A 57,671-nucleotide genomic window follows, 5' to 3' on the forward strand; every position below is an offset into this window, starting at 1 on the left:
GGGGCCGAACACGGGGTGCAGCACCACGTCGTCGATCTTTTCCGTCAGGTTGCCGCTGTCTTGCGTGTCGTTGCTGACGGCGGCCAGGATGCGGCGCACTTCGCGCTGGGTTTCTTCGACGGTGACGGCATCGATGGCCGCCAGCGGTTTCGCGTCCACGGCCGGCAGCGGCAGCATGGCATCGATGGCGTCGAGCAGGGCTTTTTCGCCATCGTGCTGCACCGCGATGGTTTCCACCACGGGCATGCCCAATTCGGCCGACAGCCTGGCCGTGTCGATGACCATGCCGCGCTTGCGCGCCACGTCCGTCATGTTCAGCGCCAGCAGCATGGGCAGGCCCAGGCGCTTGACTTCCAGCACCAGGCGCAAGTTCAGGCGCAAATTGGTGGCGTCGACGACGCAGATGATGGCGTCGGGACGCGGGTCGCCCTTGCGCAGCCCGCCCACCACGTCGCGCGTGATGGCTTCATCGGGCGTGGTGGCCGACAGGCTGTAGGCGCCCGGCAAATCGAGCACGCGCACGGGCTTGCCGGCGGGCGACGTGAAATGGCCTTCCTTGCGCTCGATGGTCACGCCGGCGTAGTTCGCCACTTTCTGGCGCGCGCCCGTCAAACGGTTGAACAGGGCGGTCTTGCCGCAGTTGGGATTGCCCAGCAAGGCAATTTGTGGCTGATGCGGCGGCTTGTGCACCCCCGCATCGATGATCGTTTCGACAGCACCCATGGTCATTCCGGTTGAATCAGCGGTTGAATCGTAATCAGCGCCGCTTCGAAGCGGCGTAGTGCGAACGTGGCATTGCCCACCTTGATGGCCAGCGGATCGCCGCCGGGAATGCCGCGCTTGAGCATGCGGATGCGTTCACCGGGAACGAATCCCAGCTCCATCAGGCGGCGGACGAGGTCGACGCCATCTTCCGTCTGTCCTGCCGCGTGGGGCGTGATATGCAACACCGTGCCGCTCTGGCCGACTGCCAGCGCGTCGAGCGTCATCAAGGGTGGAACTAGAGTCATGAGCAAATTCCGTTCAAATTAAGAACACCAGGGACAGACTGCTGCGCGTGGCGCACGCCCTGATGTTGTGAGGTAAAACGCAACTGTTGCGCATTACCGACAAGCGGTCTTTCAAACTGTCCGGACGGCGACCGTCCGAGACAATACCAGCATTATAAACATGAATGCGAATAGTTTTTATTTAGCCCGGAGAGCCGCCCCCGTCAAGGGCTGCGCCATCCAAAAAAACGACATATCCAAGCGCCGCGCCAGGCCGCCAGGCGCCGCACACTTGATCAAAATCGCTTGCATTGTCCCGCACTTTGCGCGACAATGAAACGTAATGATAATGATTCTCATTAAAACACTAGCAACAATGCTTCGCGGCACTAGTGCATTTCCATCCTCCAGCCAGAAGGTGCATCAATGATTGTATGTGTCTGCAACAACATATCTGATCGTGAAATCCGTCAAGCCGTCGATCTTGGCCTGTCCAGCATGGCCGAACTGCGCCGCGACCTGGGCGTGGCCACCTGCTGCGGCAAATGCCACACCTGCGCGCGGGAAGTGCTGAACGATCACCTGAACGCCACCGTGGCGCTGCAAGAAACTGTATTGATGCGAGCCGTACTGACCAACTAAAGAAAGCGATGAACGCCATGACGATGATGCCCCCGCCCGTAACGGTGCAGGCCGTGCAGCAATTTGCCGACTTCGACAAGAAGCGCAACAAATTCGCGCCGCTGATGGCCATCGTCGTCCTGCATATCGCCGGCTTTTACGCCATCCAGAGTGGCCTGCTGAGCCGCGTCGTCACGGCGGCCATGCCGACCATCACGACCATCAGCATCATCGCCCCGCCGGCGCCGCCGAAACCGCCCGCGCCATCCGTACCGAAAACCGTGGAACTGAGCGCGCCCGTGCCGCGCGCCGTGATCCCGCCGCTGCCGATGATCGCCGTCGCGCCGACCGAACCGACGATCACGCCGCCGCAGCCGACGCGCGCCGAAGCGGCGCCTGTCGCCACCGCCGCACCGACGGCGCCAGCGGCACCGTCGCCGACGCCACCGGCCCCAGCGACGCCGCGCACCGTCAGCAGCGTCGAATACATCAAGGCGCCGCAACTGATCTACCCGAATTTGTCGCGCCGCCTGGGCGAAAGCGGCACCGTGGTGCTGCGCATCCTGATCAACGAAAAGGGCTTGCCCGAGCAAATCCTGATCCAGAAATCGACCGGCTACACCAACCTCGATGAAGCGGGCCGCCAGGCCGCGCAGCGCGCGCTGTTCAAGCCGATGATCGAAAACGGCAAGCCCGTCCCCGTCTACGTTTTAGTACCGCTGACCTTTCAACTGAGCTAGCCTTCCGGCGGCCACGGCGCCGCTGCCAGCCCGCAAGCATCGCACCCCGTGCCCTGCTTGCTTTTTTGCGCCCGTTTTAGTCAAGCGATTTGCTTGTTTCAGTCTGCCAGCCTACATCCCCGGGCCAGGCAGACTTTTTTTTGCCTGCTATGGGGTCAGACCCTCAACACCGCCAACGCCCAGTTCAGCGCCAACGTCGCCGGGGGTCTGACCCCAGCCTTACATCTCCGCCCACATTCTGAGCAGATTGTGATAATGCCCCGTCAGCCCCACCGTCGCCGGCGAATCGCCATGCTCCGCGCGCACGCTCTGGATGTTCTGATCGAGCTCGAACAGCATGCTGCGTTTCCAGTCCTCGCGCACCATGCTTTGCGTCCACAGGAAGGAGCAGATGCGCTCGCCGCTGGTGACGGGCAGCACCTGGTGCACGCTGCTCGACGGGTACACGATCACGTCGCCTGCCGGCAATTTCACTTCATGCGTGCCGTAGGAATCGACCACGACCAGCTCGCCGCCTTCGTACTCGTCCGGCTCGCTCAGGAACACGGTTGACGAGACGTCGGCGCGCATCGACTGCATGCCGTTTTTCGGCGTTCGGATGGCGCCGTCGATGTGCAGGCCATAGTGCTCGCCGCCCGCATAGCTGTTGAAGAAGGGCGGCAGGATGCGCAGCGGCAGCACGGCGGCAAAGAACAGCGGATTGGCCATCAGCGCGCGGCTGACGATCTCGCCCAGCTCCAGCGCCAGCGGCGAACCCTCGGCCAGCTGGCGGTTGCGCTTGACTTGCGCGCCTTGCGCGCCGACGCTGGCGCGCCCGTCGACCCAGTCCGTCTGCGCCAGGCGCTGGCGGAAATGCGTGACCTGTTCCGGCGTCAGCACGCCGGGTATATGCAGCATCATCTTGCTATCCTTTTTCAGTAAATATCGCTGCCCGATTATCGCATCGCCGGCGGCGGCCAAGTAGGCACAAAGGCAAGAACGGACCAACATTTCCCGCCTTTTCAGCACGGCCATGCATGCGCGCCTGCGGCGGCAAAATGGCGCCAGGAACGCGAATGAGAATGGCCTTCATTTTCCTTAACAAATAAAAAACGGCGCAATCACGAAATCCACTTGAGAATGGGTTTTATTCGCACGATATTTACGTTAAAAAGACGGAATAATGCCGTTTAGCACCGGAAATCGCCGGCATTTTGCGCTATCATGCGGGCATAGCGAAACCGGCAACCTGCGCGCCACCAGGCAGCCTTGCGCCACCCGGCAGTGAACGCCAGCAGCCTGCGGTTTCATCATCGAACGCGACACCGAACAAAGGAAATCCCATGAAGGGCGATAAAGAAGTCATCCGCATGCTCAACGCACAGCTCACCAACGAACTGTCAGCCATCAACCAGTACTTCCTGCATGCGCGCATGTACAAGCACTGGGGCCTGGAAAAGCTGGGCAAGAAGGAATACGAAGAATCGATCGGCGAAATGAAACACGCCGACAAGCTGATCGACCGCATCCTGATGCTCGACGGCCTGCCTAACCTGCAAGCGCTGCACAAGCTGCTGATCGGCGAGAACACGCCGGAAATGCTGGAATGCGATTTGAAGCTGGAACGCGCCGCGCACGCCACCGTCAAGGAAGGCATCGCCATCAGCGAAAAAGCCGGCGACTACGTCTCGCGCGACCTGTTCCTGATGATCCTGGAAGACACGGAAGAGCATATCGACTGGCTCGAAACGCAGATCGACCTGATCGCCAAAATCGGCCTGCAGAATTATCTCCAGAGCCAAATGGCCGTGGAAGAATAATCTTCAGCACCCAACAAAAAACCGGCAGGCTTGCCGGTTTTTTTACGCCTGCCGTCAAGCCTTGCCGGTCTGCGGCGGACGCAGCTTGACGAACAGCACCGCCACCGCCGCGCACAGCAACAGGGCGCCGGCCAGGCGGATGACGTTCTCCGGATTGCCGCCCAGCCAGCTGCGGTAATACAGGGGCAAGGTGAAGATCTGGATGATCATCGGAATGACGATGAACATGTTAAAAATGCCCATGTAGACGCCCGTGCGCTCGGCTGGAATGCAGCCGGCCAGCATGATGTAGGGATTGCCCATGATGCTGGCCCAGGCCAGGCCCACGCCCAGCATCGGCAGCAACAGCAGCGCCGGGCTGTGGATCAGCGGGATGCCCAGCATGCCCACGCCGGCCGCGCACAGGCACAGGCTGTGCATGCGCTTGGGACCGAAGCGGCGCGTGAACGGCACCAGCGCGAAGGCGGCGACAAAGGCGACGAAATTGTAGAAGGCACCCACCTGCCCGTTCAGCAGGCCCGCGTCGCGAAAGCCTTGCGACGCGGGGTCCGTCGTGTGAAACAGGGTGGCCGACAGCGACAGCGCGATGTATTGCCAGTAGCAGAACATGGCGTACCACTGGAACAGGTTGACGAGGGCCAGCTGCTTCATCGTCGGCGGCATGTCGCGCAGGGCCGCGCCGATGTCGGCCAGCGTATGGCGCCAGCCCGGCGGACGGCTGCGGATGGCCGCCAGTTCGGCCGCCGTGAGCGGATTTTCCGGCGTCGTCTTCAAGGTCCACAGCACCGAGGCGAGCGAGAACACGGCGCCGATCAGGAAGGCGGCGATGACGATGTGCGGGATATGGCTGCCGTTGACGGCATCCTTGTTCATGCCCAGCATGACGAGCAGCGACGGCGTCAGGTAGGCCAGCGTCTGCCCCAGTCCCGTAAACGCGCTTTGCGTGAGAAAACCCAGCGAATGCTGCTTCTTGTCGAGCTTGTCGCTGACGAAGGCGCGGTACGGCTCCATCGTCACGTTGTTGGCCGCGTCGAGTATCCACAGCAGGCTGGCCGCCATCCACAGTGTGGGACTGAACGGCATGGCCAGCAGGCCCAGGCTGCACAGGATGGCGCCGATCAGGAAGTATGGCGTGCGGCGGCCCCAGCGCGTCACCGTGCGGTCGCTCATGGCGCCGATCAAGGGCTGCACGAGCAGTCCCGTCATGGGACCGGCCAGCCACAGGTAGGGCAGGCTCGCCTCGTCGGCGCCCAGGTATTTGTAGATGGGGCTCATGCTGCTTTGCTGCAGCCCAAAGCTGAACTGGATGCCGAAAAAGCCGACATTCATGTTGACGATCTGCCAGAACGACAGATGCGGACGGTGCGCGCCGGCGTCGCTCATGATTGTTCCCTTTCCAGCCACAGCATATGCCAGGGCTGCAAGCCCACCGCGCCGGACAGCACGCTGCCATCGAGGCTGTTGCGCCATTCGCCTGCCGGTAAAGTGAAACGCTGGCTGGCACCGCTGAAGTTGCTCAAGCTGAGAAACGCGTCGCCGCGCGACAGCGCCAGCACGGCAGGCGTGTCGGCGGGCAGCACGCTGCGTGGCGCGGCGGCGGCCAGGGCCGGCAAGCGCCGGCGCACGTCGATCAGCTGGCGCAGCGCCGGATACAGCCGGCCGCTGGCGCTCACGCCGTCGTGGCGCCAGGCCAGCAGGCTGTCGTCGAACGCGGGGCGCTGCAGCCAGCGGCTGTCCATCGCCCGGTCGGCGCGCTGCGTGTAGCTGTAATCGTTGGTCATGCCCAGTTCATCGCCCATGTACAGCACGGGCAAGGCGCCAAAGCTCAAGGCCAGGCCATGCAGCAGCAGCAGGCGCCGCAACGCGTATTCCTGCTCCTGCACCGTGGCGGCGCTTTCCAGGCCGGCCAGCGAGGCGGCCATGCCGTTGCTGCCATGCGCCTTGTCGGCGCTGCTGCTCTGGAAGGCGGCGCCGCGCGCATAGCTGCCGGAGGCGCCGGCGAAGAACCGCGCGATGCGCGCCAGGCGCGCCGGCCCGTTCGCGCCCGCTTCGTTGAGCAGCACGTTCCAGCCGATGTCGTCGTGGCAGCGCACGTAACTGAGCCAGCTGGCGGATGGCGGCAGCGGTGGCGTGGCGGCGATCACCTGCTGCAGCAAGTCCGTGCTTTCCTCGGCCAGCGCGCCCCAGCCGGCGGCCATCAGGCTGCTGTGATAGGCGATATGGCATTCGGGCGCGCTATCGCTGCCGAAATAGGCGGGCAGCTTGGGCGTGGGCACGATGGCTTCGGCCTTGAGCAGCACGCCCGGCGCGACGATGGCGGCAATCGCCCGCAAGGCTTGCAGCAGGCTGTGGGCTTCGGGCTGGTTCATGCAATCGCTGCCTTCGCGCTTCCACAGGAAGGCCGTCGAATCGAGACGGAACACCTCGATGCCCTTGTTCGCCAGGCCCAGCATGGCGCCGGCCATGGCCGCGAAGACGGCCGGATTGGCGTAATTCAAATCCCATTGATACGGATAGAACGTCGTCCAGACCCAGCGCCCGAGCTCCGGCACGAACGTGAAATTGCCGGGCGCCGCCTGCGGGAAGACCTGGCCCAGGGTGCGCTCGTAGCGGTCCGGCTGCGCGCGGTCGGGATAGGTATGGAAAAAATCGCGCAGCAGCGGATCGCCCGCCTTGGCACCCAGCGCCCACGCATGGTCGTCGGCCACGTGGTTGAGGATCAGGTCCGAGCACAGGCTGATGCCGGCCGTGCGCAACTGCGCCGTCAGTGCCAGCAAGTCGGCATTGCTGCCCAGCGCGGGATCGACTTCCTCGAAGCTGGCGACGGCAAAGCCGCCATCGCTTTCACCGGCGCGCGGGCGCAGGAACGGCAGCAGGTGCAGATACGTCACGCCCAGTTCGCGCAGGTGGGCAATGCGCGCCGCCACGCCCTGCAGGCTGCCGCCGAAGCGCTGCACGTAGGCGCTGTAACCGAGCATGGACTGGCTGGCAAACCAGTCCGGCTGCGCTTCGCGCTGCGCATCCTGCCGCAGCAGCTCGGGGGCGCGCGCCGCGTACAGCCGGCCCACGCTTTCCATCAGGTCGCCCAGCCAGGGCAGGAAGTCCGGCCGCTGGCCATACAGGCTGCCCAGGCGGTCAAGCAAGACCGCCTCCTGGTGCGCATAGCGGCGCGCCGCATCGTCGCGCAAGTGCGTGGGGAGCGGCGCGAGCAGGCGCGCCAGGGGGCTGCGTATCGACATCATGAATCCTATCCTTGCTTAGAATGCGTATTTCAGGCTGACCTTGACGGCGCGCCCCGTGATCGAGCGGGCCGCATGGCCATCGCCCTCGACTTCCGTGTAGCCGATCTTGTCGAGCAAATTGTTCGCCGTCAGCGCCACCTGCACTTGCGGCGTGAGCTGGTAATTGACGAAGGCGTTGAGCACCTGGTAGGCGGGCAAGGTGATCGTGTGCGCATCGTCGCCCCAGGACTTGCCCGTGCCGACCAGGCTGGCGCCCAGGGTGGCCGGTCCCCATTCATAGGTGGGGGCGATCTGGTAGACGACCCGCGCCTGGCGCCGCGGCGTATTGCCGATCAGCGCCACGTCGGCCGCCGCCGTGCCCGTGATTTCGGCATCCGTGAACGTCAGGCCGCCATTGATGCGGAAGTCGCCGGCGCTGTAGGCCGCTTCCAGTTCCACGCCCTTCGCTTCATAGCTGTTGGCCGTGCGCAGCTGGGTGGTCGCTTCGTAATTGCTTTCCTTGGTCTTGGCCTGGAACAAGGTGACGAAGGTGCTCAGGGGACCGCGCCGCCATTTCACGCCGCCTTCGATCTGGCGCACGGTGTTGATCGCCACGGGCACGCTGCCATCGAGGGGCGTGCCGAACAGGATGCGGTCGGCATTGAAGGCCACGCCTTCGCTGACGCGGGCAAACACGGCCAGATTGGCTTGCAGCTTGTAGTTCGCGCCCAGCGAGTACGAAGTGTGGCCCAGGGTGTAGTCGACCTGCTGCACCGTCGACGGCAGATAGGTTTGCGCACCGGTGGCCTGGTTGGCCGTGCCGCTCGCATGCTGGCGGTCGCGCCGCAAGCCGCCGTCGAGATTCAGCGCGCCGCTTTCCCAGGCCAGGTTCAGGTACGGCGACGTCGTGCGGTATTCCATGTCGACGGCGCGCGAGCAGCAGGCACCGAAGGCCGGGCCGATGTAGCCTGGCGTGCCGCTGGCCGTCTGCAGCAGCGCCGGCTGGTCGCCCGTGGCCTGCATCAGGTATTCATTGAAGTTCCAGGTCAGGCCCAGCTTTTGCTGCGACAAATACAGGCCGGCCGTGGTGGTCAGCTTGCCGCTGTCGAGAGTAAACGTCTTGGCCAGCTTGGTGTCGCTCAGGGTATTGCTGGCGTCGTCGATCGAGGTATTGAACACCACGGCGGAAAACGCGCGGCCGATATAGGGCTTGCCCTGGTTCGGGCCACTGGCAAACACATGGCTGCCGTCGCTGCCGTTATTCGAGGGGAAGACACCGATGAAGCGGCCCGAGTTGTCGGCGTAGCGGAAGTTTTCGCTCACGCTCCAGCCCTGCCCCAGCTTGAACGATGCTTCCAGCCCCACGGTATCGCTTTTCACGTGCAAGCCGTCGTTGACGCGGGTGGCCACGCGCTGGTTATCCTTGTTCAGCACCATGTCGGGCACCCAGTACGGCGAATAGAAACTGGCCTTGCGCGGGTCGATGCCGGCGATTTCCCCGATGCGGCCATTGCGCACGCTGACCGGCACGGGCAAGGCCGTGGGCGACTGGTCGTCGAGGTGCTTGAACGACAGGCGCACGAAGCCGCTGTCGAATTCATGCGTGACATTGCCGCGCAGCTGGCCACCCTTTTCGCTGTTCACGCCACTGTGGCGTATGCCTTCGCCGGTGCGCCAGGAGCCGCCGATGAAGAAGCGCGTGCGTTCGGAAATTGGCGCGCCATAATCGAAATCGACCCTCGTCTGGTCGTAGCCCAGGCCACGGCTGATGGCCACGCTGCCGCCCTTCTCCTGGCCATTCTTGCTGATGAAATTGATGATGCCGCCCGGCGAGTTGGTGGCCAGGGTGGAGGCCGCACCGCCGCGCACCACTTCCAGGTGGTCGAGCGTGGAATCGATCTTGACGAAGCTGTCGGGCGTGGTGAAGTTGAAGTCGCCGAACTGCAGCACGGGCAAGCCGTCTTCCTGGATCTGCACATAGCGCGCGCCGCCGGCGGAAATGGGCAGGCCGCGCACGGTGATGTTGGCATTGCCTTCGCCGCCCGAGGATTCGGCCCGCAAGCCCGGTACCGAGCGCAGGACTTCGGCGGCGCTGGTCGGTGCGTTGTGCAGGATGGTGTCGAGTTCCATGCTGCTGACGGAATTGCTCGATTTCATTTTGGACGTGCCGCCGGCGGTGCCCGTGACCACGATGCGTTCCAGATTCAGGCCATCGGCGGGGGCGGCGCTGGCGGTGTCGCTTGCCGATTGCGCGTGGGCGGCGCCCAGTTGCAGCATGGCCAGGGCGACGGCGGCAGCCATGCAGCCGCGTTGAGCAGTACGTGTCTTCATCTTGTCTCCAGTGTTGTATGCCGATACATCGAGGTATCGCCTTGTTATGAGTACTGGCCGCCGCATGCCGTGGCGCGCTGGCTGAGCCGGTACGCCATTATTGAACGAATAAGAATTTATTGCAATCGATTGCAATCGAGCACTGCAACATAAAAATTATGTTGTTTTTAAGGGAATTTTTCGGGCGTCGCAGAGGAAAAAATGCGATGTTTTACGCGAGCGCAGGGTTTTTCATGCTGCTGTGCAGCATGAAAATAAGGCGGTTAATTTGAAATTATTGCAATCGGTTGCATAGCCTTGCAAACACGGCTTAGCGGCTAGAGGCGCGCACGATCAGCTCGGTTGGCAATTGCCGCGATGGCGCGGACGCGCCATCGACCAGCGCCAGCAGCGAGGCCACCAGCGCGCGCCCGGCGGCGCGGATCGGCTGGCGCACGGTGGTCAGCGGCGGGTGGAAATACGCGGCCAGTTCGATATCGTCGTAGCCGACGACGGCCACCTGCTCCGGCACGGCCACGCTGCGCGCGCGCAAGGCGCTGATGGCGCTCATGGCCAGCAAGTCGCTGCAGGCAAAGATGGCGTCGAACGGCAGCTGGCGATCCAGCAGTTCCTGCACGTCCGTCGCGCCGCCCTGCGGCAGGAAGGAGCCGGCCACGTACAGTTGCGGATCGGGCGCCAGTCCCTGCGCGGCCAGCGCCTGTGCATAGCCCTCGTGGCGCTGCGCCACTTCGGGCAGCCGCGTATCGCCAAAGAAGGCGATGCGCCGGCGCCCCGCCGCCAGCAGGTGCTCCGTGGCCAGCCTGCCGCCGGCGACGTTATCGCCGCCGACGGTGCAATACAGCTGCTGCGGCAATTGCGCGCCCCACACGACGATGGGTACCTGGCGCGCGGCCAGCTGGTTCAATTGTTCATGGTGGCGCCACTGGCCGATCAGGATGATGCCGATCACGCGGCCGCTGTCGAAGGACTGGGCGGCCGCATCGAGCGTTTCGGCATCCACGCGCGAAATGAGCATGTCGAAGCCCTGCTCCGTCAGCGCATCGGCCAGGCTGCCCAGCATGCTGAGGAAAAAAGGGTCGGACAGGTGCTGGCGCGTGGCCGCGTCGTACGGCACCACCACGCCGACCGTGCGGTTCTGCTTCAGGCGCAGGTTTTGCGCGCCGATATTGATGGAATACTTGAGCGAACGGGCCAGCGCGATGACGCGCTCGCGCGTCTCTTCATTGACCAGCGAACTGCCGCTCAGCGCGCGCGACACGGTGGACGTGGACACGCCGGCCAGGCGCGCGATATCGGCCATCTGCAAGCGCTGCTGCGCCTTCGAATCGTTGCCGGTCATCGTGCGCTCACTGCGGCACGGTGTCCTTGAACGACTGCCGCTCGGACAGTTTGTCGAACAGGCGCGCCAGCGCCGGGTGATCCGCGCGCCAGTCGATTTCCGGGAAGCGGAAGCTGAGCCAGCCCAGGGTGCAGCCCACGGCCACGTCGGCCAAGGAGTAGTTCTTGCCGGCGCAATACGCGCTCTCGCCCAGGCGCGATGCCAAAGCCGCCAGGCCCAGCGTGACTTTATCCAGCTGGCGCGCGATCCAGGCGGCGCTTTGCTGCTCGGGCGGGCGCTGCGTGCGCTCCAGGCGTACCAGCACGCCCGCGTCGAGGATGCCGTCGGCCAGCGCTTCCCAGTTCTTGATATCGGCCCGCTCGCGGCCGTTGCCGCCGGCCGGCAGCAGTTTGCAGACGGGCGTGAGCGTGTCGAGGTATTCGACGATGACTTTCGAATCGATCAGCGTGCTGCCATCTTCCATCACCAGGCAAGGCACCTTGCCCAGCGGGTTGGCCTGGGCGATGCGGGTTTCCGGCACCCACACGTTTTCCAGCTCGAAGACATAGTCGAGCTTTTTTTCCGCCAGCACGATACGGGCTTTGCGGACATACGGGCTGGCGAGGGAACCGATCAGTTTCATAGGTACTTTAAGGTAAGGGAGCAGCAGGCAGTATAGCATCGGCGGCAGCGGTGTTTGGCAGCACGCGCCCGGCGCGCCCCAGGGTGTGGCAGGCATGCCGCATCGGGGCCGGATTCGGCCAAAATGAGCGCCATCCACAGCCGACGGACGGCTGGCCAGCGGCCAGCGGTGGTAAAATCGCCCTTTACTGTGGCGCCGTCAGTGTTGCTGTATCGCAATTCCTACCCTTCCCCGCGCGCCACACGCCAACCGTTTCTTTAACTTGCGTCCGCTCTCATGACTTCTACTACTCCGTATTCCACGCTGTCGGCCCTGTCTCCGCTCGATGGCCGCTACGCCAGCAAGACCGATCTGCTGCGCCCGATCCTGTCCGAAGCCGGTTTCATGCACCACCGCGTGAAAGTGGAAATCTCCTGGCTGCAAGCGCTGTCGCAAGCCGGTTTCGCTGAAATCAAGCCATTCTCGGCGCAAGCGAATGCCCTGCTCGACAAGATGGCAGCCGATTTCTCGGAAGCCGACGCGGCCCGCATCAAGGCCATCGAAGCGGTCACCAACCACGACGTCAAGGCTGTCGAGTACTGGCTGAAGGAACAAGTGGCGGACGTGCCGGAACTGGTGGCGGCGTCGGAATTCATCCATTTCGCCTGCACCTCGGAAGACATCAACAACACCTCGCACGGCATGATGCTCAAAGCCGCGCGCGATGGCGTGATGCTGCCCGCATTGAACGGCCTGGTGGCCAAGCTGACGCAGATCGCGCACGACAATGCCGACGTGCCGATGCTGTCGCGCACGCACGGCCAGACGGCCAGCCCGACCACCCTGGGCAAGGAATTCGCCAACGTCGTGGCCCGCTTGCAGCGCGCCGTGAAACGCATCGAGCAAGTGGAAATCCTCGGCAAGATGAATGGCGCCGTCGGCAACTACAATGCCCACCTGTCGGCCTACCCGGGCTTCGACTGGCCGGCATTCTCGCAGGCCGTCATCGAACAGCGCCTGGGCCTGGTCTTCAACCCGTACACCATCCAGATCGAACCGCACGACTACATGGCCGAACTGTTCGACGCCTTCGCGCGCGCCAACACGATCCTGCTGGACCTGAACCGCGACATCTGGACGTACGTCTCGCTGGGCTACTTCAAGCAGAAGCTGAAAGCGGGCGAAATCGGTTCGTCGACCATGCCGCACAAGGTCAACCCGATCGACTTCGAAAACTCGGAAGGCAACCTGGGCCTGGCCAACGCCGTGCTGAAACACCTGTCGGAAAAACTGCCCGTCTCGCGCATGCAGCGCGACCTGACCGACTCGACCGTGCTGCGCAATATCGGCGTGGGCCTGGGCTACACCCTGCTGGCGTATGACAGCTGCCTGCGCGGCCTGAACAAGCTGGAAGTGAACCACGCGCGCCTGGCGCAAGACTTGGACGCAACGTGGGAAGTGCTGGCCGAGCCCGTGCAAACCGTGATGCGCCGCTATGGCATCGAAAACCCGTACGAGCAACTGAAAGAGCTGACGCGCGGCAAGGGCATCTCGAAAGAAGCACTGCAAACCTTCGTCAACGGCCTGGCCATCCCGCAAGATGCCAAGGACGTGCTGCTGACCATGACGCCGGGCAACTACATCGGTATCGCTGCACAATTGGCCAAAGCCGTCTAAGCAGTTTCCACATGGGGATCCTGCTATCCCACTCCCGCGGGGCGGCCAGCATACAAATGCTGGCCGCCCCGCGGTTTTTCCGGCAATCTTTCTTGTAGAATCTCCAGCACGCAGCGCAATTTGCTTTTCTTTGGTATATTAGGATTAATTAGTCCTAACACGTACTACTTTCAAGAAAGCCATCGATGCAACGCTACACCACCACCGCCATCATCCTGCACTGGCTGACCGCCCTGTTGATCATCAGCGCCTTCGTCATGGGCCTGGTCATGACGGACATTCCCGGCCTGACGCCCACCAAACTCAAATATTTCTCCTGGCATAAATGGCTGGGCGTGACCGTGCTGGCCATCGCCGCCATCCGCCTGCTGTGGCGCAAGGCCAACGTGCCGCCGCCGCACCCGGCCAGCATGGTTGCCTGGCAAAAGAAGGCGGCCGACGCCATGCACGTGCTGCTGTACATCCTGATCTTCGCCGTGCCCGTTTCCGGCTACCTGTACACGCTGGCCGCCGGCGTGCCCGTGGTCTATCTTGGCCTGTTCCAGCTGCCCGTCATCATGGCGCCGAACCCGGAACTTAAGCCGCTTTTAAAAGAAATTCATTATGTTCTGAACATGACGATGGCCGCCGCCGTGGCCGCCCATGTGCTGGCCGCGCTGAAGCACCAGTTCATCGACCGTGACGGCGTCCTCAAGCGCATGTTGCCGTAACACCGACTTCCCCTTGCTCACTGAAAAACTACAGGAAAAAAACAAGATGAAAACCACCCAACGCATCGTCCTCGCTTCCCTGCTGGGCCTGTCCGTGGCCGCCACCGCCGCCACCCTGCTGAAAGTCGATCCCGCCAAGACCAGCGTGTCGGCCGTGTTCAAGCAAATGAACGTGCCGGTGGAAGCGAAATTCAAGAAATTCAATATCGCCATCGATTACAACCCGGCCACGCCGGACGCCTCGAAGGCGTCGGTGGAAATCGAAACGGCCAGCATCGATATCGGCGACCCCGAGTACAACAAGGAAGTGGCCAAGAAAGAATGGTTCAACTCGGCCCAGTTCCCGAAAGCCACCTTTGTCTCGAGCAGCATCAAGGCCGCCGGCGCGGGCAAGCTGACGGTGACGGGCAAGCTGAGCATCAAAGGCAAGACCACCGACGTGACCTTCCCCCTGGCGGTCAGAGCCGACGGCGGCAAATACGCGTTCGACGGCGCCCTGCCGATCAAGCGCCTGACCTACAACATCGGCGAAGGCGAGTGGAAAGACACGAGCATGGTCGCGGATGAGGTCACCATCAAATTCCACGTTGCCGCTCAATAACACCTGAGAAAACGTCCATGGCCGCGTTGCTCTTGCCTCGTCGTACATTCGCACTGCCTTCGGCAAGGCGCCTTGCCCTGAACGTTTTTCAGGCGTTACCAAAAACAACCCCAAAACCTGTTCAACTATAGGATCTGCATGAAATTTTCGCACTTGATGATCGCCGTGCTGGCAGCCGCCGGCGCGGGTTCGGCCATGGCCGCCACCGACACCTACAACCTCGACCCGACGCACACCTTCCCCAGCTTTGAAGCCGATCACATGGGCATGTCGGTGTGGCGCGGCAAGTTCAACAAGACCAAGGGGACGGTCACCCTGGACCGCGCCGCCAGGACGGGCAGCCTGGACCTGGTCATCGATGCCGATTCGATCGACTTCGGCCTGGACGCCATGAACACGCACGCGAAAAAAGCGGACATGTTCAATGTCGAGAAATTCCCGGCCATCACCTACAAGAGCACGTCGCTCAAGTTCAACGGCGAGCAGCTGGTGGAAGTCGATGGCGAACTGACCCTGCTGGGCGTGACCAAGCCCGTCAAGCTGAACGTGAGCAAGTTCAAGTGCATCATGCACCCGCGCTACAAGCGTGAAGTGTGCGGCGCCGACGCCACGGCCGAATTCAAGCGCAGCGACTTTGGCCTGAACTACGGCATGCCGGCGTTCTCGCCGGAAGTCAAGCTGGCCATCCAGGTGGAAGCGATCAAGGCCGACTAAACACGGCCTTGCCGCGCGACAAGCCCGCCTCGCTGCCCGCAGCCAGGCGGGCTTTTGCATGCGCCATGCGAATCCGCTGGACTTTTCTATCGTGCGGCATCACTATCCATTGGCATGATGTTGTTCTGACATGGCTCAACCACTTATCCATCGCGCGGAGGATTACATGAATTTCATTATCTGGATCGTTATTGGCGGCGTCATCGGCTGGCTGGCCAGCATGGTCATGAAAACGAATGCACAACAGGGCATCTTCCTCAATATCGTCGTCGGCATCGTCGGCGCCTTCCTGGGTGGCTGGCTGCTGGCGCCCCTGTTCGGCACGGGCACCATCAACAGCGACAATTTCAGCCTGGCTTCGCTGCTGGTCTCGTTCCTGGGCGCCGTCATCCTGCTGGGCATCGTGAATCTTTTGCGCCGCGGCAAAATACGCTGAGCAGACAAACAGCAGCACTCGGCAAGTGGCCGGGCCGCGCAAGCGCCCGGCCATTTTTCATTGCTGCCAGGATAATTGTATGGACAATACCACAGCCGCCGCACGGAAAAATGCGCTCTGGCAGGCCATTCCCGCCCCGACATCATCAAAAATCATGCCATTCAAGCAAGCACATGCGGACATGCCACCCGGAAAATGTGATTGACTAGTGCGAGTTCGATACGGATACTCTATGTCGCCCGCTGCACAAATCAGCGGGTACTCCGCTGATTCCGACTTCCCTACAATGTAAAAGAACAGAACTCGAATGAAAAAATCTCTCATCGCGCTCGCCATCCTGAGCAATTTCGCACACGCCGACGAAGGCATGTGGATGCCCCAACAGCTGCCACAAGTAGCCAAGGAACTGAAAGCGGCCGGCCTGAAACTGGACCCGACCACCCTGACCAAACTGACCGAATTCCCGATGGGCGCCATCGTCAGCCTGGGCGGCTGCTCGGCCTCGTTCGTCTCGCCGCAAGGCCTGGTTGCCACCAACCACCATTGCGTCTACAACAGCGTGGCGGTCAACTCGACCAAGGAGCGCGATTTGCTGGCCAACGGTTTCCTGGCCAAGACCTTCGCTGAAGAATTGCCGGCCGCCCCAGGCAGCCGCATCTTCGTCACCTCGGCCGTGACCAACGTCAGCGACAAGATCATCACCGCCGACGTGGCCAAGCTGCAAGGCAAGGCACGCATCGACGCGATCGAGAAAAACCAGAAAAAACTGGTCGCCGAATGCGAGAAAGAAGCCGGTTTCCGTTGCACCGTGTCGAGCTACTACGGCGGCCTGGAGTTCTACCTGATCAAGCAGCTGGAAATCCGCGACGTGCGCCTGGTCCACGCGCCTCCAGCGGGCGTGGGCAAATTCGGCGGCGACACCGACAACTGGATGTGGCCACGCCACACGGGCGACTACGGTTTCTACCGCGCCTACGTCAGCAAAGACGGCAAAGCTGCCGACTTCAGCAAGGACAACGTGCCATACCAGCCAAAACACGTGCTGAAACTGGCCAAGGATGGCTTGAAGGAAGGCGATTTCGTCATGGCGCTGGGCTACCCTGGCCGCACCAACCGTCACCGCCTGCCATCGGAAGTGGCGTTCACGTTTGACTGGAACTACCCGGCCTTCGTGAAAGCGTCGGGCGAAACCCTGGCCATCATCGCGCGCGAAACCAAGGACAACAAGGATGTTGCCCTGAAATACGCAGGTCAAGTTGCCGGCGTGAACAATTACTACAAGAACCGCCAAGGCATGCTGGACTCGTACGCGGGCAGCGACTTCCTGGCGCGCAAGACGGCGGAACACGAAGCGCTGAAAACCTGGGTCAACGCCAATCCTGCCCGCAAGGCGGAATTTGCCGGCGACATCGAGCAAGTGGAAAAGCTGATCGCCGAGCGCGATGCCGACACCAAGCGCGATTTCTTCCTCAGCTACGCACAGCCACGCCTGCTCAATACGGCACGCAGCCTGTACCGCCTGGCCAACGAAGGCACCAAGGCCGACACGGAACGCAAGTCCGGCTACCAGTCGCGCGACTTGCCGCGCCTGGAAGCGGGCATCACTTCGGTCGAACGCACCTACGATGAAAAAGTCGACAAGGCGCTGGTACTGAACAGCCTGACCAAGTACGCCGCGCAACCGGCAGCACAGCGCCGCGCCAGCTTCGACGCCGCCATCGGCATCAAGGACGGCATGTCGCCAGCCGACCTGTCCGCCGCCCTGGACAAACTGTATGCAGGCAGCAAGCTGGCCGACAAGGCCGAGCGCGCGGCATGGCTGAAACGCACGCCAGCCGAATTCCAGGCCAGCAAGGACAGCTTCATCCAGGCAGCCGTCGCCATGTACCCGGATTCGCTGAAAAACGAAGCGGAAGACGAAGAACTGGCCGGCAAGATCCAGCAAGCCTACGCCAACTACATGAAAGCCAAAATCGCCTTCATGAAGAGCAAGGGCCAAGCCGTCTATCCTGACGCCAACAGCACCCTGCGCGTCACGTTCGGCAAAGTGGCCGGCCGCGACCATGGCGCCGACGGCACCACCTGGACCGCCTTCACCACCGTCAATGGCGTCGTTGCCAAAGCCACGGGCCAGGGCGAATTCAATGCACCGGCAAATCAACTGGCCGCGATCAAAGCCAAGGACTTCGGTAAATTCGTCGATCCGAAGCTGAAAACCGTACCGGTCGACTACCTGGCGACCCTGGACATCACGGGCGGCAACTCCGGTTCGGCTGCCCTGAACTCGAAAGGCGAATTCATCGGCCTGGCATTCGACGGCACCCTGGATTCGATCATTTCCGATTGGGACTACAACAAGGCCAATACCCGTTCGATCCAGGTCGACCTGCGCTACATGCTGTGGAACATGAAACACGTCGACCACGCAGACAACCTGCTGAAAGAAATGGGCGCTGAATAACAAGAAGCAATAACCCGGCAACGGGCGCTTTAGCCTGAGCCACTCCTGCGGGAGTGGCTTTTTTTCGCCTAGCGTTTTACTTTGGTGAAGCGGTAGGGCACGGCTTGCTCCTCGCCAAACACTTGCACCCTGCCACTTCCCAGCGGCAGCATGACCCGCCGGCCCTCCTGCAGCAGCAAGGCCAGGTCCGCGCCGGGAAAGCGCTGCGCCAGCAGCGGATACGCTTGCCGCGCGATGGGGGCGGCGGGGATCACGATGCGGTAGTCGCCATCGCCAAAATCGAGCAGCAACGCGGGCCGCTCATCGGGCCCCGGCAGCGCCGTGATGCGCAGGCGCGCGCTACCCTTGACGAGTTCGAAGGCCGACCACAAGGGCAAGGGACGCTGCGCGGCCCCGGTCTGCAGCCGCCACGCCTGGCCCGCCTGCGCCGACGCCAGCACGACGTCGGGCCGCTCCGCCGATACGGCCCCATCGACGGCCAGCAGCCAGCCCCGGTAGCGTATCAGCGCCCCCTGTGCAGCGGCTGTGACGGACCCGCCCGGCGCCACAGGCTCCTTTCCTGCGGGCAAACGCAATGGCGCCGCCTGTGCCGCCAGGCAAGCCCACCACAGCAGCACCGCCATCGCCGTCGCAGTCACCGTCTTCGCCATGCCGCCTCCCCTCGCGCGTGAAACGTATTCATAACACAAGTTCGCCCCGGCTCCTCTGCCGCGCCTCAAGGCGCCAACGCCGGTGCTACAATTGGCGCCTAGCGGGCGTACTTACCCAGCGCGCCTTCCCCCTCCCAGACTCAGACCGCTATGCCACCAGACTTGCGCACGACCTACGAACTCGGTAACCACAACCAGACCACGACCTGGCTGGAATGCATCACCTTCTATCAAGATCTCGCCGCACGCTACCCGCACGTGCTGCATTTCGAACAGATCGGCCTGTCCGACTCGGGCGTGCCCATCCACGCTGGCGTCGTCAGCGCGGACGGCGTGTTCGACCGCGAACAGATCAAGCGTGAAGGCCGCACCGTCTTCTTCAACAACAACGGCATCCATCCGGGCGAACCGGAAGGCATCGACGCCTGCATGGCCATCGTGCGCGACCTCTGCACGCAGCCGGAACGCCTGGCGGCGCTGGGCAGCACCGTGCTGCTGTTCATTCCGATCTACAACGTCGATGGCAGCCTGAACCGCGCCAACACGTCGCGCGTGAACCAGGATGGCCCGGAGCAATTCGGCTTCCGCGGCAATAGCCGCCACCTGGACTTGAACCGCGACTTCATCAAGTGCGACAGCCTCAACGCGCAAGTGTTCAACCGCCTGCTGGCCAGCTGGGACCCGGACGTGATGGTCGACACGCACACGTCGAACGGCGCCGACTACCCGTACACGATGACCCTGATCCACACGCAGACGGACAAGCTGGGCAATGGCCTCGGTCCCTTCCTGCAAGACACCATGCTGCCGCACATCTTTGCGCAGATGGAAAGCGCCGGCTGGCCCACCTGCCCGTACGTCAATCCCGTCAAGGACAGCCCCGACCACGGCATCGCCGAGTTCCTCGAAGTACCGCGTTTCTCGACCGGTTTTGCGGCCTTGCACCACGTCATCGGTTTCATGCCGGAAACGCACATGCTGAAACCGTTTGCCGACCGCTACGCTTCCATGCGCGCCCTGCTCGACATCACCATGGCCTTCACGGTGCAACACGGCGAACAGATCAAGCAACTGCGCGCGCAAGCCAAGGCGGCGGGCCGCACGCAAGCCCAGTGGCCCATCCACTGGGCCATGAACGAAGAGCAGCCGTCGACCTTTCCCTTCAAGGGCTATGCGGCAACATACACGCCGAGTCTCCTGGGCGACTACCAGCGCCTGTCGTATGACCGCTCGCAGCCATGGGAACGCGATATCGCCTACTACAACCGCTTCGATGCGGACGTCACCGTGGCCGCGCCGAAAGCCTATGTCGTGCCCCAAGCGTGGCGCGAAGTCATCGAGCGCCTGCGCTGGAATGGCGTCGAAATGAGCCGCATCACCGCCGAACAGACGGTAACGGCGCGCTACTACCACATCACCAACGTCGGCACGCGCGCCACGGCCTACGAAGGCCACATGTTCCACGACACGGTGGAACTGGAAGCGCGCACGGGCCAGTTCACCGTGCAGGCGGGCGATTACGTCGTGTCCCTGGAGCAGGACAACGCGCGCTATGCCGTGGAAACCCTGGAACCCGAAGCGCACGACAGCTTTTTCCGCTGGGGCTTCTTCAACAGCGTGCTGGAAAAGAAAGAAGCGTTTTCCGATTACGTGTTCGAAGACATGGCGTCCGAATTGCTGCGCGACGAGCCGGCGCTGGCGGCCAAGTTTGCCGAATGGAAAGCGGCCAACCCGGCCTTGCTGAGCAATCAGGAAGCCGTGCTCGATTTCATTTTTGCGCACTGCCAGCGCTTTGCCGAGCCGGAATGGCGGCGTTACCCTGTGATCGCCCTGATGTAACTCGGGGCTGTAGCGAATGCAACATCCTGGCGCCGCATCGGAGACCCCGGTGCGGCGCCTCTTTCTGTGCCCTGCCCACAAGGTAATCCCATGCACTACGCACTGAACCTGCGCACCTTTATTTACAGCCATTATTTTTACCTGGGCTTGCGCGTGGCCATCGGCCTGGTCGGCCTGACCTTGCTGACCCTGGAAATCAGCGACAGCACCACCGCCATGACGGTGTGCATCGGCGCCCTGTGCACGACCCTGATGGACATGCCCAGCCCGCTGCGCCACAAGTTCAACGAAATGCTCGCTTCCGTGCTGCTGTGCAGCGCCGTGACCTTATTGATCAGCCTATGCGGCCCCGTGCAGTGGCTGTTGATGACGGTGCTCGTGCTCGTCAGTTTTCTCGCCAGCATGATGGTGGTGTACGGCAAGAAATCCATGCCCTTGCAACTGGCCGCCCTGTTCATCATGACCATGTCGATGGAGCATCAGATGACGTGGCAACAATCATTCCACCACGCGGGCCTGTTCATGCTGGGCGGCCTGATCTATCTGGCCTACGCCATGGCCATCGCCTGGGTCTTGCGCCACCGCATCAAGCAGCAAGTGCTGGCCGAAGCCCTGTTCGAACTGGCCGCCTACATCGACATCAAGGCCGATTTCTACGACACGCGCTTCAATCTGACGGAACAGTTCAACAAGCTGGTGCGCCATCAAAGCATCCTGGCCGACCGCCAGCAGGCGTCGCGCGATTTGATTTTGCGCAGCCACAAGAACAGCAAGGACGCCATCGTCGTGCAAGTGCACGTGTGCATGCTCGATCTGTATGAACTGATCCTTTCCACGCACACGGATTACGCGCTGCTGCGCCAGCACCTGGCCGACTCCGACGTCTTGAAATCCCTGCACGACCTGGCCTACAAGGCGGCGCGCGACATCGAATCCGTCGCCTACGCCGTCACGCGCAAGCGCGCCTCGTATGCGCAGATCAGCTACGACAAGGAATGGGCCGACATCGAGGCGGAGATCGTCCGTCTGCAAGCCAAGGGCGACAGCGCGCAAGAAGCGCTGGCGACCCTGCGCGCGCAACGCAACAAGATACGCGCCATTCTGAAAATGATCGCGGAGCTGCATCTGGCCAGCCAGAAAGTGTATGACAACGTCCCGTTCTGGAGCGGCGCGGACATGGCGCCATTCCTGTCGCAGCAGAAATATGAACTGAAGACCCTGCTGGCCAACCTGCGCCTGGATTCGCCCGTGTTCCGCTTCGCCCTGCGCGTGTCGATGGCCATTTCCGTCGGATTGCTGATCGGCCACTGGCTACCGTATGCGGCGCACAGCTACTGGATCGTGCTCACCATCGTCATCATCCTGCGCCCTACCTTCAGCATGACGCGCCAGCGCCGCGCCGACCGCATCATCGGCACCATCATCGGCTGCGTGATCACGGCCATCGTCATCCGCTTCGTGCACAGCAATATCGTGCTGATGGCCATTTTATTCCTCTCCATCGTGGCCACGCCCACCTTCATCTATTTGCGCTACCGCTACACGGCCATTGCCGTGAGCCTGATGATCTTGCTGCAAATGCACCTGGTGGCGCCCAGCAACCCGAACCTCGTCAGCGAACGCCTGATCGATACCCTGATCGGCGCGGCGGTGGCCACCGTATTCAGCTTCGTGCTGGCCAACTGGGAATACCAGAGCCTGCCGCGCCTCGTGCGCCAGGTGCTGAATGTGAACCTGTCATACATGCAGGCCAGCTTCGCGCTGCTGCAGGGAAAATGTTTCGATGATTTCGCCTACCGTATCGAGCGCAAGCGATTGATGGACAGCCTGGCCGCGCTCAGCTCGGCACTCGTGCGCATGCTCGATGAACCGGCCAGCAAGCAGCGGGCAGTGGAAGACATCAACCTGTTCATCGTGCAAAATTACTTGCTGGTGGCCCACGTGGCGGCGCTGCGCTCCATCCTGGGGCGCCACGCGAGCCAGTTGCCCGTCACGCCCGTCAACGCCCTGCTTGGCCATAGCCATACGCAAGTGTGTCTGACCCTGTCGCGCGCGCTGGACCAGCTCGACAACAAGGCCGCCATCAGCGCCCCGCTGACGGCTCCTGCCGCCCCGCCCGTGAGCGAAGTGGACTGGTCGGGCTGGCCGCTGGTCAAAAGACGCATTCGCCTGTTGCAGGCCGATGCCGACAAGATCGTGGTGCATAGCGCGGCGATCGTGCATATCGTGGCCCCCAGATAATTTTTTGGGGACGCCCTGGCGCAAGTGGTGTCATCAGGAGGTCATCTGGCCTCTCTATGCTGCCATGGTTTTTCCACTTCCAGCCAAGGTCATCCATGCACGCATTTCCCCTGAGCCGGCGCCTGCCGCTGGCGCTGGCCATCAGCGCCGCCCTCGCCCTTGCCGCCTGCGGCGGTTCCGATCACCAGGACACGGCGCTCGTCGTTCCCGCCGCGCCCGCCGACCAGGGCGCGCCCGACACGGCGCCGCCATCGGCCACGGCCATTCCCTTTGTCGACAATATCGCCAGCAACCAGCGCGGCGATGCGCGCTATGCCACGGCCGCCACGAATGCGGGCGTGCGCGTGCTGATCGGCATGCTCGACATCTGGAAACCGTTGACGGAAATCGTCGATGCCGGCGTCTCGGCGCCGGCCGTGGACGGCTTCCCCGCCGTCGTGCCTTCCGCCTGGACGGGCGTGCCCAACGATGGCACGCCGGGCGGCACCATCGTCAATGCCAGCGTGCACAATGCGAACATCGATTTCGTCGTCAAGGCCACGACCAGCCGTACCCCGGCGCAGGAACTGGCCGCCTACCTGGACGACCGCCGCGGCAAGGGCTACAGCATCACCGACGGCATGGGTCCGCTGACGGACGCCTGGCGCAGCGCGGCACGCCAGACCACCAGCATCACCGACATCGCGCCGGATGCGACAAGCAAGCTCTACAACGACAGCGGCAGCAACACGGGCGTGGCGGGCAGCGCCAACGCCGAGTTCGGCAACGTCGTGGGCCTCGTCAACGCCATGGGCAACAATGGCTCGACGGAACCGGCCAAGCGCTTCTACAAATATGCGCGGCCGTTCCGCTGGAGCAGCAACGTGGCCGTGATCCCGGCCCTGATGCCGGCCCGAAGCGCCACGCCCGCCACCGATGGCGGCTTTACCAGCGGCCACTCGGCCGAAGCCGTGCGCGGCGCGCTGGGCATGGCGTATGCCTTGCCCGAGCGCTACCAGGAAATGGTGGCGCGGGGCCTCGAGCTCGGTGAAAACCGCATCATCGCCGGCATGCATTCGCCGCTCGACGTGATCAGCGGCCGCATGCAGGCGCAAGCCATCGTCGCCGCCAACCTGCTCGACCCGGCCACGGCCGCCACCAAGGCCGCCGCCGTGACGCAGGCGCACACGACCCTGATGGCGAAAACCGGCACCACGGCCGACAACTTCTACGACTACGCCCATTCGGGCAGCAGCGCCAACGACCGCTTTTCGGACTACGCCAGCACCAAGGCCGCCTACATCCGCCGTTTGACCTTCGGTTTCGCGCAGACGGGCGCCGCCAATGCGCCGGCCATCGTGCCGAAAGGCGCGGAAGTGCTGCTGGAAACGCGTTTGCCGTATCTGTCCGACGCGCAGCGCCGCGTGGTGCTGAAAACAACGGCCTTGCCGTCGGGCTACCCGGTGATGGACGATGCTGAAGGCTGGGGCCGCTTGAACCTGTTTGCCGCCGCCGATGGCTATGCCGTCTTCACGGGCAATGTCGTCGTCAGCATGGATGCGGCCAAGGGCGGCTTCTACGCCGTCGACCGCTGGCGCAACGACATCGGCGGCACGGGCAAGCTGAACAAGCAAGGCACGGGCACCCTGAAGCTGGGCGGCAACAATAGCTGGAGCGGCGGCACGCAGCTGGAAGGGGGACGCCTGGAAGGCTTGTCGGCCACGGCCTTCGGCAAGGGCGACGTGTATGTCAGCGGCGGCACCCTGGTCAGCAATGCCCAGTCCGGCCTGGCGCTGGCCGGCAAGTACACGCAGCTGACCACCGGCAATCTGGAATTGAAGCTGGGCGGCGGGCAGCAAGGCCGCCTGAGCGTGGCGGGCCAGATGACGGTGGCGGGCGGCAGCCTGAAAGTGACGTTCCAGAACGGCTACAAGCCGGCCGCCGGCGACACGCTGAACGTGCTGCAGGCCGCCAGCCTGAAAGGCAAGTTCGACAGCATCACCGTCGATGGTTTCAAGGTGACGCCGACGTACACGGCAACGGGCTTGCAGCTGCGCCTGGATGTATAAGCGACCTACTTGAGGTAACGCTCGAACCAGCCGATGGTGCGCTTCTGCAAGTCGCGCTGGTGCTCGGGCTTGCGGAAGGAATGGCCTTCGCCGTCGTAGATGAACAGGCTGGACGGCACGCCCATGGCGCGCAAGCCGTGCCAGAATTCCAGCGACTGGGCGGCCGGCGTTTCCACGTCGCGCTCGCCCACGTAGATCAGGGTCGGCGTCTTGGCCGCCTTGATCGATTCGATGGGCGACGCCTTGCGGTAGACGGCCGGGTCGTCATACGCGGAGGCGCCGAAAAACGGGATCATCCACTGGTTGATGCCGTTCTGGCCGTAATAGCTGATCCAGTTCGACACGCCCGCCCCTGCCACGGCCGCCTTGAAACGGTCGCTGTGGGTGACGCCCCACATGGTCATGAAGCCGCCATACGAATGGCCGATCAGGCCCAGGCGTTCGCCGTCGACGGGCGCCACTGTTTGCACGGCGTCGATGCCGGCGAGAATGTCGCGCCAGTCGCCGCCGCCAAAGTCCGCCATGTTGGCGCGCGTAAAAGCCTGGCCCTGGCCAAAGCTGCCGCGCGGATTGGGCAGGAAGACGAAATAGCCTTTTTGCGTCAATTCGTGGATCAGGGTGCCCGCGCCCACGTAACGGGGCGAGGCGGCCGCGCCGGGCCCGCCATGCACGTTGACGACCATCGGATAGCGCTTGCCGGCGTCCGTCTTCAGCGGCCCCAGCAGCCAGCCCTGCACCTTGTATTGCTCGTTGTTCCAGCCCACGTTCCGCACCGCCAACTGCGGCGCGAAGCCGTCATTGTCGTGCGTAATCTTTTTCAGCTGGGCCACCGGTCCCGCCACCAGGTAACTGGCGTGCGTAAAGTCTTCCTGTGCGGCCGCCGCATGCGAGCCATCGGCGCTGAACGACAAGCGGCCATCGCTGCCGCTGCTGCTGAGCTCACCGAGCAGCACAGGTTGGCTGGGGCCGGTCTGCGCGTCGACGGGCACCAGCGCCAGCTGCGAGTCGATCAGGGCCGTCGCCAGCAAGCGGGCGCCACGCCAGACGACGCCATTGAAGGTGCCGCAATAATCAGGCGTCACATTGCGCGGCGTGCCGCCGGCCAGGGGCACCGTGTAGAGGTCGCCGCCGATGGAGCCGAAATCGCTCATCAGCCCGCCAATGAAGGCCACCGTCTTGCCATCGGGCGAGACCGAAGGCAGGTTCAGCTGCATGGCCGGTGACGCGATCACGCGCAGGGCACCCGTGGCCGCATCGATATGGCTGAGCTTGGCGACCCACCAGTTGCTGTCGCCATTGCCCTGCGCGCTGGTGGCAACGAAGCCGCGGCCATCGGGCGTCCAGTTGTGTTCATACACATAGGTGTCGGCGGGCGACAGCAAGCGCAGCTCGCCGCCGCTGGCCGGCACGACGCCGATGCGCTGGGCATCGTCTTCGTTGCCCACTTCACCCACCTGGCGCGCGCCCGCCTCGACGGCGCCGGCCAGCTTGCGCGCGCCGACCGTCGCGAGCATGGCGACCTGCTTGCCATCCGGCGACCAGCGCGCCGTGCTGGCCACGCCCTTGATGCTGGTCAACATCCGCGCTTGGGCCTGCGCCAGGGTGGCCAGGTACAGCTGCGCCGTGCCCGCCTTCGCGTCGTAGCCGACAAAGGCCAGTTGCCGGCCATCGGGCGACCAGCTGGGCTTGTCGTAGGAACACACGGCACATGGATCGAATTGCTGCACGATGACGCCGTTGGCGGCGTCGCGCACGACGATGGCCGCATGCGGGCGCTGCGCTTGCTCGCCCGCCTTGCTCGACTCGATGGCGGCGATGCGCCGGCCATCGGCCGACAGGGCCACGGCGCGGTAATCGCGCAATGCCGGCCCGGTTGCAGCTGCGGCGTATGCCGTGGTGCCCAGAAGGCTGCTTGCCAGCACGCCGCAGGCGGCCAGATCAGTTATTTTCATCATGTAAATTCCGGTTAGAAATAAAAAAAACCGCCGGCAAGCGCGGCGGTTTTGGATGGAACAGACTGCATCAGCGGGCCTTCTTGCCCAGGTGCGAATGCCGCATGCTGTACAGGAAGTAAATGGCCACCGTCACCGTCATCCAGATACTAAACACGACAAACGTCGTATGCGGCAAATCGCGCATGATGTACAGGCAAGCGAGTACGCTCAGGCCGGGAATCACGTACGGGCCGAACGGCACGCTGAAGCCTTCGATGCGGTTCGCGCCCTGTTTGTGGCGCAGCACGGGCACGGCGATCGACACCACCATGAAGGCCGTCAGGGTGCCGATGCTGACCATGTCCCACAGGTAAGTCGCATCGATGGAACCGGCCACCACGGCCACCACGAGGCAGACGATGATGGTATTGCTGACCGGCACCAGGGTGCGCGGGTGGATCTTCTGGAACGATTTCGGGATCAGGCCGTCGCGGCTGACGGCAAACAGGATGCGCGTCTGGCCATAGATCGTCACGAGGGTCACGCTGAAGACGGAAATGACGGCGCCGGCCGACAGCACCAGCGCGGGCCAGGTCTTGCCCGTCACGTTTTGCAGGATCACCGCCAGGCCCGCTTCCTGGCCTTCGAACAGTTTCGCCTGTTGCGCGCCGAGGGCGGCCACGGCCACCAGCAGATAAAACACGGTGACGATCAGCAAGCCATACAGGATGCCGCGCGGCACATTGCGCTTCGGGTCTTTCACTTCGTCGCCCGCCGTGGCCACCGTATCGAGGCCGATGAAGGAGAAGAAGACGGTGCCGGCCGCGGCCGTCACGCCCGTCATGCCGGCAAAGCCCTTGCTATTGTCGGTATTGAAGAAGGGCACGAAGTTGTCGGCGTTAAAACCGGAGAAGGCGATGGCAATGAAGAATACGAGGATGGACAGCTTGATGATGACCATGATGGCATTCATCAGGGCCGATTCCTTGGCGCCGCGCAGCAGCAGGAAACCGCACATGCAGATCAAAAAGATCGGCGGCAGGTTGATGTGGCCGGCGTGAAACTCCATGCCATGCGGGCCGGAAACGATCATCGGCGTGCGCAGCATCTCGGGAATATGCCAGCCAAACGCATTTTCCAGGAAATTGTTCAGGTAGGACGACCAGCCGATGGCCACGGCACTGCCCGCCAAGCCGTATTCGAGCAGCAAGCAGGCGGCCATGATGAAGGCAAGAAACTCGCCCACGGTGGCGTAGGCAAACGAATACGAGGAGCCGGAGGCGGGGATGCGGAACGACAGCTCCGCATAGCACAAGGCCGTCAGGCCGGCCGTGATGGCGGCGATCAGGAAGGACAGGACGACCGATGGGCCCGCCTTGGGCACGGCTTCGACCATGGTAAAGAAAATGCCCGTGCCGATGGTGGCGCCGACGCCGATCATGGTGAGGGAAAACAGGCCGATGGACCGGCTCAAGCCGCTGCTGCTGAGGCCTTCACCATATTCGACCGTGGTATCGATCGGCTTGGTGCGGCAAATTTTCTGGACCAGGGTTTGGCTCACTAATATTCCTTTATGAGGCACACATATTCGTATGACGGGTAAAAACAAATAGCGCTCCGGCCCTACCTGGTAAAAAACCGGAAAGATCGCGTCCATTTTCAAAACTAAGCGATTATAGGGCTTTCACCGGCTCAGCTAAACAGAACTTTGATGCATGGAAACAACGCCAGGCGTGCGCCGCCAAACGCGCATAGGCGCTAGCCGAGTGCAAGATTGCCGATATGAAATAAAAAGCGCGCCGCTGCAGGGGCAGCGACGCGCTTCTGGTTCAGCTCAGTTCAGCTGAATTACTTCTTGCCGTGTGGCGCATCAGCCTGCGGCCAGCCCGCTTCATAGCCTTGCGGCACGTCATCACGGCGCTCTTTCGGCGCCAGGCCCAGCGCGTAGTACAGCACCGTCAGCAGGATCAGCCAGGCTGGCCCCACCATCAGGGCGATGCGCGTATCGGGGAAATACGCCATCAGGCCGATCACCAGTGCCAGGAAAGCGAGCGAAATCCAGGAACCGTAGGGTGCGAACGGCATGCGGAAGGCCAGGTTCTTGATTTCCAGCGGCGTCAGGGTCTTGCGGAACTGGATCTGCGTGACGAGGATCACGCCCCAGGTCCAGACGGCGCCGAAGGTGGAAATCGAGGTGACCCAGATAAACACTTTTTCCGGCACCAGGTAGTTCAGCAGCACGCCCAGCAGCAGCGCGAAGACAGACACGAGGATGGCGCGGCGCGGCACGCCGCTGGCCGTCGTTTCCGCAAACGCCTTTGGCGCCTGGCCTTGCAGCGCCAGGTTGTACAGCATGCGGCCCGTGCTGAAGATGCCGCCATTGCACGACGACAGGGCCGCCGTCAGCACGACGAAGTTGATGATACCGGCCGCCGTCTTGATGCCCAGGCGTTCGAACGTCATCACGAACGGGCTGCCGGTGGTGCCGATTTCATTCCATGGGTAGATCGACAGGATGACGAACAAGGCGCCGACATAGAAAATCAAAATGCGCCAGAACACGGAATTGATAGCGTCGGGAATCGATTTCTTCGGGTTGGCCGCTTCGCCAGCCGTCAGGCCAATCATTTCCACGCCCAGGTAGGCAAACATCACCATCTGCAGCGACATCAGCACGCCCTGCGCGCCATTCGGGAAGAAGCCGCCATGCGTCCACAGGTTCGAGATACCGATGGCCACGCCGCCGTTGCCGAGACCGAAGATGATCATGCCCGTGCCGCCGACGATCATCAGGATGATGGTGACCACCTTGATCAGGGCGAACCAGAACTCGAACTCGCCGTAGGCTTTCACGGCCAGCAGGTTGATGGCGCCCATGGAACCCAGGGCCGCCAGGGCCCAGATCCAGCGCGGCACGTCGGGGAACCAGATGCCCATGTAGATGGCGACGGCGGTAATTTCCGCCACGCACGTGACCAGCCACAGGAACCAGTAGTTCCAGCCCGTCAGATAGCCTTGCAAAGGCCCCAGGTAATCCTGGGCATAGCGGCTGAAGGAGCCGGCAACGGGGTTGTGCACGGCCATTTCGCCCAGTGCGCGCATGATCATGAAGATGACCGCGCCACCGATGATGTACGACAGCATGATGCCGGGACCGGCCATCTTGATCGCATTACCCGAACCCAAAAAGAGGCCCACGCCAATCGCGGCGCCCAGCGCCATCAGGCGGATCTGCCGCTCGCCCAGGCCGCGGTGCAAGCCTTGTTCACTCGTTTTCATTACGTGTCTCCGTTTTTTTCTTGAATACACCGATCCCTCCACCCCAATGGCGGTTCCGCTCTTGCTGGAAAGGAGGAAAAGGCGCGCCGGCGAGAAGCGCCGGCATGCTCATGTGGTCAGGCTACTGCGTCAGGCCAGTTCGGCGATCAGCTCGATCTCGACGCAAGCGCCCAGCGGGATTTGCGCCACGCCGAAGGCGGAGCGCGCGTGCTTGCCGCTGTCGCCGAAGACTTCGACGAACAGTTCCGAGGCGCCATTGGTGACCAGGTGCTGTTCCGTGAATTCGGAGGTGGAATTGACCAGGCTCATGACCTTGACGATGCGCTTGACCTTGTTCAAGTCGCCGCCGCACGCGTCTTGCAGAGTGGCGATCAGTTCGATGGCGATGCCGCGCGCGGCGATCTTGCCTTCTTCCGTCGTCACATCCTTGCCCAGTTGGCCAACCCAGACCTTGCCATCCTTCTTGGCCAGGTGGCCGGACAGGAAGACGGTGTTGCCCGTGCGCGCATGCATCACGTAGGCGGCAGCTGGCGCTGCAACGACTGGCAGTTCAATGTTGAGGGCTTTGAGTTTTTCGTAAAACGACATGCTATTTCTCCAAGAAAACAATATAAGCGAAACCAGAATTCATGCACGGCAGGGCACGGAGGATGACGCCCTGGCAGCGCGGTAGTGACCGACAACAGTGCCAGATTAAACGTCATCATATTGGTGAACCAGCAGTTTTAGTTCACAAATAGGCCCGGTTATTCAGTGGATTATACCGACAATCAAACAAAATTCAGCATCAGTTCATGAAGCATGCTCTACAGGCATCGACCGTGACTTTTTTCATTAAATTGTCACTTGTGCAATGTCAAGCCCTCGGGGTCAAGGTTTATCGCTTCCAGAAATGCCTGGTCATGCGATACCACAAGTAACGCGCCCTGGTATTGCAACAGCATCTGTTCCAGCGCCTGCAGGCTGGCCAGGTCCAGATGATTGTCGGGTTCGTCTAACAGCAGCAGTTGCGGCGGCGCCTGCGCATACAGTTCGGCCGCCAGCGCCACCTTCATGCGCTCGCCGCCGCTGAGCAAACGGCTGGGCAGGGTGGCGCGCGCGCCGGCAATGCCCAGCAGCGCCAGCCGCGTGCGCAAATCCCCTTCCGCCATGGTGCTGTTGCGTTCCTGCAAGCGCTGCACGGCGCTCCGTTCGCCGTCTTGCAGCCCCGCATGCTGGTCCAGCCACGCTACCCGTGCGTGGCACAGTACCTCGCCGCCGGCAGGCGCCAGCTGGCCGGCGATCACGCGCAGCAGGGTCGACTTGCCGCTGCCATTATTGCCCGTCACGGCCAGGCGGCGCGGACCGCTGATGACCAGGTCCACAGTCTGCGCCTGGCCATAGGGCAAGACCAGCTCGCGCAATTCCAGGATCAGCTTGCCGTTCGGCACGGCACTGTCGGGCGCCAGCAGCAGGCGCTCCATCTCGGGCGCGCAGCGGGCGCTGGCATCCATCACCCTGTGCTGGCGCGCCTGCTGCGCCTCTTGCGCGCGCACGCGCAGCTTGCCCTGGCTATCCTGGCTTTTCTCCTTGCGTGCGTCGAGCAGCAGCTTGCTTTGGTTGCCTTCACGGCCCTCGCGCTCGCCACGCACCACCCGTTTCTGCTGGCGTTCGGCCTGCTGCTGCGCTTCGCGCTGTTCGCGTCTGGCGCCCGCCTTTTCCGCCTGCAAGGCGGCCGCAAAGCCAGCCTGTTCCAGCGCGCGCTGCTGCGCATACATCGTGTAATTGCCGCCATAGCTGCGCAAGCCCTGGCTCGACAGCTCGACGATTGCATCGACGTGCTCGAGCAAGCCGCGGTCATGGCTGACCAGCAGCAAGCCGCCCGGCCAGCGCGCCATCTGCGCCACGAGGCGGGCGCGCTGCTGCGCATCAAGATGGTTGCTCGGTTCATCGAGCACCAGCCAGTCCGCCTGCGCCAGCCAGGCCCCTTGCAGGGCGATGCGCTGCCGTTCGCCGCCGCTCAGGCTGGCCGTTGGCGTAGCGGCATCGACATGGCGCAAATCGAGCGCATCGAGCGCCTGGCGCAAACGGGCGTGGGCATCCCAGCGCTCTCCCACGAGCGCGTAATCGGCTTCGTCAACGCTGCCTTCGGCAATGCGCGCCAGCGCGGCCAGCAAGTCGTCCATGCCGGCGAGCGCCGCCACGCTGGGATAGCGCTCAGGATCGAGTTCCTGCGCCACGTAATGCACGCTGCCGTCGCAGCGCACGGCGCCGGAAGACGGTTGCGCCTGGCCCGCCAGCAGGCGCGCCAGCACGCTCTTGCCCACACCGTTATCGCCGACGAGGCCGATACGTTGCGGGGCAAAGCCAAATTGCAAATCGGAAAACAGGGCGCGGCCATCGGGCAGCACGAAGGACAGACGGTCGAGTTGTAGTAATGCGGGCATGGATACTCCTTGAGCAAGGCTGGCGAACCCGCGCGGCGCTATGCGCTGTGGCGGGATGGGCGAGGCCGTGCACAGCACGGCAGTATCAATGGCGCATGTCGAAGCGTCCTGGAGAAATGGGGAAGAAGCGTCAGTGTAGCAGAGCCGTTCCCTTAGCGCTGCCCCAAGGTCGTGTCGCCGAACAGGTTCTTGAATTCACGCGGCTGCGAGCGCCAGTACTGCGGCGGCGCCTGCACTTGCGCGCCCAGCTGGGCCGCCGCATGCCAGGGCCAGCGCGGGTCGAACAGGATGGCGCGCGCCAGCGCCACCATGTCGGACTGGCCGTTGGCGATGATGTCTTCCGCCTGCTGCGCTTGCGTGATCAAGCCCACGCTGATGGTGGGCAAGCCGCTGTCGCGCTTGATGCGTTCGGCAAACGCCACCTGATAGCCCGGGCCTACGGGAATCTGCTGCTGCGGCGAAATACCGCCACTGGAGACGTGGATGAAGTCGGCGCCCAGCTGCTTGAGTTCCTGCGCGAAGCGCACGCTTTGCTCGATTTCCCAGCCGCCTTCGACCCAGTCGGTGGCGGAAATGCGCACGCCCACGGCCACGCTGGCCGGCACGGCGGCGCGCACGGCCTCATACACCTCCAGCGGAAAGCGCATGCGGTTTTCCAGGCTGCCGCCATACGCATCCGTGCGGTGATTGGACAGCGGCGAGAGGAACTGGTGCAGCAGATAACCGTGCGCCGCATGCAGTTCGATGCCCTCGATGCCCAGCGCATGCACGCGCTGGGCGGCCGCGACAAAGGCGCCCTTCACTTGCAGCAAGCCCATCTCGTCCAGGGCGATCGGCACGGTTTCGCCCGGTGCATGGGCGATGGCGGACGGCGCCACCGTTTGCCAGCCGCCCTCGGCCAGGTGCACGCAAGCACCGCCCTGCCAGGGCGCGCGGCTCGAGGCCTTGCGTCCCGCATGGCCCAGCTGCACCACCAGCGGAATCGGAGCGTGGCGGCGGATGGCCTGCACCACGTTGGACAGCGCAGTCTGATTCGCATCCGACCACAGACCCAGGTCTTCGGCCGAGATGCGTCCCTCGGGCGAGACGGCCGTCGCCTCCGTCATCAGCAAGCCCGCGCCGGACAGGGCCAGATGGCCCAGGTGGATCATGTGCCAGTCGGTGGCGTTGCCGTTGTCGGCCGAGTACTGGCACATGGGCGCGATGGCGATGCGGTTGGCCACGCGCAGCGGCCCCAGGGCATACGGCGTGAATAGCTGGCTCATGGCGGACTCCGGAAAAAGGGGAAGCACCGATTCTACTGTGCTTTGAAAAGCGCGGCTTACACCTGCTTACGTTTGATACAGCGCAAGGGCTAGCCTTGCGCGGGCGGGGCCGCTAATCTGGACACATCAATAACACCCGCAGTACCACCCCAGGAGAACACATGAACACGACGACTACCGCCAACCGCATCCACCCTTTGATGGCCGGCGCCGCCATTTCCGTGACGGTCCTGTGCCTGGTCGGCGCGGCGTCCATCGCCGGCATCCTGCCCAATTCGCGGGCGAATGTGCCTGCCACGGCGGCCGTGCCTGCCGACGTGGCCGCCATGACGCCGGCCGGCGCCGCCGCCTTGGCAGCGCCCTTGACTGCACCGGTCGCCGCGCCTGTCGTCGCACAAGCGGCTCCTGCGCCAGCCCCCGCACCCGTCGTGCACAAGCGCGTCGTGCACCACACGCAAGTGGCGCAAGCGCGCCCTGCCTACAATGACAACAATGATGGCTACCGCGAACCGGCGCGCCAGCAGCAGCCGGTGCCTGCGCCGGCACCGTCACAGCCCAACTACGTGGGCATCGGCACGGGCGCCGTCATCGGCGGCTTGATCGGTAATCAGGTAGGTGGCGGCCGCGGCAAGGCGCTGGCAACGGTGGCCGGCGTGATCGGCGGTGGCATGCTGGGCAATGCGGTGCAGAACCAGGTCGAGCAGCAACCGCAACGTTAATCGTAAGGACCAAGATAGTCGAGTTTGCCCACGGCCACGCCATTGTTTCTCAGGATGGCGTGGACCATGGAAACGTGGAAATAGAAGTTCGGCAAGGCAAAGCTGAGCAGGTAATTGTCGCCCGAGAATTTCGTCCCCTCGTCCGTCCAGTTCAGCACGACTTCCTTCTGCGCGCTGCCCGCCATCTGCCCGGCATTCACGCTGTCGATGTAGGCGATGGTGTTGGCGATGCGTTCCTGCAGCTGCTCGAACGACGCTTCGTTATCCTCGAACTTCGGCGCCGGCACGCCGCTCAGGCGCTCGACCGACAGCTTCGACGTATCGCTGGCGCGCTGCACCTGCGCCGTCAAGTCCAGCATGTCGGGCGCCAGCTGCGCGCCCAGTAAAATCTCGGGCACGATGCCATCTTCCTCCACATGGGCTTGCGCTTTTTCCAGCAGGGCCGAGACGACCCGCAAGCCGCGGATGAAGACGGGGATGGTTGCCTGATACATGGACACGGACATGGCGGACTCCTGATAGTGAACGATGAGCCAGTGTACCCGAGGCGCTGTTTTCCGGCAGCGCGCCCGTGTGCGTCAGCGCACCGAGCGGCCCAGTTGCTTTTACTTGTCCAGGTTGACCTTGCCGTCCGGTAAATGCGCCGGCTGCTCAACGGACTCCTGCGGCGGTACCGGCGCCGGCTGGTCCTTGCGCTTGCCAGTGAAAAACTTGACGATGGCCGCGCCGCCGCCCACGACGGCCAGGATCAGCACTTTCTTGAAGGCCAGCAGCAGCGCCAGCAGTTTGCCAAACAGGCCCAGCTTGCTGGCCACGCCGCCGGCCACCAGCGCCGCCAGGCCATACTCGGCCACCTTGTCCGTCTTGCTGTCGAAATCCGTGTAGCGGTTACCGTCGGTAAATTCCGTGAACGCCGTCACTTGCTGCATCTCTTTCTTGATCGCCTCGATCTGCTGCATGCTGGCGATCGCATTCAGGTTCAGCACGCCTTCACGGCCCAGCACGCGCACGTTGTAGTTCAACGAGTGCTCGCCGCCATCGACCATCAGATCCTTGGCCCAGTACAGCTTGTGCGTATCCTTGGCATAACTGGGTTTTTCCGCCCAGCCCATCAGATGGATGCCGGGATAGCCCTGCTTCTTGCGCTCCGCATTGTTTTCCAGCACGGACGCCTGCATATCCTTGAGCAATTCGTCGTATTTGATGCTGTCCGCATCGTCATCCTTGATATGCCCTTCCTTTTCATACGTGACAATGACGCCCCAGCTGTCACGCTCGAGCACGCTGGTCTTGGCGGGCACGATCATGCCCAGCGATTCCATGCCCGGCGGATTGCCCCAGGCCTCGACCAGCACGCGCTCGGCGTCCGCTGGCGACAAATAACGGAAGTTGGCGGGCAAATCCAGGGTAGCGATGCCGCCCGGCAAAGTGATCTTGCCGCGCTGCAGGTGCAGCTGGGCAAGGAATTGCTCGGCCGTCATTTCCGGTACGGCAGCCTTGTCTTCGGCAGGGGCGGCAGCCGTCAGGCCGGAGAGGGTCAGGCACAGCAAGGCTGTCAGCAGGCGTTTCAACATGATCGGTCCAAAAAATTGCAAAGGGTAAATATTTTAAATCAATTGATTGCTTAATGGATAATTATTTCTATGCAGCATTTTTGACATGAAAAAGCGCCAGGCGGGTTTCCCCGGCTGGCGCCTGTGGCCGTGCATGGCGTGAATCTCAGGACACGCGCACCACCATCAGACCGGCGCGCAAGCCCACGCGCACATCCGGATTCGGGAACACCACCAGCTCTTCCGCGTGCTGCACCGTGTACACATGGTCGCCATCGCTGGCGATCACGGCGTGCTGCGGCAACGAGGTGAAATTCTGCGTGCTGCGGTCAAACGCCATGCGGAATTCATCGCTGTGCTTGATGATTTCCTGCGCCACCTTGAACACGTGCGGTTGCGCCTTGACGGGTTGCGCAGGCATGCCGCGCAGCAGGCCGTCGAGCGCCCGCGACACGTCGTCGAACAGGGACAGATCGTTCTGTCCCAGGGTGCCCACGCGGCCCAGTTCCACCGTGCTGGCGGCCGCGCCGAAATGCTCGGCCGAATAATAGCTGTACGTGCCGGCCGACTGCGGGTTCATGATGATGGCGCCGATGGCCGCCTGGCCCAGCCAATCGATCAGCTGTGCCTTGGCGTCGTCGGCCACCAGGTCCGGCACGATGGCAAACGTGGGATACACGGAAGGCCGGATGGCCGTGTGCAAATCCAGGTGCCAGCGCACGGGACCGGCCGCTGCAAAGAACGCGGTTGTCGCGGCGATCATTTCATCGGCGCGCGCGCTTTCCGCCGCTTGCGCCAGGCTGCCCCGCACGGGACGGAACATGCGATTGAGGTCGGCGTCGATGAAACGCTTGCCGGCCCGGATCGCATCAACATTGCCCACGCAGACGAGCAGGTCGACGGCCAGTGCGGACGCATCGCGCGACAAGGCGTCGAGCAGATGCGCCAGCACTTCGATCGGCCCCGTCTCGTCGCCATGCACGCCCACCGAGACGGCCACGCTGGCGCGGCCGGCTCCCGGCTTGACCACTTGCAGCATGCCGGGCGCCGGCAAGGCCACCGTGAAGCCGGCGTCCGAAAACAACTGGGCCACGCCGCTGAAATCGGCCTGCGCCAGCGCCTGCACTACAGGTGTTACTACCTGGGTTACTTCTTGCGTCATTACACCGCCGCTTCCGCTGGGGTTTTCGCCGTGATTTTATTCACGGCTTCCGACAAGGTCCATACGTCCAGCATGGCTTGCTCCAGTTCCGTCGCCGCCACATAGGCCGACAGGCCCAGCGCACCCGTCACGGCGTCGACTGCCTGGCCCGCATTGCCTTGCTCGGCACGCGCCAGCACCTGCGTCAGCAGACGCTGTTGCGTGCGGCGCAGCGCTTGCTGCGCGTAGTTGCGCAACTGCTCCTGCGATTTGCCTTGCGCGGCCAGCTTCAGGCCACGCTCCAGGGTGTCGATGCCTGCCTGGCTGCGCAGGGCCAGGCCCACTTGCAGGAAGGAAGCCAGGTCCATCGAGGCAGGACGCGGCACGGACAGGGCCGGGAACAGGAAGCCGGCGACGACTTCCAGCGCATCGACCGCATCCCAGGCCTGCACGAAGGCCGGCGTCAAGCCCGGCACCAGCGCCGCTTCCGACTTGATGCCGACGGCTTTGAGCAGCTCGCGCTTCGATTCCGCGCCGAACAAGCCGGTCAGTTCGGCCAGGCCGGCGCCGCGCAACTGCTCGGCCGGCACCGACAAGACACCGGCGATCATCGTCTGCTGCAGCACGCGCGTTTGCGCATCGACCTTGATCGACACGTCGCGCGGAATCGTCAAGGCATCCGCATCGAGCGCGTCGAACACGGGCGCCAGGTTCAAGGCCACCCATGCCTGGCCCCAGGCCAGGATCACGGCCGACTCGTCCACGCCGTGTTCGGCCGCCAGGTTGCGGATCATCAGCGGGCCGCAGCGGTTGATCACTTCATTGGCCAGCACGGTCGCCAGGATGGCGTTGGCCAGCGGGTGGTCGAGCGCCGAACGGGTTTCCACCAGCAGGGACGGGAAGTAGGGTTTCAGCACCGGCTCGGCCCACGTTTCGCCCGTCAAAGGCAGGGCGGAGAGGATGCGCTTGAAGCGGTTCTTCACGTTGGCGATCACCACCGCCAGTTCCGGCGTCGTCAGGCCGCGGTTGTCCAGCTTGCGGCGTGCCAGTTCGGCCACCGATGGCAGCTGCTCGAGATCGCGCGACAGGGCGCCCTCTTCTTCCAGGCTGGCGATCAGGGCCGCATAGCCATCCTGCACGGCGCTTTCGCTTTGCGCCTGCAACTCGCGCACCAGCAAATGCGTCTGCTGCGTGTTGTCGCGCAAGACCAGGCGTTCGACGTCGTCCGTCATCGCATACAGCTCGCGGTTGCGTTCTTCTTCCGTCAGCTTGCCCGCGTTGACTTCCACGTCCAGCCAGATTTTCACGTTCACTTCATGGTCCGAGCAATCCACGCCGGCAGAATTGTCGATCGCATCGGTGAAGATGCGGCCACCGGCCAGCGCGAATTCGATGCGGCCCGCCTGCGTCGCACCGAGGTTGCCGCCTTCGGCCACGACTTTCACGCGCAGCTCATTGCCGTTGACGCGGATGTGGTCATTCGCGCGGTCCTTCACTTGCGCGTGCGTTTCCGTCGACGCCTTGATGTAGGTGCCGATACCGCCGTTATAGAACAGGTCCACGGGCGACTTCAGGATGCGGTGCATCAGTTCTTCCGGCGGCAGCGAGGTCTCGGCGATATCGAGCGCGGCGCGGATTTGCGGCGACAGCTCGATCGTGCGGGCGGTGCGCGGATACACGCCGCCGCCTGCCGAGATCAAGTCCTTGTTGTAGTCGTCCCACGAAGAACGCGGCAAGGCGAACAGGCGCGCGCGTTCCTCGAACGAGACGGCGACGTCCGGTGTCGGGTCGAGGAAGATGTGGCGGTGGTCGAACGCGGCCACCAGTTTCAGCTGGCGCGACAGCAATACGCCATTGCCGAACACGTCGCCCGACATGTCGCCCACGCCGACCATGGTGATCGGGGTGGTATTGAGGTCGTGGTCCATTTCATAGAAGTGGCGCTTCACGGCTTCGAACGCGCCCTTGGCGGTGATGCCCAGTTTCTTGTGGTCGTAGCCGTTCGAGCCGCCCGAGGCGAACGCGTCGCCGAGCCAGAAACCGCGCTGCACGGCGATGCCGTTGGCGATGTCCGAGAACGTGGCCGTGCCCTTGTCGGCGGCCACCACCAGGTAAGGATCGGCTTCATCGAAGCACACGGTGTCGACTGGCGGGACGATATTGCCCAGCGAACGGTTGTCCGTCACTTCCAGCAGGCTGGAAATGAACAGGCGGTAGACGGCTTCGCCTTCGGCCGCGATGGTTTCACGCACGGCGTCCTTCGGCATCATCTTGCAGACAAAACCGCCCTTCGCGCCGGCCGGCACGATGACGGCATTCTTGACCATCTGGGCTTTCACCAGGCCCAGCACTTCCGTGCGGTAGTCTTCCATGCGGTCGGACCAGCGCAGGCCGCCGCGGGCGACCGGGCCGCCGCGCAGGTGCACGCCTTCGAAGCGGCGCGAGAAGACGAAAATCTCGCGGTAAGGACGCGGTTCCGGCACCAGCGCCAGGCTGCTGGTGTCGAACTTGAAGATGATCTTGTCGCCTTGTTGATTGTTCTGGAAGTAGCTGGTGCGCAAGGTGGCGGCCATCAGGTCGGCCAGCGCGCCGAGGATTTCCTCGGTGTCAGCGTGGTTCACGGAAGGCAGGCCGGCCTTGATGGCGGCGATGCTTTCCAGGGCTTGCGCATGCTGCGCGCCGGACAGCGAAGGATCGAAGCGCTGCAGGAAGGCTTCGACCAGTGCTTTGACCTGGGCCGGCTGCTTGCGCAGGCTTTCGGCGATGTAGCGCACCGAGAAGCGGCTGCCCGTCTGGCGCCAGTAGCTGGTGTAGGCGCGCACCAGCTGCACTTCGCGCGTCGACAGGCCGCCTTCGATGACGAGGCCATTCAAGCGCCCATCTTCGGCCGTGTCGTTGAACAGGGCGGCAAACAGTTCCTGCGCCACGGCGACGACGGATGGCTGCGCCAGTTTCGCCGCGCTGGCGGCATCGACCGTCAGGCTGGTGATGAAATAGCGCGTGCCGTCGGCCAGCGACACCGAGTACGCCTGTTCGCGGTCGATGGCCACGCCCGCATTGTGCAGGGCCGGCAGGATGGTCGACAGCGATGGCACCTTGTTGGCCGAGTACAGGCGGATCGTGGTGACGGCACCCGTCTCGATGCGCACGGCCACGTGCGCCGGATCCGTATTGCGCAAGATGGTGTCGAGGTCGCGGAAGGCGACGGCCGGCGCGGTGGCGGCCACGTAATCGAGCGGCAGGGTGGCGCACAGTTTGCGCAGGCTGGTGCGCAGGCCCACGTCGGGCACGGCGTCGGCCACGGCGGCAAAGCCGTTATGCCAGCCATCGAGCACGCCCAGCAAGGGCTGTTCGATATCCGTTTCCAGGTCCAGCGGGTAGCGCGCGGCGTGGGCGATCAGGTAGACGCGCGCCAGGGGGCCGTCGGCCACCAGGGTTTGCATGCTCACATGCGTGGCGCCGGAACTGGCTTGCAGGGCTTTTGCCAGGCTCGATGCGACGCTGGCGCTGTAGCGCTCGCGCGGCAGGTAGACCAGCACGTTCAGGTGGCGCGCGTACACGTCGCGGCGCGCAAAAACCTTGGTGCGCGGCTGCTTGTACAGCGAAACGACGGAACCGCACACTTGCGCCAGCCAGTCGAGATCCGCTTCCAGCGCTTCCGTGCGCGGCAAGGACTCAAGGATTTCGCGGAATTTCTCGGCACGGAAGCCTTGCTGGCGCACGCCGGCCAGGCTCAAAACCTTGGCTACGCGGCCGCGTGCGAACGGCAGCGCCGCCAGCGGGGTGGAATTGCCGGCACGGGTAAACAGGCCGACGAAGCAGTGCTCGCCCAGGATCGCGCCTTGCGCATCCATGTCGCGCACGCCGATGAAGTCGAGCTGCTGATCGCGGTGCAAGGTGCCCGCCACGTCGGCCTTGACGATGGACAGCGCCGATTCGCGCTTGGCCAGGGTATCGAAGTCGCCCGGGATATTCGCCAGGCAGGTACCGTAGACGGGGTGCGCCGTATCCTGCAGCACGCCGACACGGCTAGGGATGTCGCGTTCCAGTTCGCGCACGCCCGGCTTGACGCGGTAGTAGGCGTAGCCGAAGACTTCAAAGCCGCCGCTGCGGGCCCATTCCAGGAAGGCGGCCACTTCCGCGCCTTCTTCGCCATGCTGCGATGCCGCCGTGGCCACAGTGGCCAGGCGCTCGCTCATGGCGGCGCTATCGCGGCGCACGATGGCCGCGTCACGCGCGACCGTCTCCAGGGCGGCGACCAGCGCGGCCTGGGCTTGCGGCACCAGCTCTTCGTCGAGCAGCACCAGCACATACGATTCGAGCGGGTCGCCCGGCTGGCGCACCGCTTCGACGCTGCCATCAAGAGCGCGGCGCACGGGCAGCACGGTGTTCATCACGCCGCGCACGGCCAGGTGCTGGCGGCGCATGGCCATGACGATGGAGTCGACCAGGTAAGGCATGTCTTCGTTCAGGATCAGCAAGGCGCTCGCCGTGCCGCCACGGCCATCCGCATACGGCAGCGTGGCGATCTGGCAGCCGGTACCGGTGCGCTTGGCCGCTTGCGTGAAGCCCTCGACCAGCACGGGCGCCAGGCTGTCGGGCGCGATATCGGCCAGGTCTTCGGCGTCGAGCGAATCGAGCCAGGCCTGCACCAGCTGCACGACCGGCGCTGCCGCCTTGCCTGCCTTGCCTGCCGCGTTAATCAACTCCAGCGTTTGTGTACGCAAATCTTGTGGCGTGTGATTCATCTTGCATCTCCATTACGGTAATGTGAATGTCCAACGCTGTCGTTCGGGCTTGTGGCTGGGCGGCAGCGGTGTCAAGAGACGGGGGTCGCCCGTCCAATTCTGTCTGTGCTACGGATAGTCTGTCTCGGATTTTTTCTGTGTGTTTTCTATCGCCTACAAGTCGTACAATCCCGGTAAGTTGAGGATGATCGTCAATTCTTCAAGCGCCGCATGCACTTCCAGCGCCAGCTGCGGATCGGCCAGGTCGCCCGGCTCCAGATGGTCGCGGTAGTGTTTTTCCACCCACTGCACCAGCCGATGGTACAGCGTTTCCGTCATGACCACGCCCTGGTGCATCGCGCGCGCCTCGGTTTCCGTCAGGGCCACGCGCAAACGCAGGCAGGCGGGCCCGCCGCCATTGCGCATGCTCTGGCGCAGGTCGAAATGTATCAGTTCGTCAATCGGTCCACCGCTGGCCACCAGGCCTTCCAGGTAGCGCGACACGGCGCGGTTTTCCTGGCACTCCTGCGGGATCACCAGCGCCATCTTGCCACCCTCTTTCGTCAGCAACTGGCTGTTGAACAGATAGCTGCTCACCGCATCCGCGATCGGCACCTGGCCCGTGTCCACGCGCAGCGCATCCAGTTGCGCGCCCGTGGCGGCGACGGCGCGGCGCAGCTGCGACAGGCTTGCTTCTTCATCGGCAAACGCCTGCTCGTGATAGAACAGCACATTGCCGTTGCCGACGACGATGACGTCGTTATGGAACACGCCCTGGTCGATCACGTCCGGATTCTGCTGCACGTACACGGTGCGTTTCGCATCCAGGCCATGCAGACGCGCGACGGCTTGCGACGCTTCCAGGGTCTGGCGCGCCGGGTAGCGCTTCGGCGACGGTGCCGACGGATCGAACTCCACCCGGCCATACACGAACATTTCAACGGATGACGCGCCGTGGCCGGCGCCCAAACGCGTGTGGTTGGCCGCGCCCTCGTCGCCGAAGGCCGGCGTCGACGGCAGCGCGCCATGCACGGCGAAGTGTTTGTCGTCGCTGAAAATGGCGCGCAGGCTGCGCGCCGACTGCGCGTGCTCGAAGGCCCGGTGCAGCTTGTTATTCAGGTTGGCGGCCGTGAAGTGCACGCGGCCGTCCTGCGTGTCCGCCGACGGGCTGACCGTGGCCGCGTTGGCCGTCCACATGGGCGAAGCGGAATACGCGCAAGCCAGGATCACCGGGGATTCCTTGTAGGCGCGCGCCAGCACCTCGGCATCCGTGCCCGTGAAACCGATGGAGCGCAGCAGGCGGAAATTGGGCCGGTCCTGCGGCGGCAGCAAGGCTTGCGCAAAGCCGCGCGCGGCCAGGGCACGCATCTTGGCCAGGCCCTGCAAGGCGGCCTGCTTCGGATTCGAGGCGCTTTTCACATTGCTGAACGAGGCCACGTTGCCGAACGAGAGTCCCGCATAGTTATGCGATGGGCCGACCAGGCCGTCAAAGTTGTATTCGCGCGTGCTGTGCATGGGTATTCCTTATGAAACCTTCTTAAAAATTCAGGCCGGGCGACAGCTTGGCCGGCATTTCCAATACGCCGTTCTCGATCGAGGCGACCGGGTAGGCGCAGTAATCGGCCGCGTAGTAGGCGCTCGGACGGTGGTTGCCCGACTTGCCGATGCCGCCGAACGGCGCCGTGCTGGCCGCGCCCGTGGTCGGACGGTTCCAGTTGACGATGCCGGCGCGCGCGCGCGTCTGGAACGTTTGCCACAGGGCCGGATCGTCGGACAGCAGCGCCGCTGCCAGGCCGAATTCGGTGGCGTTGGCAACCTTCAGGGCCGCGTCGAAATCGGCTACGCGGACTACTTGCAGCAGCGGGCCGAACCATTCTTCGTCGGGAATGCCGACAGCATCAGTGACGTCGACGATGCCGGCCGTGACAAAGCCCGCCTCGGGATTCAACTGGCGCATCTGCAGCAAGGTGGTGCCGCCCCTGGCGACCATGTCCGCCTGCGCCTGCACCAGGCGTGCGGCCACGGCGCTCGATACCACGGGGCCCATGAATGGCTGCGGCTGGGCGTCGGACGCGCCGATGCCCAGTTTCGCGGCCACTTCCACGAGGCGCGCAACGAAGGCGGCACCAAAGGCGTTATCCTGCACCACTAGGCGGCGCGCGCACGTGCAGCGCTGGCCGGCCGACACGAAGGCGGAGAATATCGCGTGGTGCACGGCCGCATCCACATCCTTGACGTCCCATACGACGAGGGCGTTGTTGCCGCCCATTTCCAGCGCCAGCATCTTGCCCGGCTGGCCGCCGAACTGGCGGTGCAGGCTGATGCCCGTCTGGCACGAACCCGTAAACAATACGCCGTCGAGGTGTGGATTGGCGCCCAGGGCCACGCCCGTGTCGCGCCCGCCGTTGACGAGGTTGACGACGCCATCCGGCAAACCGGCCTGCTGCCACAGCTGCACGGTTTTGATGGCCGTGCGCGGCGCATATTCGCTCGGCTTGAAGACGATGGTGTTACCGGCGATCAGGGCCGGCACGATATGGCCGTTCGGCAGGTGGCCGGGGAAATTGTACGGGCCGAAGACGCCGAACACGCCATGCGGTCGGTGGCGCAGCACGGCGTCGCCATCGGCGATCTTGCTTTGCGTGATGCCCGTGCGCGCGTTGTACGACTGCACCGAGATATCGATCTTGTTGGCCATGGTGGCCACTTCCGTGCGCGACTCCCACAGCGGCTTGCCCACTTCTTCCGAGATCAGCAGCGCCAGCGCTTCCGCATGTTCCTTCAGCAGTTCGCGGAAGCGCACGCAGATGGCGATGCGCTCGTCGACGGGCGTATCGGCCCACGCTTCAAAGGCGGCGCGGGCGGCCTGGCACGCCTGCTCGACTTCGTTTTCCGTCGCTTCCAGGCTGGCCCAGGTCTGCTTGCCGTTCGACGGATCGATGGTGACCAGTTCACGGCCCGTGCCTGGCAGCCAGGCGCCGTTGATGAAGTTCGATGCTGCGGTAGATGGATTCAATACGTTAGACATGGGGATGCTTCCTCGGGTTGAGTGACAAGGTGCGCACGGTGTCGCCGTGATGGCAGCGCAGCAGATGCAGTTCATCGTCGTCCAGCGTGATCTTGCCGCCGTGCGGATTGGCGCTGGTGACGATCATGCGGAAATCTTTCAGGTCGGTGTTCGACACCAGGTAAGGTTCGGCCTGGGCCGTGTCGCCGCACGCTTCCGGCGCAGGCACTGGCACAGTCGCCGCGTCGAGCACGGCCGGCATGCTGTCGCGCATGGCGCGCAGTTCGGAGACGCGCGCCTGCAGCACGGGGCCGGCGTCGAAAATGTCGACATAGCCTTCGAAGTGCAAGCCTTCCTGTTCCAGCAGACGGCGCGCGGGCGCCGTGCTCAGATGCACCTTGCCGATGACTTCCTGCGCTTCGTCGGGCAGGTAGGCCACGTACATGGGCTGGCGCGGCATCAGCTCGGCGATGAACGATTTTTTACCGAGGCTCGTCAAGTCGTCGACGTGGTGGAAATCCATCTTGAAGAAGTGGCGGCCCAGGCCTTCATAAAACGGCGAGCTGCCGTCCGGTGCCTGGTAGCCGCGCATTTCGGCGATCAGCTTTTCCGTGAACAGTTGCGGGAACTGGGCGATGAAGAGAAAACGGCTTTTCGACAGCAGCTTGCCGTTGTTGCCGCTGCGGTAATCGGGGTGCAAAAACAGCGAGCACAGTTCCGTGCTGCCCGTCAGGTCGTTCGACAGGTACAGGGTTTCCATACGCGTAAACACATCGAGCTCGCGGCTGGAATGGACGAGGGTGCCGATGCGGTAGTTATAGAACGGTTCGTCCAGGCCCACGGCGCCCTTGATGGCGCACACGCCGGCCAGGCGGCCCGTGTCGGTATCCTCCATGACGAACATGTAGTCGCGCTTTTCGGGCGGGATGGTTTCGGCGAACGAGGCGCAGGCGATGGCCAGGCGGTCGCCCAGCATTTTCATGTCCGGCTTGAGCGTGGTCATGCCGGTGCCGACCTGGCTGGCCAGGCCATACAGGGCATCGAGGTCATTGGCGTTGATGGCGCGTACTACTAGCATAAAATTGACTCCCTTAGATACGCACGCAAATGACGCTGTCGCCTTCGGCCACGGCCAGCGCCTCGAGCAGGTCGGCCGGCAAACCGACGGTGTCCTGCGCTTCGAGCGCATCGCACGTGAAGGTGACGGCGCGGAAATTGCGCTCGGCGCCGGAAGCGACCGCGTAATGCACTTTCAGGCCCGTGCGGCTGGGCGTGACGCCCGCGACGACGCGGCGCGTGAGCGAACCCGTAAACGAACGCAGCGCATGCTTGTGCGCCTGCAGGATCGGGCCGCCATCGAAGATGTCGATGTAATCGTCGGCCTCGAAGCCTTCTTCCGTCAGCAGATTGAACGCCAGTTCGCCGCTCGGGTGGATCTGGCCCATGGCCGCCTGCGCGTCGCCGGGCAGCAGCGGCACGTACACGGGGTAGTGCGGCATCAGTTCGACGATCAGGGTGCGGTTGCGGGCGCCGCCGATGACTTTTTCGGCATCGAGGAAATCCATCTGGAAGAATTTGCGGCCCAGCGCATCCCAGAATGGCGACTGGCCATCGGCGTCCGTGATGCCGGCCAGCGGCACGAAGAAGCGGTCGCCGAAGCGGTGCGGCGCCAGCACGGCGAACAGCAGCCGCGCGCGCGACAGCAAAGCCGCTTCCAGGCCCGCCTGCTCCATGTTGCGCACGTAGAAGCCGGACAGCTGCGAGTACGCCGTCAGCTCCGAGCACAGGGTCAGCGCATGCACGCTGTGGCTGATGTTCAGGTCGCGCGAGACTTGCTGGATGACGTCGTTGCGGAAGGAAAAATAGGTGCCGTTCGAGCCGGCCGAGGCGAAGATGGCGGCCGTACCGGCAATGCTCTTGTCGAGCAGGGATTCAAGCACGAAGAGATACGACTCTTCGCTGGGGATGTCGACATGGGCGGCAAACGAGGCGATGGAGCGCTCGACGGAGGCGGCGATCTTTTCGCGCGTCTTCGGCAGGGTATGGACACCCGGCATGGTAACTGCGGCCAGCGCTTCGAGGGCTGCAATATCCGCAATTTCTACCGGACGGACAACATACATGGGTACTCCTTCAATGCTGACGATACTTGGGCTGAATACCCGGGTAGAACCAAGCCGGCCCGCAGCAAAGCGGCGGGCCGGTGATCAAACAGGGAGCGGGGCTAGCTTCAGGCTTTCAGCATGCCGTCGATGGCGGCGCGCAGCAAACGGCCCGCTTCGGCGATCTGCTCGTCCGAGACGATCAGGGCCGGCGCCAGGCGCACCACGTCCATGCCGGCGATCAGCACCATCAAGCCTTGCGCTTCGGCCGCTTTCTGGATGTCCTTCGCGCGGCCTTTCCAGGCATCGCTGACTACCAGACCCAGCAGCAAACCGCTGCCGCGCACGATGGAGAACACTTGCGGGTAATCCGTGATCAGGCCTTGCAGCATGGCGATGGTGTTGACGCTCGCTTCTTTCACGCGCGCCAGGAATGCCGGCGTGTTGATCGTGTCCAGCACGGTCAGGGCCACGGTGGCGGCCAGCGGGTTGCCGCCGTAGGTGGTGCCGTGCGTGCCGACGGCCAGGGTTTGCGCCAGTTCATTCGTGGTCAGCATGGCGCCGATCGGGTAGCCGTTGCCCAGGGCCTTGGCGGCCGTCAGGATGTCCGGCGTGACGCCGTAGCCCATGTAGGCGAACAAGGCGCCGGTGCGGCCCATGCCGCTCTGGACTTCGTCGAAAATCAGCAAAGCGCCCGTCTTGTCGCACAGGGCGCGCAGCTCCTTGAGGAATTCCGGATTGCCCGGCACCACACCGCCTTCGCCTTGTACCGGCTCGACGATCACGGCGCACACGTCATCGCCGATGGCGGCGCGCGCCGCTTCGATGTCGTTGTAGGCGATGTGGTCGATCGATGGCGGCAGCGGCTCGAAGCCTTCCGTGTACTTAGCCTGGCCGCCGACGGACACCGTAAACAGGGTGCGGCCGTGGAAGGAGCTGAAGCACGAGATGATGCGCGACTTGTGCGCGCCGAACTTGGTGTGCGCATACTTGCGCGCCAGCTTCAGGGCCGCTTCGTTGGCTTCCGCGCCCGAGTTGCAGAAGAAGGCGCGGTCGGCGAAGGTCGCTTCCGTCAGGGCCAGCGCCAGGCGCAGCACAGGCTCATTGGTGTAGCCGTTGCCCAAATGCCACAAATTATTGATTTGCTTGGTCAGCACATCGACCAGGGCCGGATGGCAGTGGCCCAGGCTGTTGACGGCGATGCCGGAGGTGAAATCGAGGTAATGCTTGCCTGACTGGTCCCACAGGTCCAGACCGGAACCGCGCACGGGCACCATGGCTGCAGGGGCGTAGGTAGGAACGAGGACCTGGTCAAAGGTTTCCCGGGTGACTGGACGAGCCGTTACGGTCGAATCAAGCTTGGCATTCATAGCATTTCCCCATCAATATGTTAGGTACTCCGCAGCTACGACAGCTACGTGTGTACTGCATTATAAAAAGCGGGATGCTAAAACTCTTTTGAATCTGCGACAAGGATTTTCACAATTCATCACAGCCGGGCTTGCTTTAATCACGCAGGCGGCATCAGCTTTCTTTGCCGCTCTTCTCGGGGCGTATTGCCAAACAGGGTGCCAAAGGCCGTGGAAAAGTGCGAACCGGAGGAAAAGCCGCACATCAGGCCAACTTGCACGATGGAATAATGTGTATCGAGCAATAGTTGCCGTGAGCGTTGCAGGCGCAGCTCCAGATAGTAGCGCGACGGCAGGCTGCCCAGGTATTGCTTGAACAGCCGCTCGAGCTGGCGCCGCGACAGGCCCACCAGGCTGGCGATGTCGTCCGTCGACAGCGGCTCCTCGATATTGGCTTCCATTAAGGTCACCGCTTCGGATAATTTCGGCTGCAGCACGCCGAAGCGCGCCTGCAGGGCCACCCTCTGTCGCTCTTCCTTGCCGCGCACCTTGTCCACGCACAGCGCTTCCTTGACGAGGGCCTGCACGTCGGCGCCAAAGATGGTCTCGATCAGGGTCAGCGAAAAGTCGATGCTGGCCGCGCCGCCGCAGCAGGTGATGTGCGGGCCGTCGATGTCGAACAGATGCGGCGTCAGGATGGCCCGTTCCGCCTTCGCTTCCGCATCGGCGTACAGGGCCCACGGCAAGGCGATGCGCACGCCATCCATGACGCCAGCGCCGGCCAGCCACAGCACGGCCGCGCCCACGCCGCCCCAGAACGGCGCCGAACGGCAGCGTTCGATCACGGCCCGGCACAGCTCGGCGCGCAGCGGCGCCTCCGTCTCGTCGGCCACCAGCAGCGCAATATGCCAGTTACCGCCCTGCGCGGCCACCTGTTCCGGCGTGCGCACGTCCAGTTGCAGGGCACCGGGCCCCAGCGCCCGCGCGCAAAGGCGCAGCGGCTGCACCAGGCCGGCCCAGGTGATCGACTCGGCATCGCCGGCATGGACCAGCAGCAAACGCAGCGGTTTGTCGAGGCCGATACGGGAAAGATTAGCGAAGGACATCGGCGAGGCGGACCAAAGGCAAGGGCTGAGTTGCCCACATGATACCGGACTTCCGTCCCATCGAGACCGTCTTGCAAGGGCGCGTCCCGGCGCGGCGGAAAAAAGCGGAGCGGAAGGATATAATCACCTCCATGGGTGAACGATATTTAAAAAGTATCCGGCTGCTGGCCGAATGCATGCAAGGCTTCGAGCGGTTTTCTGGCGACTTCGTGCGCCAGTACGGCTTGACGCATGCGCAATTCGACATCATTGCCACGCTCGGCAACACCCGCGGCATGTCCTACAAGGAACTGGGTCAGAAAACCCTGATTACCAAGGGTACTTTGACGGGCGTGGTGGAGCGGCTGGAACAAAAGGGGCTGGTGATACGCGAACGTTGTCCACGCGACAAGCGTTCCTATTACGTGCGCCTGAGCTGCGAGGGCGAACAGGTGTTCCATGACGTGTTCCCCAAGCTGACAACGCAGGGCCAGCGCCTGTTCGACGGCTATACCGAAGACGATTTCATACGTCTGGAAAGCACCCTAGCGGGCTTGAAACAGGCCATCGCCAACGGCTGACCAGACACCAGGCACCGACATTCAAACAAGACAAAGGAAACCAAGTTGAAAACCTCACTGCTCGAAGGCAAAAAGCCTGCTCATTTCGATAAACACATCATCGGCAACCTGCTGCTCAACGCCAGCACGCCAGAACTGGTGCGCCAGGAAAAACTGATCATCGGCGTGCGCAACGAAGACGGCGAAATCTACCGCCTGATCGGCGCCACCAAGCACAACAGCTTCATGAATGCCGTCGAGGAACTGTTCGACCTGGGCTTGACCGATGAACTGGAAGACAGCGATGAACTCGTCGAGGGCTGCGATGCGATCTTCAGCGAGTCTCTGTAGTAGCGCTGAACAGGACCTGCTGCGCGGTGCGCTTTGCGGCCGGCGATGCTCACCGTACTAAAGTACGGTTGCGCTTCTCGGCCACAAATCCCATCCGCTCGCAATGGTCCTGTCCAGCGCTGTGACGATCGCTGTGGTTAAAAAAAGGCATGCCACCGATATAGGCATGCCTTTTTCCGTTTACGGGGCTTTGCTTGCCTTTTGCCAAGCTGTTTGCGAAAAGATCATGCTTAAAAAGTTCCGTACGGAAATATTGCGAGTATAATTTTTTCAATGAACAGACTCGACGCCTTTAAAAGCATCGCCGCACAAGCCGCTCGTGGCGAGCTGACCTTTCCTGCCAATGTGGACGCTTCGCTCAAGCTGCAAGAGGCGCTGGCCGATCCCGACTGCCATATCGAGGCTGCCGCCAAGCTCGTGCAGGCCGACCCGCTGCTGGCCGCGCGCACGGTGGCCATCGCCAATTCCGTGGCGTTCAACCGTTCCGGCAATGAAATCACCAGCGTGCGCAACGCCGTGCAGCGGCTCGGCGTGCGCACCCTGCAGTCGGTGGTGGCGTCGCTGATCGTGCGCCAGCTGGGCAGCACCATCACCGATCCCGTGCTGCAGGCGAAGGCCAACCAGCTGTGGGAGCATACGGCCCACGTGGCGGCCCTGTCGCAGGTACTGGCCCGCCGCGTCACCAAAGTGGACCCCGATACGGCCTTGTTTGCCGGCATCATGCATGAAGTGGGCGGCTTTTATCTGCTGTCGCGCGCGGCCGAATTCCCCGGCATCCTCGACGGCGAACCGGAGGATTGGGTCGAACATGGCGAACAGGCCATCGGCCACGGCGTCCTGGCCAAACTGAAGGTGCCGGAAGCCGTGAGAGGCGCCATCGATGCGCTGTGGGAAGGCTTGCGCGCCATTCCGCCCGAATCGCTGGGCGACACCCTGCTGCTGGCAAATGACCTGGCGCCCGTCTCGTCACCGCTCAACGAAAGCCCGGCCGCCATCGCCGTGCGGGCAGCCCGCGCCGCGCGCAGCATCGATTGCCTGATCGGCGACGATGCGACCTTGTCGAGCATCATGGAAGAATCGGACGATGAAGTGCAGTCGCTGCTGAAGGTGCTCGTGCACTAACCTGCCGGCTTCTTGACGACCGGCGGCGGTGCCGCCGGCTTGGGCGTATCGACAATCAGCACATGCTTGTCCATGGCCTGCGTTCCCTGCTTTTGCTCGACAACTTGTGTGGCGACCGCCCTGGTACTCAACAGAGGTTTCGGATGGCGTGGCGTGAACATGGCGTACCTGCTGGAAGTGGGATGTGCCCCATCTGTGCAGCAATTATCAATTTATCAAGCCGCTATTCAAAAAAAACCCGCTCGAAAGCGGGTAAAGTCCAAAGCTAGGGATGTCCTGAAAGAGACAGCCCTATCTTATGCGGTGCGCCGCGCCGGCTCCGTGCGCTGGTTCACTTAGCGCGCAGATTATCCCGGCACCAATTCCACGTCCGTTTCCTGCCAGGCGCGCAGTTGCCGCACGCGGGCAAACCACGCCTGGATGTGCGGGTACTGCGCCAGCGGCAAGCGCACGGCCTCGCTGTACATCAACGGCGCGGCGACGGCGAACTCGGCCAGGGTCAGGGCATCGCCGCAGAGCCACTCACGCTGCGCCAGGTGCGCGTCCAGCACCACGGCGCATTCATGCAGTTCATGCTCGCCGCGCGCCTCTTCCAGCGGATCCGCAGGACCATTGCCCGTCATGCCTTTCCAGGCGCGTTCCCAGGCCAGCACGCTGACGGCGGGCGCGAAGTGCTGCGCGGCCCAGAACAGCCAGCGGTTGACGTCGGCGCGCGCTTGCGGCGCCTGCGGATAAATCGTCTGGCCAGGTACTTGATCAGCCAGGTATTGCATGATGGCGCACGATTCCCACAGCAGGAAATCGCCATCGGCCAGCACGGGCACCTTGCCGTTCGGGTTCAGTTCGAGCAGGCGGCGGCGGTCGTCCGCATTCATCAGGTCGACTTCGGCCAGCTCCAGCGGCAGGTCGAGGTGGATCGCCGTCATCAGGGCACGGCGGGCATTCGAAGACATGGGGTGGTGGTACAGGCGCATGGTGCATAACTCCGGTGAGTGAGGAAGCCACCATCGTAGTCGCCGTCACTGACAGTTTTTGTCAGGAGCGAATATCAGGATTCCGGGTCAATCTCGTGCGCCTTGCGCCAGGCGTCGAGCAGTACATGGCGCCGCGTGGGGTAGCGCTCCGCATGCTGCTGCACGCTGGCGATGCGGTCGATGCGGAAATGCCGGTAATCGCCGCGCAGCTCGCACCAGGCGGCCAGCAGGCGCTTGCCTTCGAAAAAAGCCAGGGCGAACGGCCACACCGTGCGCGAGCTGGCGCTGCCATGCTCGTCCTGATAGGCGAGCGTGAGCTTCTGTTCGTAGCGGATCGCCTCGCGCACGGGCTGCACGTAACGGTCGGCCGGCTGCGCGCCATCGGCGGGACGCCCCAGCGGCACCCACAAGCTGGTCTCGGCCATGCAGTCGCGCAGGTCGCGCGGCGAAGCGGCCGCGATCTTGGCCAGGGCATTGCTGGCCGCCTGCGCCAGGCCCGCATCGCCCTGCCGGCGCACCCAGCGCGCGCCCAGCACCAGCGCTTCCAGTTCATCGGGACCGAACATCAGCGGCGGCAGGAAGGCGCCGCGGCGCAGCACATAGCCGATGCCGGCTTCGCCCTGCAGGGGCGCGCCCAGTTCGGCCAAGGTCTGGATATCGCGGTAAATCGTACGCTCGGAAACGCCGAGCTGCTGCGCCAGCTGGGCCGCCGTGACGGGCACCCTTTTGGCCCGCATGGCGTCCATCAGCAGGAACAAACGGCCGCTGCGGCTCATGGGCAGGCCTGCAAGGCCTGGTCGCCCATGACGAGGGCCGACAGGGCCGGCACGTACAGATAGCCGTCGGGCGCCAGGCGCGCCGCGCGCGTCTGCTCTTGCACACCGCCGATGCCGTAGCAGCGCTGCAGGCGGGCGGCGGCCGGCCACCAGTAAACGGCCGCTTCCTGGTCGGGAAAGCGCTGGCGCACGCGCTCGGCCTGCGCCGCCACCAGCCGGAAATCGCGGTAAAAGGCGGGGGCGATGCCCAGCTCCGCGGCAAATACCGCTTCCTGCGCCGCCGCCTCCGTCAATTGGGCCGCCAGCGCCACCGTTTCGCGGTCCAGATCCTCGGCCGCCACACCCGCATCAACCAGGATGCGGCGCATCTGCGCCCGGTCGACCTGCGCGCGCAAGAACGCCGATTCCTGCAGCGCCAGCACGGCGCCGTCGGGTATGCTTTTGTGCCGCGCGGCCGGGAACACATACAGGGCGCAGCTGCCGGCGCACACGGTGTCGATGGCGAGACGCCATTGCTGCTGGCGCAGATAGCGGCCCAGCTGCATCGCCGCCTGCGGATCGCCTGCGTCGCTATTGACGCGCAGCAGCGTAGTGCCCGGCGTGGCCAGCAGCCGCAGCTTGTCCACGTCGCCCTCGGCAATCGGGCCGCGCATGGCGATGCTGGCGGCATCGGCACGGCTGAAATCGGCGGCGCCGGCCAGCGCCGTCACGCCCGCCATCATGCCCATCAATAAAATACGCTTCATCATCATCCGTTACAAAAAAAAACGACCACCGCAAACGGTGATCGTTTTTCCATTCGACCTGCAAAAAAAACCTGCGCTTACACCACGGCGCCGTCGGTTTCGTCTTTTTCCTTGACCGGCTTGATCAAGTCTTCGCGCTTGACGCCCAGCCACATGGCGATCGAGGCCGCGACGAACACGGACGAGTAAATACCGAAGCAGATACCGATGGTCAGCGCCAGTGCGAAATGGTGCAGGGTCTGGCCGCCGAAGATCAGCATCGACAGCACCATCATCTGGGTGGAACCGTGGGTGATGATGGTACGCGAAATGGTGCTGGTGATCGCGCTGTCGATCACTTCATGCACGCTTGCCTTGCGCTGCTTGCGGAAGTTTTCGCGGATACGGTCAAAGATCACCACCGATTCGTTGACGGAATAACCGAGCACCGCCAGGATGGCCGCCAGCACCGTCAGCGAGAATTCCCATTCGAAGAAGGCAAAGAAGCCCAGGATGATCACCACGTCATGCAAGTTGGCGATGATGGCCGAGACAGCGTATTTCCACTCGAAGCGGATGGCCAGGTAGATCATCACGCCCAGAATCACCATCACGAGCGCGTTCAAGCCGTTCTGCGCCAGTTCCTCGCCCACTTGCGGACCGACGAATTCAACTTTCTGCAAGACGACCGCTTCGCTGCCGGCAGCGTCCATGCAAGCGCTCTTGATGACGTGCTCGCCTTTTTCGGTGACGGTATCGATGCCCTTGGTCGAGCCTTGCTCGGCCTTGCACAGGGCTTCGAACACGCGCTGCGACGTGTTGGCGGCGCTGACGCCATTTTCCACCGGCAGGCGTATCATCACGTCGCGCGCCGTATCGAAACTGGTCACGCCCGGCTCTTCATAGCCCATCTTGATCAGGGTGCCGCGTATGCCTTCAAGATTGGCCGCCTTCGGGTATTTCACTTCCATCAGGGTGCCGCCCTTGAATTCGACGGACAGGTGCAAGCCCTTGTGCACCAGGAAGAAGACGGCGGCAAGGAAGGTCACGGCCGAAATCACGTTGAAAATCAACGCATGGCGCATGAAGGGAATATCTTTTTTGATCCGGAAAAATTCCATGAAATCCTCTGAGTTCTATTCTGTGCGTCCGGCGGCTGTGCCACCGGACGCGATCGCTGTTGTCGCTATGGAGTGAGTCTGGGACGCCGCTTATTTGCTGGTGCCCGGCACCCACACCGTGCCGATCGACAAGGTCGTCAGCTTTTTCTTGCGGCCATACCAGAGGTTGACCACGCCGCGCGACACGAACACGGAGGAGAACATCGAGGTCAGGATACCCAGGCAATGCACGACGGCAAAGCCGCGCACGGGGCCGCTGCCGAAGGCCAGCAGCGCCAGGCCGACGATCAGGGTGGTCACGTTCGAGTCGAGAATCGTGGCCCAGGCGCGGTCGAAGCCGGCGGCGATCGCCGCTTGCGGCGTATTGCCGGCGCGCAGCTCTTCACGGATACGTTCATTGATCAGCACGTTGGCGTCAATCGCCATACCCAGGGCCAGCGCGATAGCGGCGATACCCGGCAAGGTCAACGTCACCTGTATCATCGACAGCAAGCCGACCAGCAACAGCAGGTTGGTGGCCAGGGCCAGCACGCTGAAGGCGCCGAACAGCATGTAGTAGGCAATCATGAAGACGGCGATGGCGATGAAGCCGTACAGGGTCGAGTGGAAGCCCTTGGCGATGTTTTCCGCGCCCAGCTGCGGTCCGATCGTGCGTTCTTCGATGACGGTCATCGGTGCGGACAGGGCACCCGAGCGCAACAGCAGCGCCAGTTCATTCGCGTTTTCCGCGCCGCCCATGCCGGTGATCTGGAAACGCGAACCGAGTTCCTGCTGGATGGTGGCAACCGACAGCACTTCCGGCTTGCCCTTTTCAAACAGCACGATGGCCATGCGCTTGCCCACGCGTTCGCGCGTCGCTTCGCGCATCTTGCGGCCGCCGTCGCCGTTCAGGTCGATCGATACGGCCGCCTGCTGGTTCTGGTCGAAGCTGGCCGTGGCGCTGGAAATATAGTCGCCCGTCAGGATCACGTCTTTCGCCAGCACGACAGGTACGCCCTTGCCGACGGTGAACAGTTCCGAGTTGAACGGGATGGCGCTCGACAGTTCGGTGCCAGGCACGATGCTTTCATCGACGAGGCGCACTTCCAGGGTCGCCGTGCGGCCGATGATGGCTTTCGCGCGGGCCACGTCCTGCACGCCAGGCAGTTGCACCACGATGCGGTCAGGACCTTGCTGCTGGATCAGCGGCTCGGCCACGCCCAGCTCGTTGACGCGCTTGGACAGGGTGGAGATATTCTGTTTCACGCCTTCATCGATGGTTGCCTTCAGGGCCGCTGGCTTCAGGGTGATGTTCAGTTTCAAATCGCTGCCTTCGCCCGCATCGGCGAACGCCAGTTCGCTCATCTGGTCGGACAAGACATTTTTTGCCTTCAGGCGCGTTTCCGCGTCGCGGAAGTTGATCTGCACGCTGTCGCCCACGCGCTCGATGCCGGCGTGGCGGATATTCTTGTCGCGCAGCACGCTACGCGCGGCGGACTGGACGCCCTGGACTTTCTTGTTCAGTACTGCTTTCGCATCGACCTGCATCAGGAAGTGCACGCCACCGCGCAAGTCCAGGCCCAGGAACATGGGCAAGGCATGCAGCTTTTGCATCCACATCGGGGTATTGGCTTGCAGGTTGACCGTCACGATGTACGCGGGATCGCTCGCATCGGGATTAAGGTCTTTTTCCAGCACCAGTTTCGCCTTGAACTGGGTATCGGGATCGGCGAAACGCACGCGCACGGAGGCGAGGTTGCCGGCGCCATCCATGGTGACACCTTCCGACTTGACGTTCTCTTTCGTCAATATTTGATCGACTTGCGTCATCAGATCGCCCGTCACTTTGACAGTCGACTTGCCGCTGGTTACTTGCAGCGCCGGTGACTCACCGAAATAATTGGGCGCCGTATAAAGTGCGCCCAGCAATAAGGCGACGGCAATGATGATGTATTTCCAGGCAGGGTAGCGATTCATATTGATTCAGCGTTCAGTGTTGAGCGTCGGAGGCGTCGCGAGGGGCGGCGGATAGCCGCCCCGGTCATCATTGCGTTGGCAATGACAGCGAGAAATTACAGCGCCTTCAGGGTGCCTTTAGGCAGCAAGGTAGTGATGGAACTCTTTTGCACCGTGATTTCGGTGCCGGTCGCCACTTCGATGGTGACGTAAGCGTCCACTACCTTGGAAACACGGCCCAGCATGCCACCGGCGGTGACGACTTCGTCACCCTTGGCCAGCGCGTCCATCATCGCCCGTTGTTCTTTGGCGCGTTTTTGCTGTGGGCGGATCATCAGGAAATACATGACCACGAACATCAATACCAGCGGCAGGAAGCTGGTCAGGTTGCCGCCGAGGCCCAGGGCGTCGGTAGGGGCTTGCGCATAAGCGTTGGAAATGAAAAACACGGTGACTCCAGTTCTAATCAGTTTGAAAAAATAGCGCTGTATTCTAGCATTGG

General features: G+C 63.2%; 49 protein-coding genes (1 of these 49 running past the window's edge). 17 read left to right on the forward strand and 32 right to left on the reverse strand.

The window, feature by feature from the left end:
* Window positions 1-723, reverse strand: partial view of a ferrous iron transporter B gene (feoB, locus tag CLU90_RS16730; protein ID WP_092712019.1) — the beginning only. 1,179 nt of this gene lie to the left of the window's left edge; 723 of the gene's 1,902 nt are visible here — the first part of the coding sequence; it begins with the start codon at window positions 721-723; its stop codon lies off the left edge, out of view.
* Between the two features lie 2 nt (window positions 724-725).
* Window positions 726-1,010 carry a FeoA family protein gene (locus CLU90_RS16735; protein WP_092712021.1) on the reverse strand — a complete coding sequence of 95 codons (285 nt, stop codon included), beginning with the start codon at window positions 1,008-1,010 and terminating at the stop codon, window positions 726-728.
* A 405-nt stretch (window positions 1,011-1,415) separates the two neighbouring features.
* On the opposite strand from CLU90_RS16735, the gene CLU90_RS16740 reads away from it, so the two are divergent.
* Together CLU90_RS16740 and CLU90_RS16745 are read left to right on the forward strand one after the other, a co-directional pair.
* The gene (locus CLU90_RS16740) at window positions 1,416-1,631 is read left to right on the forward strand and encodes a (2Fe-2S)-binding protein (RefSeq protein WP_034745611.1); all 216 of its coding nucleotides are present in this window, start codon (window positions 1,416-1,418) and stop codon (window positions 1,629-1,631) included.
* A 17-nt stretch (window positions 1,632-1,648) separates the two neighbouring features.
* Window positions 1,649-2,350 carry an energy transducer TonB gene (locus tag CLU90_RS16745; protein WP_092712257.1) on the forward strand — a complete coding sequence of 234 codons (702 nt, stop codon included), beginning with the start codon at window positions 1,649-1,651 and terminating at the stop codon, window positions 2,348-2,350.
* 219 nt (window positions 2,351-2,569) lie between these two features.
* Here CLU90_RS16745 and CLU90_RS16750 read toward each other — a convergent pair whose 3' ends face one another.
* Window positions 2,570-3,250, reverse strand: a complete 681-nt coding sequence (locus CLU90_RS16750) for a Fe2+-dependent dioxygenase (protein ID WP_100428451.1) — start codon at window positions 3,248-3,250, stop codon at window positions 2,570-2,572.
* A gap of 422 nt (window positions 3,251-3,672) precedes the next feature.
* Here CLU90_RS16750 and bfr point away from each other — a divergent pair, with 422 nt between their 5' ends.
* Window positions 3,673-4,149: a bacterioferritin gene (bfr, locus tag CLU90_RS16755; protein WP_065307050.1), complete on the forward strand. Its 477-nt coding sequence runs from the start codon at window positions 3,673-3,675 to the stop codon at window positions 4,147-4,149.
* Between the two features lie 54 nt (window positions 4,150-4,203).
* Here the strand turns inward: bfr and CLU90_RS16760 are convergent, their stop codons facing one another.
* From CLU90_RS16760 to CLU90_RS16780, 5 genes are all read right to left on the reverse strand, one after another.
* Window positions 4,204-5,532 (reverse strand): MFS transporter, encoded by a 1,329-nt coding sequence (locus CLU90_RS16760; protein WP_100428452.1) that lies wholly within the window; start codon window positions 5,530-5,532, stop codon window positions 4,204-4,206.
* Window positions 5,529-7,391: an alpha-amylase family glycosyl hydrolase gene (locus CLU90_RS16765; protein WP_232731234.1), complete on the reverse strand. Its 1,863-nt coding sequence runs from the start codon at window positions 7,389-7,391 to the stop codon at window positions 5,529-5,531. Before CLU90_RS16765 ends, CLU90_RS16760 begins: the two co-directional genes overlap by 4 nt.
* A gap of 15 nt (window positions 7,392-7,406) precedes the next feature.
* Window positions 7,407-9,701 carry a TonB-dependent receptor gene (locus tag CLU90_RS16770; protein ID WP_100428453.1) on the reverse strand — a complete coding sequence of 765 codons (2,295 nt, stop codon included), beginning with the start codon at window positions 9,699-9,701 and terminating at the stop codon, window positions 7,407-7,409.
* Between the two features lie 310 nt (window positions 9,702-10,011).
* Complete coding sequence (locus tag CLU90_RS16775; protein WP_232731235.1) at window positions 10,012-11,040, reverse strand: LacI family DNA-binding transcriptional regulator; 1,029 nt, start codon at window positions 11,038-11,040, stop codon at window positions 10,012-10,014.
* 7 nt (window positions 11,041-11,047) lie between these two features.
* Complete coding sequence (locus tag CLU90_RS16780; protein ID WP_092712031.1) at window positions 11,048-11,662, reverse strand: glutathione S-transferase N-terminal domain-containing protein; 615 nt, start codon at window positions 11,660-11,662, stop codon at window positions 11,048-11,050.
* Between the two features lie 276 nt (window positions 11,663-11,938).
* Between CLU90_RS16780 and purB the strand changes: the two genes are divergently transcribed.
* From purB to CLU90_RS16810, 7 genes are all read left to right on the forward strand, one after another.
* The gene (gene purB, locus CLU90_RS16785; protein WP_100428454.1) at window positions 11,939-13,318 is read left to right on the forward strand and encodes an adenylosuccinate lyase; all 1,380 of its coding nucleotides are present in this window, start codon (window positions 11,939-11,941) and stop codon (window positions 13,316-13,318) included.
* Window positions 13,319-13,503: 185 nt separating this feature from the next.
* Complete coding sequence (locus tag CLU90_RS16790; RefSeq protein WP_092712036.1) at window positions 13,504-14,028, forward strand: cytochrome b; 525 nt, start codon at window positions 13,504-13,506, stop codon at window positions 14,026-14,028.
* A 46-nt stretch (window positions 14,029-14,074) separates the two neighbouring features.
* The gene (locus tag CLU90_RS16795) at window positions 14,075-14,629 is read left to right on the forward strand and encodes a YceI family protein (protein ID WP_100428455.1); all 555 of its coding nucleotides are present in this window, start codon (window positions 14,075-14,077) and stop codon (window positions 14,627-14,629) included.
* Window positions 14,630-14,767: 138 nt separating this feature from the next.
* Window positions 14,768-15,343 (forward strand): YceI family protein, encoded by a 576-nt coding sequence (locus CLU90_RS16800; RefSeq protein WP_100428456.1) that lies wholly within the window; start codon window positions 14,768-14,770, stop codon window positions 15,341-15,343.
* Window positions 15,344-15,509: 166 nt separating this feature from the next.
* Entirely contained in the window at window positions 15,510-15,779 is a 270-nt protein-coding gene (locus CLU90_RS16805) for a GlsB/YeaQ/YmgE family stress response membrane protein (protein WP_034778894.1), read from the forward strand.
* A 79-nt stretch (window positions 15,780-15,858) separates the two neighbouring features.
* The gene (locus CLU90_RS30125) at window positions 15,859-15,984 is read left to right on the forward strand and encodes a hypothetical protein (protein WP_269800029.1); all 126 of its coding nucleotides are present in this window, start codon (window positions 15,859-15,861) and stop codon (window positions 15,982-15,984) included.
* A 102-nt stretch (window positions 15,985-16,086) separates the two neighbouring features.
* The gene (locus CLU90_RS16810) at window positions 16,087-18,240 is read left to right on the forward strand and encodes a S46 family peptidase (protein ID WP_092712040.1); all 2,154 of its coding nucleotides are present in this window, start codon (window positions 16,087-16,089) and stop codon (window positions 18,238-18,240) included.
* A 68-nt stretch (window positions 18,241-18,308) separates the two neighbouring features.
* Here CLU90_RS16810 and CLU90_RS16815 read toward each other — a convergent pair whose 3' ends face one another.
* Window positions 18,309-18,890: a hypothetical protein gene (locus CLU90_RS16815; RefSeq protein ID WP_100428457.1), complete on the reverse strand. Its 582-nt coding sequence runs from the start codon at window positions 18,888-18,890 to the stop codon at window positions 18,309-18,311.
* Between the two features lie 150 nt (window positions 18,891-19,040).
* On the opposite strand from CLU90_RS16815, the gene CLU90_RS16820 reads away from it, so the two are divergent.
* From CLU90_RS16820 to CLU90_RS16830, 3 genes are all read left to right on the forward strand, one after another.
* Window positions 19,041-20,729, forward strand: coding sequence for a M14 family zinc carboxypeptidase (locus tag CLU90_RS16820; protein ID WP_100428458.1), 1,689 nt, complete (start codon window positions 19,041-19,043; stop codon window positions 20,727-20,729).
* Between the two features lie 90 nt (window positions 20,730-20,819).
* Window positions 20,820-22,970 carry an FUSC family protein gene (locus CLU90_RS16825; RefSeq protein WP_100428459.1) on the forward strand — a complete coding sequence of 717 codons (2,151 nt, stop codon included), beginning with the start codon at window positions 20,820-20,822 and terminating at the stop codon, window positions 22,968-22,970.
* 95 nt (window positions 22,971-23,065) lie between these two features.
* Window positions 23,066-25,018 (forward strand): acid phosphatase, encoded by a 1,953-nt coding sequence (locus CLU90_RS16830; RefSeq protein WP_100428460.1) that lies wholly within the window; start codon window positions 23,066-23,068, stop codon window positions 25,016-25,018.
* A gap of 5 nt (window positions 25,019-25,023) precedes the next feature.
* On the opposite strand, the gene CLU90_RS16835 is transcribed toward CLU90_RS16830, so the two are convergent.
* The 6 genes from CLU90_RS16835 to CLU90_RS16860 form a co-directional block, all read right to left on the reverse strand.
* Window positions 25,024-26,973: a S9 family peptidase gene (locus tag CLU90_RS16835; RefSeq protein ID WP_232731236.1), complete on the reverse strand. Its 1,950-nt coding sequence runs from the start codon at window positions 26,971-26,973 to the stop codon at window positions 25,024-25,026.
* A gap of 67 nt (window positions 26,974-27,040) precedes the next feature.
* On the reverse strand, window positions 27,041-28,513 hold the full coding sequence (locus CLU90_RS16840) for an amino acid permease (protein WP_034745575.1): 1,473 nt from the start codon (window positions 28,511-28,513) through the stop codon (window positions 27,041-27,043).
* A gap of 287 nt (window positions 28,514-28,800) precedes the next feature.
* The gene (locus CLU90_RS16845) at window positions 28,801-30,231 is read right to left on the reverse strand and encodes an amino acid permease (RefSeq protein WP_100428461.1); all 1,431 of its coding nucleotides are present in this window, start codon (window positions 30,229-30,231) and stop codon (window positions 28,801-28,803) included.
* A gap of 129 nt (window positions 30,232-30,360) precedes the next feature.
* Window positions 30,361-30,819 (reverse strand): RidA family protein, encoded by a 459-nt coding sequence (locus tag CLU90_RS16850; RefSeq protein ID WP_034745569.1) that lies wholly within the window; start codon window positions 30,817-30,819, stop codon window positions 30,361-30,363.
* Window positions 30,820-31,073: 254 nt separating this feature from the next.
* Window positions 31,074-32,657 carry an ABC-F family ATP-binding cassette domain-containing protein gene (locus CLU90_RS16855; protein WP_100428462.1) on the reverse strand — a complete coding sequence of 528 codons (1,584 nt, stop codon included), beginning with the start codon at window positions 32,655-32,657 and terminating at the stop codon, window positions 31,074-31,076.
* A 152-nt stretch (window positions 32,658-32,809) separates the two neighbouring features.
* Window positions 32,810-33,922, reverse strand: a complete 1,113-nt coding sequence (locus tag CLU90_RS16860) for an NADH:flavin oxidoreductase/NADH oxidase (RefSeq protein ID WP_100428463.1) — start codon at window positions 33,920-33,922, stop codon at window positions 32,810-32,812.
* A 161-nt stretch (window positions 33,923-34,083) separates the two neighbouring features.
* Between CLU90_RS16860 and CLU90_RS16865 the strand changes: the two genes are divergently transcribed.
* Entirely contained in the window at window positions 34,084-34,641 is a 558-nt protein-coding gene (locus CLU90_RS16865; RefSeq protein ID WP_092712099.1) for a glycine zipper 2TM domain-containing protein, read from the forward strand.
* On the opposite strand, the gene CLU90_RS16870 is transcribed toward CLU90_RS16865, so the two are convergent.
* The 10 genes from CLU90_RS16870 to CLU90_RS16915 form a co-directional block, all read right to left on the reverse strand.
* Window positions 34,638-35,147: a DUF1993 domain-containing protein gene (locus tag CLU90_RS16870; protein ID WP_100428464.1), complete on the reverse strand. Its 510-nt coding sequence runs from the start codon at window positions 35,145-35,147 to the stop codon at window positions 34,638-34,640. The genes CLU90_RS16865 and CLU90_RS16870 overlap by 4 nt on opposite strands.
* A 99-nt stretch (window positions 35,148-35,246) precedes the next feature.
* Window positions 35,247-36,215: a DUF2167 domain-containing protein gene (locus CLU90_RS16875; RefSeq protein ID WP_100428465.1), complete on the reverse strand. Its 969-nt coding sequence runs from the start codon at window positions 36,213-36,215 to the stop codon at window positions 35,247-35,249.
* Between the two features lie 145 nt (window positions 36,216-36,360).
* Complete coding sequence (locus CLU90_RS16880) at window positions 36,361-37,356, reverse strand: succinylglutamate desuccinylase (RefSeq protein ID WP_100428466.1); 996 nt, start codon at window positions 37,354-37,356, stop codon at window positions 36,361-36,363.
* Window positions 37,356-42,083 (reverse strand): NAD-glutamate dehydrogenase domain-containing protein, encoded by a 4,728-nt coding sequence (locus CLU90_RS16885; protein ID WP_100428467.1) that lies wholly within the window; start codon window positions 42,081-42,083, stop codon window positions 37,356-37,358. Before CLU90_RS16885 ends, CLU90_RS16880 begins: the two co-directional genes overlap by 1 nt.
* A gap of 153 nt (window positions 42,084-42,236) precedes the next feature.
* Complete coding sequence (gene astB / locus CLU90_RS16890) at window positions 42,237-43,577, reverse strand: N-succinylarginine dihydrolase (RefSeq protein ID WP_100428468.1); 1,341 nt, start codon at window positions 43,575-43,577, stop codon at window positions 42,237-42,239.
* Window positions 43,578-43,599: 22 nt separating this feature from the next.
* Window positions 43,600-45,090 (reverse strand): succinylglutamate-semialdehyde dehydrogenase, encoded by a 1,491-nt coding sequence (gene astD / locus CLU90_RS16895; protein WP_092712109.1) that lies wholly within the window; start codon window positions 45,088-45,090, stop codon window positions 43,600-43,602.
* A complete protein-coding gene (gene astA / locus CLU90_RS16900; protein ID WP_100428469.1) occupies window positions 45,083-46,147 on the reverse strand; it encodes an arginine N-succinyltransferase in 1,065 nt (354 codons plus the stop codon). The genes astD and astA overlap by 8 nt, the downstream gene beginning before the upstream one ends.
* A 13-nt stretch (window positions 46,148-46,160) precedes the next feature.
* Window positions 46,161-47,192: an arginine N-succinyltransferase gene (locus CLU90_RS16905; RefSeq protein ID WP_046684529.1), complete on the reverse strand. Its 1,032-nt coding sequence runs from the start codon at window positions 47,190-47,192 to the stop codon at window positions 46,161-46,163.
* Window positions 47,193-47,299: 107 nt separating this feature from the next.
* Window positions 47,300-48,541: an acetylornithine/succinylornithine family transaminase gene (gene astC, locus CLU90_RS16910; protein WP_092712116.1), complete on the reverse strand. Its 1,242-nt coding sequence runs from the start codon at window positions 48,539-48,541 to the stop codon at window positions 47,300-47,302.
* A 140-nt stretch (window positions 48,542-48,681) separates the two neighbouring features.
* Entirely contained in the window at window positions 48,682-49,626 is a 945-nt protein-coding gene (locus CLU90_RS16915) for a GlxA family transcriptional regulator (protein WP_092712118.1), read from the reverse strand.
* 131 nt (window positions 49,627-49,757) lie between these two features.
* Between CLU90_RS16915 and CLU90_RS16920 the strand changes: the two genes are divergently transcribed.
* The 3 genes from CLU90_RS16920 (at window position 49,758) to CLU90_RS16930 (ending at window position 51,638) form a co-directional block, all read left to right on the forward strand.
* Window positions 49,758-50,186 carry a MarR family winged helix-turn-helix transcriptional regulator gene (locus CLU90_RS16920; protein ID WP_198511229.1) on the forward strand — a complete coding sequence of 143 codons (429 nt, stop codon included), beginning with the start codon at window positions 49,758-49,760 and terminating at the stop codon, window positions 50,184-50,186.
* Window positions 50,187-50,231: 45 nt separating this feature from the next.
* Window positions 50,232-50,516 carry a hypothetical protein gene (locus CLU90_RS16925; RefSeq protein ID WP_034778933.1) on the forward strand — a complete coding sequence of 95 codons (285 nt, stop codon included), beginning with the start codon at window positions 50,232-50,234 and terminating at the stop codon, window positions 50,514-50,516.
* 273 nt (window positions 50,517-50,789) lie between these two features.
* Entirely contained in the window at window positions 50,790-51,638 is an 849-nt protein-coding gene (locus CLU90_RS16930; protein ID WP_034745523.1) for an HDOD domain-containing protein, read from the forward strand.
* Here CLU90_RS16930 and CLU90_RS29710 read toward each other — a convergent pair.
* The 7 genes from CLU90_RS29710 to yajC all read right to left on the reverse strand — a co-directional run bounded on the left by CLU90_RS29710 (window position 51,635) and on the right by yajC (window position 57,618).
* The gene (locus CLU90_RS29710) at window positions 51,635-51,799 is read right to left on the reverse strand and encodes a hypothetical protein (protein ID WP_175539247.1); all 165 of its coding nucleotides are present in this window, start codon (window positions 51,797-51,799) and stop codon (window positions 51,635-51,637) included. The two genes, CLU90_RS16930 and CLU90_RS29710, sit on opposite strands and share 4 nt — an antisense overlap.
* A 186-nt stretch (window positions 51,800-51,985) precedes the next feature.
* Complete coding sequence (locus tag CLU90_RS16935) at window positions 51,986-52,612, reverse strand: glutathione S-transferase family protein (RefSeq protein WP_100428470.1); 627 nt, start codon at window positions 52,610-52,612, stop codon at window positions 51,986-51,988.
* A 74-nt stretch (window positions 52,613-52,686) separates the two neighbouring features.
* The gene (locus CLU90_RS16940) at window positions 52,687-53,388 is read right to left on the reverse strand and encodes a helix-turn-helix transcriptional regulator (protein WP_198511230.1); all 702 of its coding nucleotides are present in this window, start codon (window positions 53,386-53,388) and stop codon (window positions 52,687-52,689) included.
* Window positions 53,385-54,134, reverse strand: a complete 750-nt coding sequence (locus tag CLU90_RS16945; protein ID WP_157808845.1) for a hypothetical protein — start codon at window positions 54,132-54,134, stop codon at window positions 53,385-53,387. The genes CLU90_RS16940 and CLU90_RS16945 overlap by 4 nt, the downstream gene beginning before the upstream one ends.
* A 77-nt stretch (window positions 54,135-54,211) precedes the next feature.
* Window positions 54,212-55,234 (reverse strand): protein translocase subunit SecF, encoded by a 1,023-nt coding sequence (secF, locus tag CLU90_RS16950; RefSeq protein ID WP_092712127.1) that lies wholly within the window; start codon window positions 55,232-55,234, stop codon window positions 54,212-54,214.
* 90 nt (window positions 55,235-55,324) lie between these two features.
* Window positions 55,325-57,190: a protein translocase subunit SecD gene (gene secD / locus CLU90_RS16955; protein WP_092712129.1), complete on the reverse strand. Its 1,866-nt coding sequence runs from the start codon at window positions 57,188-57,190 to the stop codon at window positions 55,325-55,327.
* A gap of 95 nt (window positions 57,191-57,285) precedes the next feature.
* Complete coding sequence (gene yajC, locus CLU90_RS16960) at window positions 57,286-57,618, reverse strand: preprotein translocase subunit YajC (protein ID WP_100428472.1); 333 nt, start codon at window positions 57,616-57,618, stop codon at window positions 57,286-57,288.
* Window positions 57,619-57,671 lie beyond the last annotated feature (53 nt).

The sequence above is a fragment of the Janthinobacterium sp. 67 genome, assembly GCF_002797895.1.
GTDB lineage: Bacteria > Pseudomonadota > Gammaproteobacteria > Burkholderiales > Burkholderiaceae_D > Janthinobacterium.

Bases quoted from the DNA above. Each gene is read 5' to 3' on its own strand.
- bfr (WP_065307050.1), top strand. From the start codon at position 3,673: ATGAAGGGCGATAAAGAAGTCATCCGCATGCTCAACGCACAGCTCACC.
- CLU90_RS16830 (WP_100428460.1), top strand. From the start codon at position 23,066: ATGCACGCATTTCCCCTGAGCCGGCGCCTGCCGCTGGCGCTGGCCATC.
- CLU90_RS16860 (WP_100428463.1), bottom strand. From the start codon at position 33,922: ATGAGCCAGCTATTCACGCCGTATGCCCTGGGGCCGCTGCGCGTGGCC.
- CLU90_RS16780 (WP_092712031.1), bottom strand. From the start codon at position 11,662: ATGAAACTGATCGGTTCCCTCGCCAGCCCGTATGTCCGCAAAGCCCGT.
- CLU90_RS16845 (WP_100428461.1), bottom strand. From the start codon at position 30,231: ATGAAAACGAGTGAACAAGGCTTGCACCGCGGCCTGGGCGAGCGGCAG.
- CLU90_RS16940 (WP_198511230.1), bottom strand. From the start codon at position 53,388: ATGAGCCGCAGCGGCCGTTTGTTCCTGCTGATGGACGCCATGCGGGCC.
- CLU90_RS16790 (WP_092712036.1), top strand. From the start codon at position 13,504: ATGCAACGCTACACCACCACCGCCATCATCCTGCACTGGCTGACCGCC.
- CLU90_RS16930 (WP_034745523.1), top strand. From the start codon at position 50,790: ATGAACAGACTCGACGCCTTTAAAAGCATCGCCGCACAAGCCGCTCGT.
- CLU90_RS16825 (WP_100428459.1), top strand. From the start codon at position 20,820: ATGCACTACGCACTGAACCTGCGCACCTTTATTTACAGCCATTATTTT.
- CLU90_RS16740 (WP_034745611.1), top strand. From the start codon at position 1,416: ATGATTGTATGTGTCTGCAACAACATATCTGATCGTGAAATCCGTCAA.
- CLU90_RS16760 (WP_100428452.1), bottom strand. From the start codon at position 5,532: ATGAGCGACGCCGGCGCGCACCGTCCGCATCTGTCGTTCTGGCAGATC.
- CLU90_RS16935 (WP_100428470.1), bottom strand. From the start codon at position 52,612: ATGCGCCTGTACCACCACCCCATGTCTTCGAATGCCCGCCGTGCCCTG.
- CLU90_RS16800 (WP_100428456.1), top strand. From the start codon at position 14,768: ATGAAATTTTCGCACTTGATGATCGCCGTGCTGGCAGCCGCCGGCGCG.
- CLU90_RS16820 (WP_100428458.1), top strand. From the start codon at position 19,041: ATGCCACCAGACTTGCGCACGACCTACGAACTCGGTAACCACAACCAG.
- secD (WP_092712129.1), bottom strand. From the start codon at position 57,190: ATGAATCGCTACCCTGCCTGGAAATACATCATCATTGCCGTCGCCTTA.
- astD (WP_092712109.1), bottom strand. From the start codon at position 45,090: ATGTCTAACGTATTGAATCCATCTACCGCAGCATCGAACTTCATCAAC.
- CLU90_RS16750 (WP_100428451.1), bottom strand. From the start codon at position 3,250: ATGATGCTGCATATACCCGGCGTGCTGACGCCGGAACAGGTCACGCAT.
- astC (WP_092712116.1), bottom strand. From the start codon at position 48,541: ATGAATGCCAAGCTTGATTCGACCGTAACGGCTCGTCCAGTCACCCGG.
- CLU90_RS16815 (WP_100428457.1), bottom strand. From the start codon at position 18,890: ATGGCGAAGACGGTGACTGCGACGGCGATGGCGGTGCTGCTGTGGTGG.
- CLU90_RS16805 (WP_034778894.1), top strand. From the start codon at position 15,510: ATGAATTTCATTATCTGGATCGTTATTGGCGGCGTCATCGGCTGGCTG.
- CLU90_RS16810 (WP_092712040.1), top strand. From the start codon at position 16,087: ATGAAAAAATCTCTCATCGCGCTCGCCATCCTGAGCAATTTCGCACAC.
- astB (WP_100428468.1), bottom strand. From the start codon at position 43,577: ATGCACAGCACGCGCGAATACAACTTTGACGGCCTGGTCGGCCCATCG.
- secF (WP_092712127.1), bottom strand. From the start codon at position 55,234: ATGGAATTTTTCCGGATCAAAAAAGATATTCCCTTCATGCGCCATGCG.
- CLU90_RS16870 (WP_100428464.1), bottom strand. From the start codon at position 35,147: ATGTCCGTGTCCATGTATCAGGCAACCATCCCCGTCTTCATCCGCGGC.
- CLU90_RS16775 (WP_232731235.1), bottom strand. From the start codon at position 11,040: ATGACCGGCAACGATTCGAAGGCGCAGCAGCGCTTGCAGATGGCCGAT.
- CLU90_RS16795 (WP_100428455.1), top strand. From the start codon at position 14,075: ATGAAAACCACCCAACGCATCGTCCTCGCTTCCCTGCTGGGCCTGTCC.
- CLU90_RS16850 (WP_034745569.1), bottom strand. From the start codon at position 30,819: ATGTCGTTTTACGAAAAACTCAAAGCCCTCAACATTGAACTGCCAGTC.
- CLU90_RS16875 (WP_100428465.1), bottom strand. From the start codon at position 36,215: ATGTTGAAACGCCTGCTGACAGCCTTGCTGTGCCTGACCCTCTCCGGC.
- CLU90_RS16855 (WP_100428462.1), bottom strand. From the start codon at position 32,657: ATGCCCGCATTACTACAACTCGACCGTCTGTCCTTCGTGCTGCCCGAT.
- CLU90_RS16905 (WP_046684529.1), bottom strand. From the start codon at position 47,192: ATGTATGTTGTCCGTCCGGTAGAAATTGCGGATATTGCAGCCCTCGAA.
- CLU90_RS29710 (WP_175539247.1), bottom strand. From the start codon at position 51,799: ATGTTCACGCCACGCCATCCGAAACCTCTGTTGAGTACCAGGGCGGTC.
- CLU90_RS16835 (WP_232731236.1), bottom strand. From the start codon at position 26,973: ATGATGAAAATAACTGATCTGGCCGCCTGCGGCGTGCTGGCAAGCAGC.
- CLU90_RS16770 (WP_100428453.1), bottom strand. From the start codon at position 9,701: ATGAAGACACGTACTGCTCAACGCGGCTGCATGGCTGCCGCCGTCGCC.
- CLU90_RS16880 (WP_100428466.1), bottom strand. From the start codon at position 37,356: ATGACGCAAGAAGTAACCCAGGTAGTAACACCTGTAGTGCAGGCGCTG.
- CLU90_RS16765 (WP_232731234.1), bottom strand. From the start codon at position 7,391: ATGATGTCGATACGCAGCCCCCTGGCGCGCCTGCTCGCGCCGCTCCCC.
- CLU90_RS16945 (WP_157808845.1), bottom strand. From the start codon at position 54,134: ATGAAGCGTATTTTATTGATGGGCATGATGGCGGGCGTGACGGCGCTG.
- astA (WP_100428469.1), bottom strand. From the start codon at position 46,147: ATGCTAGTAGTACGCGCCATCAACGCCAATGACCTCGATGCCCTGTAT.
- CLU90_RS16735 (WP_092712021.1), bottom strand. From the start codon at position 1,010: ATGACTCTAGTTCCACCCTTGATGACGCTCGACGCGCTGGCAGTCGGC.
- CLU90_RS16885 (WP_100428467.1), bottom strand. From the start codon at position 42,083: ATGAATCACACGCCACAAGATTTGCGTACACAAACGCTGGAGTTGATT.
- purB (WP_100428454.1), top strand. From the start codon at position 11,939: ATGACTTCTACTACTCCGTATTCCACGCTGTCGGCCCTGTCTCCGCTC.
- CLU90_RS16920 (WP_198511229.1), top strand. From the start codon at position 49,758: ATGGGTGAACGATATTTAAAAAGTATCCGGCTGCTGGCCGAATGCATG.
- CLU90_RS30125 (WP_269800029.1), top strand. From the start codon at position 15,859: ATGGACAATACCACAGCCGCCGCACGGAAAAATGCGCTCTGGCAGGCC.
- CLU90_RS16745 (WP_092712257.1), top strand. From the start codon at position 1,649: ATGACGATGATGCCCCCGCCCGTAACGGTGCAGGCCGTGCAGCAATTT.
- CLU90_RS16915 (WP_092712118.1), bottom strand. From the start codon at position 49,626: ATGTCCTTCGCTAATCTTTCCCGTATCGGCCTCGACAAACCGCTGCGT.
- CLU90_RS16865 (WP_092712099.1), top strand. From the start codon at position 34,084: ATGAACACGACGACTACCGCCAACCGCATCCACCCTTTGATGGCCGGC.